The sequence below is a fragment of the Pseudonocardia yuanmonensis genome (assembly GCF_039542425.1).
GTDB lineage: Bacteria > Actinomycetota > Actinomycetes > Mycobacteriales > Pseudonocardiaceae > Pseudonocardia > Pseudonocardia yuanmonensis.
Genome location: NZ_BAABIC010000038.1, coordinates 1 through 45,985, shown reverse-complemented (window position 1 = coordinate 45,985; position 45,985 = coordinate 1). Strand labels below are relative to the sequence as shown.

Here is a 45,985-nt window from a genome sequence, read left to right as displayed (position 1 = left end):
GTCCGGCCGCGCGGCGGGCGCACGACGGGCCGGCGGCGCCACGGTCGGGCGCGGCACGGCGGGCGTGCGGTGCGGAGCGCGCGGCGGGACGGACCCGGCCGGTGCGTGGCTGCGCTGCGACAGCCACGGCCCTCGGCCGCGTCGTCCGCCCGGTCGCTCCCACCCGGAACCCCTCCGGGTGCTCGTGCAGTGCTGCGTGCGGTGATGCTGGTCGTGCGTCGGACCTGGCGGGTCCGCGGGGTGGTGCCCGGCTACCGCGTCAGGACACGAGGCCGCGGCGGAAGCCGTGCGCGACGGCCTGGGCGCGGTCCCGGACGCCGAGCTTGCGGAACAGCCGGCGGGCGTGGGTCTTCACGGTGTCCTCGGACAGGTAGAGCTCGCGGCCGATCTGACCGTTGCTCTTGCCCTGGCTCATCCCGCGCAGCACCTGCAGCTCGCGCTCGGTGAGCTGCACCCCCGGGTCGGCGGGCGCCCGCGGCGTGGGCACCGCGGTGGAGGCGAGGGTGTGGGCGAGGGCGGCCACCAGCTCGGGCCGGGAGGCGTCCCAGCGGAGGTAGCCCCGCGCACCGCCGGCGATGGCGGCGGCGATGCTGCCCGCGTCGTCCGGGGCGCCGAACACGATGACGTTCGCCTGCGGGTGGGCCGCCACCAGGCGCCTGGTGGCCTCCACCCCGGTGGGCACCGCGCGCTGGGTGCCGACCAGGACGACGTCGACCGGCTGCCGGGAGAACCGGGCCAGCAACTCGTCCCCATGGGCGACGCAATCGATCCGGTGCACCCCCGGCACCGCGGACATCACGCGGGTCAGACCTTCGCGGACGCTGCGACGATCGTCGCAGATGAGTACCGTCGTCACGACGATTCCTTCCTGCAGCTTCCTGCAGCCGGGTGATGTGTCACCCTCCGCATCGGCGGGTGACCGGATCACCTTGACACGATCAGGGCGACTTTGTGCCCTCCATTCGGGACCTCTGCGCCGAACGGCACTCGTCATGTGGGTGATGAGGGACCGAATGGAGTAATTACACTACCGCGAGCCTCTCCTCACCCGGAGACCGCTCCCCCATCAGGCGCCGCCCCGTCCCCTCGGAACGGGCACGGACGACGCTCAGCGTGGCCGCCGCGGCGTGTCGTCGGCGCGCGGGACCGCTCGGCGCACCGATCGTCGAGCGGAGCAACCGATCGAGCCGCCGATCGTGTCCCTCCGGCCCCTCGAACGGACGGTCCGACGGTCGCGCGGCGGCGCCGGGCGGATCGTCCGACCAGGGCGCCCCGGCGGGGCCTGTTCCGGCGTCCGTCCGTGGCTCCCCGGGACCCCCCGGCGTTCCCCTCCCGGAGCCCTCCGGGTCGCCGTCCGGAGAGGAACCGGAGGACGCCGTGCCGGCCCGCCGGACGACCGTGCCAGCGGCGTCCGCGGCGGCGAGGAGGGCCGCCCAGGCGAGGGGCAGCAGGCCCGCCGTGGCCGCCTCCTCCGCGACGGCGTCGAGGGCCGCCAGGGCCGACTCCGGGGTGGGGGCGACGACCCCCGCCGCGGCCTCCGCGGAACCGGCCTCCCCCGCGGCGGCCCGCACCGCGGCCACCACGCCGGCGAGGAGGCGGGACTTGAGGAGATGCCGCAACGACCCCGCGGCGGCTGCTCCGCGGACGGCCCGGGCCGCTGCAACGGACGCCGCGTCGAGATCGCCGCGCGCCAGTGCGAGCTCGCTGTGCACCCAGGCCGTCCGCACCACGGGACGCCAGGGCACGGACCTGCCGCCGGTGTGTACGACGCCGATCGCGAGAAGCACGTCCGCCCTGCTCAGCAGGCGTGCGGAGCGGGTGAGCGCGCCCTGCCCGAGCGCGTCGGCCGCGAGCCCGGTGAGCGCGTCGACGTGAGCCGAGAAGAGGTCCGCGCACGGGCTGGGAACGCCCTGCGAGGTGACGCCGGGAGGCCCGTCGGACGGCGCCGGCCCGGTCGAGCCGCGGAGATCGGCGGGGGCGGTCGACCACCGCCCGGCCCCGGGTGCGCCGGTCCGGGCGGACGGTCCGCGAGCCTCCGGAGGCCCGACCCGTCGATCGACCTCGGCCGAGCGGACACCGGCTCCGGGCAGTGCCCCGGGCGCTCCCGCGGCGAGGGCCAGGGCCCGTCCGTCGAGCCCGTCGGCGAGGGCGTGCCCGCCCCGCTGACGCAGGTGCGAGGCGCGGGTGACGAGGGCGTGCGCGCGGATCTCGACGGGCACGCGGGGGTCCCGCACGAGACCCTCCAGGAGGGCCGCCGCGGCGGCGTACCGGCCCTGCCCGCCGAGGGCCACGGCAGCCGCCCAGCGCACCACGGGCTCCGCTCGTCCCACCGGGCCGACCGACACGCCGGGGCGGCCCCCGAAAGCCACCTCACTCACGCGGCTGTCGTCCAAGTGGGCGGGTCCTATCGGGGAGCGGTCAAGGAGTGTCTACCCACATGTACTACTCCGTGTGGGTGATGGACGCGAGATCGGTCAGGAGGTCCGCCGCGGAGGTCAGGGACCCGAGGCGGTCGGTCCGGGACGGCAGGGCGACCTCCGCCCAGCCCGGCCCTGCGGCAAACGAGCGGAGCCGGGGCCGGGTACGGGGCAGCGCGGCGAACAGACCCGGGTCGGCCGTCCGCGGGCCCTGCGCCCACAGCACCACTGCGGCGGGTGCGGTCCGGCGCACCGCAGCCACCAGCGCGTCGAGCGGAAGGTCGGGCCCCAGGGGTCGGTAAGCCACGCCCCGCTCGGCCAGCACGGCACCGAGGACGGCGAGCGGCAGGTGGTGCCACTCGCCCGGCGAGCCGGCCAGCAGGACCGGGCGGGCATCCGCCCCCGGCCGGCTCGCGGCGACCGCGCGGGCGCCGTACACGGCGGTCACGGCCTCGCTGACCATGTGCTCGATCTCGACACCGGCCCCGGTCGACTCCCAGCGCTCGGCGACCGCACACAGCACCGGCCGGACGACGTCGTCCCAGGTCCGGACCAGTCCGTCGGCCTCGATGGCCTCGTCGACGAGCCGCCGCACCGCGGGCGCGTCCATGGACAGCGCCGCGCGCCCCACACCGCGGGCCCGCCGGCTCGCCCCGGGGAGCCGTAGCACCCGTCCTCCGACGCGTACGCGCGCGCCGAGGTCGAGCTCCTCGTCCGAGGGGCGACCGGCGAGCAGCAGCGGGCCGCCCTCCCCCGCCCCGGGTTCCGCGGTGCCGGTGCCGGGCACGCCCACGGGCCGCCCGCCACCCGGCTCCGGCAAGGGCGCGGCGAGGGCGTGCCGTGCGGCCTCGGCGGGAGTGGCCCCCTGGAGCAGCGCCTGCTGCATCAGTTCCAGGCGAGCGAGGTCCGCGGCGCCGTAGCGCCGGTGGGAGCCCGGGGTGTGCGCGGACGGGCCGAGCCCGTAGCGCCGGTCCCAGGTCCGCAGGGTGGCGGGGGCGACCCCGAGCCGCCGGGCCACGGCGGCCACGGTCAACCGGGGGGCGTCGTCGGGTCCGGACGGGGTATCCGGCGTTCGACCCTGCACAGTCGGCTCCTCCGCCCCCGGCTCCTGCACGCCGGTCACCTCGGCCACGTCTCGCACCGCGCGGTTCCCGCGCGGGGGCACGTCGCGGTCGGGTGCGTGCTCCGGCACGGGCTGCGTGGTCACGCGCCCATGGTCGGGGGTCGCCCCGCCCGCGGCAACCGCGACACGGTTCCTGCGACGAACCTCTTGAACAAGGTTTGGCGCGTTTCTATGCTGGGCACCTCGTTGCCGAGCAACGACTTCTTCGCTTCGAACTGGTGGGTGATGACGGTGGCGGACATCAGGCGGCTCCCGGGGCCGGTCTCCGACATCTGGGACTGGCAGATGCAGGGCGCGTGCCGCGGGATGGACAGCTCGTTCTTCTTCCACCCCGAGGGCGAGCGCGGACCGGCGCGGGCGAACCGCGAGCGGCGCGCCAAGGAGATCTGCGCGGCGTGCCCGGTGCTGGAGATGTGCCGGCGGCACGCACTGGAGGTGCAGGAGCCCTACGGCGTGTGGGGCGGCCTGTCGGAGCACGAGCGGGAGGCGATCATCCGCGGCCGCGACCGCCGGCTGCGGATCGACGACAAGAAGGGCGTCCAGCCGGTCTGACCGGCAGCGCCCCGCAGGGACGACACGCAGGACCGACACGCAGGGATGACCGGCGGGGACGACCCGTCGGAGCCCCGGGGGAACGCCGAAGGGCGGGTGGCCGCGAAGCCACCCGCCCTTCGGTGTGTGCTACTACCGCCGGCTCGGTGCCGGCTCGGTGCCGTCCGGGTACCGGATCAGTGCCCGTGCCCGTGACCGGCCGCCGGGGCCGGCTTCTCGACCTCGGGCTTGTCGACGACGGCGCTCTCGGTGGTGAGCACCATGCGCGCGATCGACGCGGCGTTGACCACGGCGTTGCGCGTGACCTTGACCGGGTCGATGACGCCGTCGGCCAGCAGGTCCGAGTAGGCGAGCGTGGCGGCGTTGAAGCCCTGCCCCCACTCCTGCTCGGCGACCCGCGAGGTGACGACCGCGCCCTCGACGCCGCCGTTGGCGGCGATCCAGTACAGCGGGGCGGTCAGCGCGCGGCGGACGATCGCGACACCGGTGGCCTCGTCGCCCTCGAGCTTGAGCTCCTCGAGCGCGGCGGCGGCCTGGACCAGCGCCGAGCCGCCACCGGGGACGATGCCCTCCTCGACGGCGGCGCGGGTCGCGGAGACGGCGTCCTCGATGCGGTGCTTGCGCTCCTTGAGGGCGGTCTCGGTGGCCGCACCGGCCTTGATGACCGCGACGCCGCCGGACAGCTTGGCCAGCCGCTCCTGCAGCTTCTCCCGGTCCCAGTCGGAGTCGGTGGTCTCGATCTCGCCCTTGATCTGGGCGATCCGGCCCTGGATGTCGTCCGCCTTGCCGGCGCCCTCGACGATCGTCGTGGTGTCCTTGGAGACGACCACCCGGCGGGCCCGGCCCAGCAGGTCCAGCCCGGCCTCGGACAGCTTGAGCCCGACCTCCGGGTTGATGACCGTGCCGCCGGTGGCGACGGCGAGGTCGTCCATGAAGGCCTTGCGGCGGTCGCCGAAGAAGGGCGACTTGACCGCGGCGACCTTGACGGTCTTGCGGATCGAGTTGACGACGAGGGTGGACAGGGCCTCGCCCTCGACGTCCTCGGCGATGATGAGCAGGGGCTTGCCCTCGCCGAGCACCTTCTCCAGCAGGGGGAGCAGGTCCTGGATGGAGCTGATCTTCTCGCGGTGCAGCAGGATGTAGGTGTCCTCGAGGACGGCCTCCATGCTCTCCGCGTCGGTCACGAAGTAGGGCGACAGGTAGCCCTTGTCGAACTGCAGGCCCTCGGTGATCTCCAGCTCGGTGGCGAGCGTGGAGCCCTCCTCGACGGTGATCACGCCGTCGTTGCCGACGGAGCCGATCGCGTCGGCGATCAGGCGACCGATCTCCTCCTCGCGGGAGGCGATGGTGCCGACCTGGGCGATGTGCTCGGCGCCGTTGACCGGGATGGCCTTCTGCAGCAGCCACTCCGAGACCTTGTCCGCGGCGGCGGCGATGCCGCGGCCGAGGGCGGTCGGGTTGGCGCCGGCCGCCACGTTGCGCAGGCCCTCGCGGACCAGTGCCTGGGCGAGCACGGTGGCGGTGGTGGTGCCGTCGCCCGCGACGTCGTTCGTCTTGGTGGCGACGGTCTTGGCGAGCTGCGCCCCGAGGTTCTCGTACGGGTCCTCGAGGTCGATCTCGCGGGCGATGGTCACGCCGTCGTTGGTGACGGTCGGACCACCGAACTTCTTGTCGATGACGACGTGGCGGCCGCGGGGGCCGAGCGTCACCTTCACGGCGTCGGCGAGCTGGTTGACACCCCGCTCGAGCGCGCGCCGCGTGTCCTCGTCGAAGCTGATCTGCTTCGGCATCAGAGCCTCTCGTTCTGGATCGGGAGAAGGAACCGCCCCGGGGCCCAGGCCTTCACTCGGCGCTGCGCCGCCGGGGCGGGTTCACTTCGCGCGGGGATCGTCAGTTGACGACCGCGAGCACGTCGCGGGCGGAGAGGATCAGGTACTCCTCGCCGTTGTACTTGACCTCGGTGCCGCCGTACTTCGAGTAGATGACGACGTCGCCGACGTTCACGTCCAGCGGGACGCGGTTGCCGTTGTCGTCGATCCGGCCCGGGCCCACGGCCAGGACCTTGCCCTCCTGGGGCTTCTCCTTGGCCGTGTCCGGGATGACGATGCCGGAGGCCGTGGTGGTCTCGGCCTCACTGGCCTGGACGACGATCTTGTCCTCGAGCGGCTTGATGTTCGCCACGATGACCTCCCCTTTCCTGGGGTGACTCACGAACTGTCCGTAGTACTGTCCACCGACAGCCGACCAGGGGCCCCGCCGTCGCGGGTGCCGGGGCGACCCGACCTGAACTGTGCGGTTGGCACTCTACCCACGAGAGTGCCAGCCGTTCAACGGGCCCGCCACCCGATGGCGGTCGTAGGCTCCGGACCCATGCCGACTGTGGGAGAACTCGAGGTCTCGCCCCTCTGCCTGGGGGCCAACGTCTTCGGCTGGACCGCCGACGCCGACACCTCGTTCGCGGTGCTCGACGCCTTCACCGGGGCGGGTGGCACGTTCGTCGACACCGCGGACTCGTACATGTGGCGGGTTCCCGGCAACAGCGGGGGCGAATCGGAGACGATCATCGGGGACTGGATGGCCGCGCGCGGCAACCGGGACTCGATGGTGATCGCGACGAAGGTCGGGTCGCTGCCGCAGCGCGCGGGCCTCGGCGGCGAGAACATCAAGGCCGCCTGCGAGGACTCGCTGCGCCGGCTGCGCACCGACCACATCGACCTCTACTACGCGCACAAGGACGACCCCGACACCGTGCAGGAGGAGACGCTCGACGCCTTCGACGCGCTGGTGAAGGAGGGCAAGGTCCGCCAGGTCGGGGCGTCGAACTTCACCGCGGAACGGCTGCGCTCGGCGCTGGAGATCTCCGACCGGGACGGGCTGGTGCGCTACACCGCGCTGCAGCCGCACTACAACCTCATGGAGCGAGAGGGCTTCGAGTCCTCGCTGCAGGACCTGCTGCGCTCCGAGGGCATCGCCTGCCTGCCGTACTACGCGCTGGCCAAGGGCTTCCTGACCGGCAAGTACCGCGGGGAGAAGGTCGACAGCGTGCGCGCCGAGGGCGCCTCGGCCTACCTCGAGGACCCCCGCGGGCGCGCGGTGCTCGCGGTGCTCGACGAGATCGCCGCCGGCCACGAGGTCCCGGTCCCGGCCGTCGCGCTCGCCTGGCTGGCCGCGCAGGACACGGTGGCCGCGCCGATCGCCTCCGCCCGCACCGTCGAGCAGCTGCGGAACCTGCTGCCGATGCTCACCCTGCGGCTCACGGACGACGAGCTGCGCCTCCTCGCCCACGTGAGCTCCTGACCCGCGGGCCGGCCGGCCCCGCGGGTCCCGGACGGCCGCCGGGACGGCCCTGGACGAACGTCCGGTCCGTTATCCTGCCCTTCGTGACCACCGCCGCCGACCGGGTGACCCGACGTCAGGTCGACAAGTTCGAGGAGCGCCGCCGGCTGCTGGCCGAGGGGGCCCTGCAGACGCTCTCCGAGCGGGGTTACGCACGCACGAGCCTGCGCGAGATCGCCCAGAACACCGAGTTCAGCCACGGCACGCTGCACTACTACTTCCGGGACAAGGTCGAGCTGATCATGTACTGCGTGCGGCGGTACAAGGCCGTCTGCGTGCAGCGCTACGACGCGATCGTCGCCGACTCGTCGACCCCGGAGGGGCTGGCCGCGGACTTCGCCGAGGGGCTGGCCGCGACCTGCCGGGACGACGCCCTGATGCACCGGCTCTGGTACGACCTGCGCTCCCAGTCGCTGTTCGAGGAGTCCTTCCGGCCGGACGTCGCCGAGATCGACGAGAGCCTCGAGCGGATGATCTGGCGGATCGTCGGCCGGTACGCCGAGCTCGCCGGGCGGGAGCCCACCTGCAGCCCGGCGACGGCCTACGCGACCTTCGACGGGCTGTTCCAGCAGGCCCTGCTCCGCCACCTCTCCGGCTCCGAGCTCGCCCTCGACGACCTCCGCGCCGGCGCCCGGCACCTGCTGGGCCACGTCGTCTGCGCGTAGCGCACCGTCGGCCCCTGATCCCGCGGGTCGGTACGTCCGGGCCACCGACTCGCACCTCCCGGTCGCTCCCGGGATCGCCCGCCCGGAAGTGCCGACCCGCGGGTCAGGGGACCAGGACCTCGGTGACCTGCAGGCCCGAGTCGGCGGGGAGGCCGAGCTCGGAGGGCGTGGCGCCGACGTGGACGAGGTGGGCCCCGAGCGCGGCGACCATCGCGCCGTTGTCCGTGCAGAGCACCGGGCGCGGGACGCGGAGGCGCAGGCCCGCGGCGGTGCAGCGCTCCTCGGCCAGCGCGCGCAGCCGCGAGTTGGCCGCGACCCCGCCGCCGAGCAGCACGGTGTCCATGCCGTACTCCTGCGCGGCCTTCACCGTCTTCATCGTCAGCACGTCGACGACGGCCTCCTGGAAGGAGGCCGCGACGTCCGCGACCGGCACCGGCACGCCCTCCCGCTCCAGCGCCTCGACGTGCCGGGCCACGGCGGTCTTGAGCCCGGAGAAGGAGAAGTCGTACTTCGCGTCGCGCGGCCCGGTGAGCCCGCGGGGGAACGCGATCGCCTCCGGGTCGCCCTCGCGCGCGGCCCGGTCGATGTACGGGCCGCCGGGGAAGGGCAGGCCGAGCAGCCGGGCGACCTTGTCGAAGGCCTCCCCCGCGGCGTCGTCGATCGTGGCCCCGAGCGGGGTCACGGGGCCGGCCAGGTCCGGCACGGCGAGCAGGCTGGAGTGCCCGCCGGAGACGAGCAGCGCGAGCGCGGGCGGTAGCGGACCGTGCTGCACGGTGTCCACGGCGACGTGCGCGGCCAGGTGGTTGACCCCGTACAGCGGGACCTCCCAGGCCGCCGCGTACGCCTTCGCCGCCGCGACCCCGACGAGCAGCGCGCCGGCGAGACCCGGACCTGCGGTGACGGCCACGGCGTCGACGTCCGAGCCCTTCACGCCCGCCGTCTCCAGCGCCCGGTGCACCGCGGGGACCATCGCCTGCAGGTGCGCCCGCGACGCCACCTCGGGAACGACGCCGCCGAACCGTGCGTGCTCCTCCACGCTGGAGGCGATCTCGTTGGCCAGCAGCTCGGGGACGCCGGCGTCGGACATCCGGACGATCCCCACGCCGGTCTCGTCACAGGAGGTCTCGATACCGAGAACGATCGTCACCGGGGTTCCCTCTTCATCGTGTAGGCGTCGGCCCCGCTGGGCCGGTAGTACCGCTTCCGCAGCCCGACGACGGCGAACCCGGTCTTCTCGTAGAGCCCGAGGGCGGCCTCGTTGTCCGTCCTGACCTCGAGGAACACCGTCGCGTGCAGCTCGTCGGCCACGGCCAGCAGCGCGTCGAGCAGCCGGCGCCCGATGCCGCGGCCCTGGTGCGCCGGGTCGACGCCGATCGTGTGCACCTCGGCCTCGGCCTGCGGCGGACCGGCGGTGACGCCGAGCCCGGCGTAGCCGACGAGCTCGCCGTCGAGCCGGGCGGCGAAGTAGGGCAGGCCGCGGGACACCTCGTCCCGGAAGGCCTGGGCGCTCCACGGGTCGTCGCCGGGGAAGAGGATCCTCTCCAGCTCGGCGCAGCGTGGCGCGTCGGCCCGGTAGAGCGGACCGATCGTGACGGTGCCGGTCCCGCTCACGTGCGCACCTTCTTGCGCTCCCCGGGCGGGACGGCGTCGGGCCGGCGCAGGTACAGCGGCTCGAGCGGGCCCGGCGTGCGGCCGGAGTCCAGCGCCGCCGCGGCCGCGGCGACCAGCCCGGCCGGGGTCGGCGTGGCGGGCTCGCGCACGGGCAGGCCGAACCGGTCCGCCATCGTGCCCGCGGCGGCGACCAGGTGCAGCCCGTCGAGCCGCTCGGCCACCGCCTCGGGGCCCTCCACGGTCGGCCCGGTCAGCCGGGCGCCCTCCGCCTCGTAGCCGGCCCAGTAGACCTCGCGGCGGCGCGCGTCCGTCGCGACCAGCAGGTTCCCGGTGAGCCTGCCGGGCAGCACGACGGCCTGGGCGATGGCGTCGAGCGAGCACACCCCGTGCACCGGGACCGCCAGCGCGTCGCCGAGCGAGGCGGCGGTGACCATGCCGACCCGCAGGCCGGTGAAGGGCCCCGGTCCGGCACCGACGACGATCGCCTCCACCTCGCGCAGCCGGATCCCGGCATCGGCGCAGGCGCCCTGCACCCCGGGCATGAGCAGCTCGCCGTGCTTGCGCGCGTCGTGCGCGACCCGCACGCCGAGCTCCTCGGCGCGCGCGCCGGGGCCGTCGGTCAGCCGGACGACTCCGGCGGTGACGGCGGGTGTGGCGGTGTCCAGGGCCAGCACGAGCACGTCACCGAGCCTACGAGCGTCGCTCTCAGCAGCCGTCCTCGGGCCAACCCGTGCCCGTCTCCTCCGGCTCGGCCGTGCAGTCCGGTGTGCACAGGTGCGCGCACGGGCGCCCCGCGGGGTGCGGCGGGGCGGGCGGGAGCGGCGGGAACGGATCGGGGGTCGGGCTCATCGGTCTCCTCCTCGGGTCGCGTCCGAGCGTGCGCGCCGGTGCTGTTACGGCGCTGGCGCGGATCTCACGCGCGCTGCCACCGCCGTGCCAGCGCGGGCCCCGACCGTTCCGTGCCGTCCGACCCCGATTCCGTCAGGAGGAGAACATGAACGGGGACTTCGAGGAGCGGGTGCTGGCCTTCGCGGAGAAGGTCGGCACCGACCAGTCGGTGGCCCTCGGCGCGGCGCTGGCGTACGTCGGCGACCGCCTCGGCCTGTGGTCGGCCCTGGCCGGGAGCGGCCCGGTCACCGCGGCCGAGCTGGCCGCGCGCACCGGCCTGGCCGAGCGGTACCTGCGGGAATGGCTGTCCGCGCAGACCGCCGCCGGCTACCTGGACCACGCGGCCGGCCGGTTCACCCTGCCACCCGAGCGGGCGGCGGTCCTCGCCGACGAGGACTCCCCCGCCGCGATGGCCGGCGGGTTCGAGTTCGCGGCCGCGCTGTGGGCCGGCACCGACCGGCTCGCCGAGGCCTTCCGGACCGGGGCCGGCATCGCCTGGGGCGACCAGGACGAGCGGCTGGCCGGCGCGGTCGACCGCTGCTTCCGGGCCGACTACCGCGGTGAGCTGCTGACCACGTGGCTGCCCGCGCTCGACGGCGTGGTCGACCGGCTCCGTGCGGGCGCCCGAGTGCTCGACGTCGGCTGCGGCTTCGGCAGCGCGACCGGGCTGCTCGCCGAGGCCTTCCCGCAGAGCACGGTGCACGGGGTCGACCCGCACGAGCCGTCCGTGCGCGCGGCGGAGAAGGCCGCCTCGGGACGGGCGAGCTTCGCCGTCGGCGGGGCGACGGACTACCCGGCCGACGGCTGGGACCTGATTTGCTTCTTCGACGCCCTGCACGACATGGGCGACCCCGTCGGCGCCGCCCGGCACGCCCGGGAGGCGCTCGCGCCGGGTGGCACGGTGCTGCTCGTCGAGCCCGGCGCCGGCGACGCGCTCGACGAGAACCTGAACCCGATCGGCCTGACCTACTACGCCGCGTCCACGGCCTTCTGCGTCCCCGGCGCGCTGTCCCAGGCGGGCACCGCGCTCGGCGCCCAGGCCGGGGGCGCGGGGTTGACGGCGGTGCTGGAGGAGGCCGGGTTCACGCAGGTCCGGGTGGCCGTCCGCGACCCGCTGCACCTGGTGCTCGAGGCCCGGGCCTGACGGGTGCCCCGCGGGCGAGGTGCTCGGCCACGGCCCGGCGGGCGACGGCGAGCGCCTCCGCCCGACCCGGCCCGGCGGACGAGCCGACCCCGGGCCGGGCCGACGGGACCGCTCGCGGCTCGCTCGACGGGGCCGCCCGCGGCTCGCTCGACGGGGCCGCCTTCGGCTCGCTCGACGGGGCCGCCCGCGGCTCGCTCGCCGGAACCGCCGCCGGCCGGGGCGGGGCGTCCGGGGCGGCGTCGGCGGCGGCGTCGAGCAGTGCGGCGGGCCCCGGATCGTCGAGCAACCGGAGCAGGTCGGCGAGGTTGCGCAGGGTGACCCACAGCTGCGTCCAGGTGCCCGTGGCCGCCCAGTGGTCGACCACCTCGCGGTAACCGCGCAGGGCGTCGGCGACCCGGCCCGCGGCGGCCCGTGCGGACAGCAGGCCCACCGACGCGATCCCGGTGAGGAAGGTCGAGCCGGCGGCCCGGGCGAGGTCGAGCGCGGCCAGGTAGTGCGGCTCGGCCGCGTCGACGTCGCCGGCCGCGTTGGCGATCTCGCCGGTGACGTACTCGGCGAACCCCCGGCCCGTCGGGGAGCCGGCCGTCGCGGCCGTACGGTCCCGCAGGTCGCGGGCCCGGGCGAGGTCCCCGGCGTAGGCCGCCGCGAGCGCGGCGACCCCGAGGTTCAGGAACGGGCGCGCCGACACCGCCGCCGCGGCGGCCCCGTGCTCGAGGACCTCGTCGTAGGCCGCGCGGCTGAGCGCGGCGAGCTGGCGGGCGGAGTGCCCGAGTGCGGCGGCGCGGGGCGCGGAACCGGCGGCCAGCGCCGCGCGGCCGAGCGCGTCGGCCTGCGCGTGGTCGCCGCGGTGGTACGCGGCCATCGCGGCCGTACCCGTCACCTCGCCGGCGCGCGGGTGGCCGGTCAGGACGGGGTCGGTCGCCAGCTCCACGCCCCAGCCCTGCAGCTCTGACAGCCCGCGCCATCCCGCGACGTCCTCCAGCCCGACGACGAGCTCGACGGCCGTGTCCAGGTCGCCCCGCTCCCGTGCCAGCCGCCATGCGGCCCGCAGGTTCCCCAGCTCCCGGCGCAGGGCCGCGTCGGCCTCCGGCTCGCGCTCGGTCGCGATCCCGGCGTCGACGGCCCGGACGAGATCGACCGCCCAGCGCAGCAGGCGCGCGGCCGCCTCCTCGGTCTCCCCCTCGGCGGCCAGCCGGTCCAGGCCGTAGGCGCGCAGGGTCTCGAGCATCCGGTAGCGGGTCCCGCCGCCGAAGTCGACCTCCAGCACCGACGCGTCGGCGAGGTGGGCGAGGGCCACCGCGGGATCGGCGCCCCCGCCAGCGTCGCCCTCGGTGATCGCGGCGCTCTCGGTGATCTCCTCGGCGAGCCGTTCGGCCGTGCCCAGGTCCACGCCGTCGGCGAACACCGCGAGGTGCCGGAACAGCCGCTGCTCGGCGGGCGGGAGCAGCGCGTACGACCAGTCCACGGTGGCCCGCAGCGTGCGGTGCCGGGCGTCGGCGGACGGGCGGCCGCCGCCGAGCAGGTCGAGCGCGCGGTCCAGCCGGTCCCGCAGGTCGGCGAGCCCGAGCACGGACAGGCGACCCGCGGCGAGCTCGATGGCCAGCGGCACGCCGTCGAGCCGGCGCACGATCTCGGCGACGACGTCGAGGTCCGCCGGCCCGGCGGTGAAACCGGGCCGGGCGCGCGCGGCCCGGTCGAGGAACACGGCGACCGCCGGGACCGCCCGCAGGTCTCCGGCCCCGCCGAGCGGGAGTTGCAGCGGTCCGAGCCGGTGGACGGTCTCCGCCGGCAGGCCCAGCGGCGTGCGGCTGGTGGCGAGCACGGTCAGGCCGGGGCAGCCGTCGAGCAGCGCGGCGACCACGTCCCGGGCCGCGTCGAGCACGTGCTCGCAGTTGTCGAGCAGCACCACCCCGCGCTCGGGGGCGAGCACCGCGACACACGCCGAGAGCACGTCACCCCGGGTGACCCGTACGGAAAACGCGGCGGCGAGCGCGTGCGGCACGGCGGCGGGGTCGGTCACCGGGGCCAGCAGCACCGTCGGGCCGTCGCCCGCGACCTCGCGCGCGAGCCGGGTCTTGCCGACCCCACCGGGCCCGACGAGCGTGACCAGCCGTTCCGTGCCGACGAGCGCCCGCACGGCGGCGAGCGAGGCCTCGCGGCCGACCAACGGGGTCGGCGGGACCGCCGCCCGCCGGACCGGACGCGGGACCTCCGCGCCGAGCTCACCGCTGGCCACCGCCCGTTCGAGCTCGCCGAGGGCGGCCGACGGGTCCAGTCCAGTCTCCTCCGCCAGCAGCCGGCGGTGCTCCCGGGCCGCGGCGAGCGCGTCCGTGGTCCGGCCCACGGCGGCGAGGGCCCGGACCAGCAGCCGCACCGCGGCCTCCCGCAGCGGCTCCGCGGCGACCGCCGCGGCGGCCCGGTCCAGCACCTCCGCGGCCCGCCCGGCCTCGACGCAGCGGTGCACCAGCTCGTCGGACACCGCGCGGCGGAGCTCGTCGAGCGCGACGACCGAGGCCGCCACCGGCTCGACGCCGAGCAGGTCGGCCAGCACGGGCCCGCGCCAGAGGGCGTCGGCCTCGCGCAGCGCCGCGATCGCCGCGGGGGCCTCCGCCTCCCGGGACCCGGCCAGCAGCCGGCGGGCCCGGGCCGTGTCGAGCGCGTCCGGCCCGAGGTCGAGCCGGTAGGCGCCCTCCAGCGTCGCCAGCCGGTCGGCGGCGGGGCCCAGCGTGCCGCGCAGCCGCGAGACGTGGCTGTGCAGCGCCGCCCGGCCGGACTCCGGCACCTCGGCCGGCCACACCGCGTCGAGCAGGTGGTCGACGGTGACCGCCCGGCCCTCGGCGAGCGCGAGCAGGGCCAGCACGGCCCGCCGCTTCGGGCCGGGCACGGGCACCTCCGTACCCCCGACGACCAGGCGCAGCGGGCCGAGCACGCCGACCTCGACCGTCCCGTCGACCCCCGTCACCGGCTCCCCCTCCCGGCTCACCGTCGATGGGGACTCGTCCGGGCCACCGCGATCGTCACCCGGCCGGGTGCCTACCAGTCCCGCAGCAGCGCCGGCAGCTCCGCGAGGCGCTGGATCACGCCGTCCGGCTCGACGTCGACCGGGACCCGCTGCGCCACCGGGATGTCGCTGTGCGGCAGCAGGACCGCGCGCATACCGACGCCCTTGGCTCCGCTGATGTCGTCGTACGGGCGGTCGCCGACGTAGACGCAGCGGGCCGGGTCCTCGACGCCGACGGCGGCCATCGCGGCACGGAACGCCTCCGGGTGCGGCTTGGTGTACTCCAGGTCGCTGCTCCAGGTCACGCCGTCGAACAGGTGCAGCACCCCGTCCCGGCGCAGCCACTCCTCGTGCCACTCACCGGGCCACATCGTCGACGACAGCACCCCCAGCCTGAGACCGCGCCCGCGCAGCTCCTCGAGCATCGGCGCGGCCTCCGGGTCGGTGTGCGTGGCCTGCACCCAGAACTCCCGGTACGCCTCGAGCGCGGCGCCGTGCAGCTCGGAGCCCTCGTCGACGGCGGCGTCGGCCAGCACGTGGGCGAGGTGGAAGGCGCGCGCGTCCGCCTGCACTGCGGCCCAGCGGGCGGTGTCGGCCTCGGCGAGGGCGGTGGCGACCTCGCGGGCCCGTTCCGGCTCGTCGGCGTGCAGGATCTCGGTGTAGGCCCGCCAGCCGGCGTGGAAGTCCATGGTGCGCCAGGGCGTGAGGGTGCCGCCCCAGTCGAAGAGGACCGCCTCGATCACGGCGTCACGACCCGATCCGCTCGGCCCGCGCAACCCGGACGTCGTCCTCCCGGCGCTCGAGATGGACCAGGACGTGCTTCTCCGCGAGCCGCTCGGCCACGCCCTCGCCCCACTCCACCGCCACGACCGCCTCGGTGAGGTCGGTGTCGAGATCCAGGTCGTCGAGCTCGGCGGCGACCGAGGCCACCGCACCCAGTCGGTAGGCGTCGACGTGCACGAGCGGCACACCCGGCCCGTCCGGCAACGGACGGTGCTCGCGCGCGATCACGAAGGTCGGCGAGGTGACCGAGCCGGCCACCCGGAGCCCGCGTGCCAGGCCGCGGACCAGCGCCGTCTTTCCCGCGCCGAGCGGCCCGGACAGCACCACGAGGTCCCCGGCGCCCAGCTCGCGGCCGAGCTCCTCGCCGAAGGCCTCGGTGTCGGCCGGCTCCGGGAGCTCGACCGGCTCGTCCCACATCAGTAGTCCCGTCACGCCCGCCTCCGCAGCCTGCGCTTGCGCGGCGCCCGGGAGGCGGCCCGCCGCACCAGCCCCTCCAGCGCCTCCTGGACCTCCTCGTGCCGCTCCAGCAGCGGCAGGTGTCCGACGCCCTCCAGCTCCAGCAGCTGGGCCTTCGGCAGCTCGGCGGCGATCCGCTCGCCGTGCGAGAAGGGGATCACCTGGTCCTTCGTGCCCGCGACGATCAGCACCTCGCAGCCCGCCAGCGCGGGCAGCGCCGCCAGCCGGTCGTGCGTGCCGAGGGTGTCGGCGAAGTCCGTGAGCGCGTCGAGCGCGTTGGCGCTGATCATGGTGTCGACCAGGTCGACCAGCGCCGGGTCGACGCGGCGGTCGCCGAACGCGTAGCGCCGGGTGAAGCCCCACACGACGTCGCCCAGGGCCTTGCGTGCGCCCTCCACGAAGCGCGGCTGCACCCGGGCCAGCGCGCCGAGGCCGCGGGTCACCGGGTTGTGCCGGGAGAGCAGGGTGCCCGGCAGGCCCGCACTGCCCATCTCGCCCGCCGACGTCGACACGAACCCCACGCCCAGCACCCGCTCCTCGAAGAGCTCGGGATGCTGCTCGGCCAGGGCCATCAGGGTCATGCCGCCCATCGAGTGCCCGATCAGCACCAGCGGGCCCTCCGGCGCGAGGGCGCGGATGACCGAGTCCAGGTCGTGGCCGAGCTGCTCGATGGTGCAGCTCTCCTGCGGGGCACGTTCGGACCGGCCGTGGCTGCGCTGGTCGTACAGCACGGTGCACACGGAGGGATCGTCGAGCAGCGGGAACGCCTGCCGCTGGAAGTGCCAGGTGCGGCGGTCGAGGGCGAAGCCGTGCACCAGCACGACGGTGAGCACCGGGTCGCCGGTGCGCGAGGGAAGCTCCTCGCAGGCCAGCCGGATGCCGTCCTCGGTCATCACCGACGACGACGTCACCGGCGGCTCGGCGCCCGGCTGCCGGCCGGCGGAGTCCAGCTCCCCGGCGAGGCGGCGGCGCTCCTTGGCGATCTCGTGCCGCTTGTGGCTCGCCACCCCGACGCCGACGGCGGCGCCGGCCGCACCGACGATCCCGCCCGCGACCCCGAGGGCCTGCCAGAGCCTCCGGCCCGCCACGCTCACGCCCCCGCGCCGAGGTGCGTGCGGCGGACCCGGGCGCCGTGCACGCCCGTCGCGATCTCGTAGTGGATCGTGCCCAGCTCGGTGGCCCAGTCCTGGGCGGTCGGGCCGCCGCCGGCGCCCGCGCCGAAGAGGACCGCGGTGTCGCCCTCGTGGACCTCGTCCTCGCCGCAGTCCACCACGACCTGGTCCATGCACACGCGGCCGACGACCGGGCGGACCCTGCCCGCGAGCTGCACGCGCATCCGGCCGTTCGCGTTGAGCCGGCGGGGGACGCCGTCGGCGTAGCCCACCGGCACCAGGGCCAGGGTGGTCTCGTGCGAGGTCGTCCACTCGTGCCCGTACGACACGCCCTCGCCCACCGGTACCCGCTTGACCAGCGCGACCCGTGCCCGGAACTCCATCGCCGGGCGCAGCGGCGACTCCTCGACCGGGCGGTCCAGCGGGTCCAGCCCGTAGACCGCGATGCCGGGCCGGACCAGGTCGAGGTGCAGGTCCGACCGGGTCAGGGTGGCCGCGGAGTTGGCCAGGTGGCGCAGCGGGTCGAACCCGCGCTCACGGGCCTGCTCCCACGCCGCGGTCAGCCGGGCGAGCTGGGTGTCGATGACGGGGTGGTGCGGCTGGTCGGCGTGCGCGAGGTGCGACCAGACGGCGACGACCTCGGCCTCGTCGCCCGCCTTCTCCACCGCGTCGAGCAGCTCGGTCCAGTCGGCGGGCTGGCAGCCGTTGCGGGACAGCCCGGTGTCGATCTTGAGGTGCAGGCGGGCGGGGCGCCCCGCGCGGCGCGCCCCGTCGAGCACCCCCGCGAGGTGGCGCACGGAGGAGACGGAGAGGTCGACGCCCGCGGTGATCGCGGGCGCGAAGTCCTCGTCCGGCAGGTGCAGCCAGGACAGGACCGGCGCGATGATCCCGGCCTGCCGCAGCTCCAGCGCCTCCTCGATCGTGCACACCCCGAGCCAGGTGGCACCGGCCGCCAGCGCGGCCCGGCCGACCTCGACGGCGCCGTGCCCGTACCCGTCCGCCTTCACGACGGCCATGGTCTCCGCGCCCGACTCCCACGCCAGCCCGGCGAGCAGCGCGACGTTGTACCGGATCGCCCCCAGGTCGACCGCCGCCTCGGCACGCGGCGGGGGTGGAGCGGCCGCGCGGGCCGAGCCCGGAGGCGCAGCCGTTCCGGCGGTCTGGGTCGATCCGGCGGTCTGGGTCGACCGGGCCGTTCCGGGGAGCGAGGACACGTCCGCATTCTGACATCCGCCCCCGACAGGAGCTGTATCGATCACGGTCGTGCTGGGGGACAAGGGATCCGCCGGTTCCGGCATACGTCGCACCTCACGTATCGAGGGACCGCTCGCGCCCCGACTTCAGCACCTCACGTATTGAGGGACCGCTCGCGCCCCGACTTCAGCACCTCACTGATCGAGGGCTGGCGCGCCGCCGTCGGTGTGTCCACCCGGAGCAGCGGCGCCCCACCCCATCCCCAGCGCCGCCTGCCGCACCTCATGGATCGCCCCGGGAACGGCGGCCTGCAGGGTGGAGGCGGGGGCCGGGACGCCCGGCGCCCCACCCATCCGCTCGGCGGCCAGGGTGGCGGCGCGGGTGTGGACGAAGGCGGCGCAGCCGGCGGCCCACCACGGCTCGAGCCCCGCGGCGAGCAGCGCGCCGACGAGCCCGGTGAGGACGTCACCGGAGCCGGCCGTGGCCGCCCAGGCGTTGTCGGAGGTGTTGACCAGCGTGCGCCCGTCGGGGTCGGCGACCACGGTGGCGCTGCCCTTGAGCAGCACCGTCACGCCGAGCTCGGCCGCGGCCCGGCGGGCGGCGGCGATCCGGTCCGTCCCCACGTCGCCGGCGACCCTGGCGAACTCGCCCGCGTGCGGCGTGATCACGACCGGCCGCCCCCGCACCGCCGCACGCAGGTCCGCGTGCTGCGCGAGCAGGGTGACGCCGTCGGCGTCGATGCACGTCGGGACCTCTCGCTCGAGGACCCCGGACAGCAGCGCGTACCCGGCATCGTCCGTCCCGATCCCGGGACCGACCGCCCAGGCCTGCGTCCGCCCCGCCTGCTCCAGGTCGTCCGTACCCACGACCTCCGGCCAGTGCGTCCGCACGACGTCCGCGGCGGTGCCGGCGAACCGCACCATGCCGCTGGTCGCCAGCACCGCGGACCCGGTGGCGAGCACCGCGGCCCCGGGATAGGTGGCCGAGCCGGCGGCGACGCCGACCACGCCCTGGGTGTACTTGTCGTCCGTCGGCCCGGGGATCGGCCAGCGCTCCCCGACGTCGGCGGTGTCGAGGACCCACGCGTGCGGCTCGGGCAGCCGAGGTCCCAGCCCGATGTCCACGAGCACGGTCTCCCCGCACCGCGGCCGGGCCAGCACGTGCACGGGCTTGCGCGCCCCGAAGGTCACGGTCAGCGCCGCGGCGACCGTGGCCCCGTCCGTCGTGCCCGTGTCGGCGTCGACGCCGCTCGGCAGGTCGACGGCCACGATCGGCACCCCGGCCGCCCCCGCGGCCTCGACCAGCGCGGCGGCCGGCTCGCGCAGCGGCCCCTTGCCGGAGATTCCCACGATCCCGTCGACGACCACGTCGGCGCCGGTCACCGCGTCCCGCGCCCCCGCGTCGTCCCCCCGCAGGACCCGGCCACGGGCCCGGCGCACCGCCGCGAGCCCGGCGGGGTGGGCCCGGTCCGGGGCCAGCAGGACCGCCGTGACGGCCAGCCCCGCGCGGCGCAGCTCGGCCCCGGCCCAGAGCGCGTCGCCCCCGTTGTTGCCGGCCCCCACCAGCAACGTCACCCGGCGCCCCGGCGCGCCGCCGCACCGCTCCCCCACGAGCCGGCGGACGGCGAGGGCGAGCCCGTGCGCCGCCCGACGCATCAGCACGCCGTCGGGCAACCGGTCCAGGAGCACCTCCTCGGCCTCCCGGATCTGTTGTGCGGTCCACACACCGTGCATGGACCGCACGCTAGCCGCGCCGACCGGCGGCTACACCTCGTTGATGTCGAACCGGACGTCGCTGCCCTCGACCGCCGTCACCTTGGCGACCACGTCGAAGCTGCGCTCGGGGATCACGACGTGGCAGGTCAGCGTGGCGCCGACCGTCGCGTCCAGGCCCGACGGGCAGTCGACCGAGTTCGGCGAGGTCTGCAGCTGCTCCTGCACCACGCGGGTGATCTCGGACTTCACGTCGTCGCTGGAGACCGACATGCTGCAGGCGCTCAGGCCCAGGAGCAGGCCCCCGGCGGCGGCCAGCGTGCCGATGGTTCGTGCGATCCTGGCGTTCATCGTCTGTCCCTCTCGGATGGTTGCCGGACCCCTTCCGGCCTGGTCAGAACGCTAGGGACAGGCGGGCCGCGGAACAGGAGTGGTGCTACCACACCCGCTGCTCGCGGTGGCCACCCCGCCGCGGGCGGGCTGTCCGGAGGGCGGATCGTTCGAGGTACGCCGCTGGGCGGGGGTGATCGGGCGACGGTACGGTTCCGCTGTGAGCCGGACCAGCACGTTCACCCGTCCTCCCGCCCTGCGGAACGCCAAGGACGCGCTGGAGCAGCTGTCCCGGCCCGGCCCCAACGACGTGCTGCGCGGCGACCTCGGGCTCGTCGGCACGCCCGGCGTGGTGTTCGCGCCGGCCGAGGGGCTCGGCCTGCCCGCCGTCGCCTTCGGGCACGACTGGATGCAGCCGGTGTCGCGCTACGCGGACCTGCTGCGCCACCTCGCGTCGTGGGGCATCGTGGCCGCGGCCCCCGGATCCCAGGGCAGCCCGCTGCCGAGCGTCTCGCGCTTCTCCGCCGACCTGCGAACCACGTTGGACGTCTGCGCCGGCGTCCGGCTCGGCGACGGCAGGATCAGCGTGGACTCGCGGCGGACGGCGCTCGCCGGGCACGGCATCGGCGCGGGCGCGGCGCTGCTGGCCGCGGCCGGGCACCCGAAGGTCGCCGCGGTGGTGGCGATCGCGGCCGCGCAGACCCGCCCCTCGCCGGCCGAGGCGGCCAAGGCGGTGTCGGTGCCGTCGCTGCACCTGCTCGCCGGGAAGGACACCGTCGCCCCGGTCGGCGGGCACGGCGAGCAGATCGCCGCGGCCTGCGCGGGCCCCACCTGGGTGCGCCGCCTGCCCAAGGCCGGGCACACCGACTTCCTCGAGGGTCTGCACTGGTCCGACCTGGTGCTCTCCGGCGGACCGGACGCGAAGACCCGCCGCATCACGCGCGCGCTGGTCACCGCGTTCCTGCTGAAGGAGCTGTGCGACGAGGACCGGGTCGACGAGCTGATCGACGGCAAGGTCCCCGGCACGGTGCTGGAGACCCCGCAGGCCTGAGCCGTTCGCGATCGCGAACGATCGGCTCCGGGCGCTGCCCGGTCCGGCCGCGGTGCCCGCATCCTGTCCGCGTGCACCCGGACCTCGATCTCGATCCCGACGGTCTCGACGCGGCCGCCGCCCACGCCGCCGCCCTGGGGCTCGATCTGGAGGTGCTCGCGCGGGACCTGTCCTCGGGACCCGACGAGCGCCACGACATCGGCCGGGTCGTGGCCGGCGCGGCGGGCGAGATGGCCGCGGCGGCCGCCGTCTTCCGGCAGGTCACGGCCTCGGCGCGGCTCGCGGAGGGCGAGGCGGCCCGGGCGCTCGGCGACCAGGCCCTCGGGCACCGGTGAGCCGCCGGGAGCTCGACGCACTGGTCGAGCGGCTGAGCACCGCAGCCGCCGACGCCGCCCGCGGCGCCCGGGCCGTGCGCACGAGCTGGTGGGACGCCCGGGGCACGGAGTTCGCCGAGCGGCTCGCGCTCGTCGGGCGGGAGCTGGAGCGGCAGGCGGAGGCCGTCGCCGGGCTCGCGCGGGGCCTCGCCGCGCCGGTCGACGCCGCCGGCCCGGTCCTGCCGGGCACGAGCGGGCGGCGGGCGGGCGAGACCCGGGGCGTCCGGCTCCCGCTGCTCGACGACAGGCGGGAGCCGGGACCGCCCTGAGCGCCGCCGGGCAGTCGCTCAGCCCGGGTGCGTGGCCCTCCGGCTCGGGCCGCCCGAAGATCCGCTGAGGAAGCCGGCCCGGACCGCCCGGTCGGACGGCCTGGGCACACAGCCGGGTCAGACGGCTCCGGCCACCACGGAGGCGATCCGGCCGGCGGTGGACTCGGCGAGCTCCTGGGTGCCGGCCTCGACCATCACCCGGACCAGCTGCTCGGTACCCGACGGCCGCAGCAGCACCCGCCCGGTCTCCCCGAGCTCGGCCTCGGCCTTCGCCACCGCCTCGGCCACCGCGGGCGACGCCGCGACGGCCTCCTTGTCGGCCACCTGCACGTTCTGCAGCACCTGCGGGAGGGGCTGCACCACGGAGGCGAGCTCCGCCAGGGACCGGCCGGTCTCGACCATGCGGCTCATCACCCGCATCGCCGTGAGCAGCCCGTCGCCCGTGGTCGCGTGCCGGGGCAGCACGACGTGCCCGGACTGCTCGCCGCCGAGGGCGAACCCGTGGGCCCGCAGGTCCTCGAGCACGTACCGGTCGCCGACGGCGGTGGTGCGCAGGGTCACGCCCTCCGCCTTCATCGCCAGGTGCAGCGCGAGGTTGCTCATCACCGTGGCGACGAGGGTGTCCTCGGCGAGCTCGCCGGACTCCTTCATGGCGAGCGCGAGGACCGCCATGATCTGGTCACCGTCGACGATCCGGCCCTGGGCGTCGACGGCCAGGCACCGGTCGGCGTCGCCGTCGTGCGCGATGCCCAGGTCGGCGCCGTGCTCGACCACGGCCGCCTGCAGCGCGGCCATGTGCGTGGACCCGACGCCGGCGTTGATGTTCAGCCCGTCCGGCGCCGCGTGCAGCGCGACGACCTCGGCCCCGGCCTTGGCGTAGGCCGTCGGCGCGGCCTGCGAGGCCGCCCCGTGCGCGCAGTCGACGACGACCTTCAGCCCGGTGAGCGGGCGGGGGGTCGCGACCAGCAGGTGTGCGACGTAGCGCTCGAGCGCGTCGGGCAGGTCCCGGACGCGGCCGATGTCCGCGCCGGTCGGGCGGGTCCACTCGGCGTCGAGCCCCTGCTCGATCTCCAGCTCCAGGGCGTCGGGCAGCTTGTGCCCGCCCGCGGCGAAGAGCTTGATCCCGTTGTCCGGCATCGCGTTGTGCGAGGCCGAGATCATGACGCCGAGATCGGCGCCCAGGGCGTCCACGAGGTGGGCGACGGCCGGGGTGGGCAGCACGCCCAGGCGGACCGCGTCCGCCCCGGCGGAGGTGAGACCGGCGAGCACGGCGGCCTCGAGCATCTCCCCGCTGGCCCGGGGGTCGCGCCCGACGAGCGCGACGGGCCGGTGCTCGTCACCGGCGGCGCGGTGGGCGGCGAGGACGCGGGCGGCCGAGGCGGAGACGGAAACGGCGAGCTCCGGGGTGAGGAGCTCGCCGTTCGCCAGGCCCCGGACGCCGTCGGTTCCGAAGAGTCGACGCATCCGGCTACCGGATCAGCGCTTCGAGTACTGGGGCGCCTTGCGGGCCTTCTTGAGGCCGTACTTCTTGCGCTCGGTGGCGCGGGCGTCCCGGGTGAGGAAGCCGGCCTTCTTCAGCGGCGGGCGGTCCTCGGAGTCCACCTCGACCAGCGCGCGGGCGATGGCCAGGCGCAGCGCACCCGCCTGGCCGGAGGTGCCGCCGCCGGTGAGGTTGGCGAAGATGTCGAACCGTTCGGTCTTCTCGACCGTGACCAGCGGCTCCTTGATGAGCTGCTGGTGCAGCTTGTTCGGGAAGTAGACCTCGAGGGACTTCCCGTTCAGCCTGAACTGACCCGAGCCGGGGACGAGCCGCACCCGGACCACGGCCTCCTTGCGACGGCCGACGGTCTGCACCGGGCGGTCGGAGACGATCGGGGCCTCGACGGCGAACTCGTCGGCCGGGGCCTCGGTCTCGCCCGTCTCGCCCGTCTCGCCCGTCTCGTACGACGCGGCGTCGCCGATGGTGTAGTCCAGGCTGTCGCCGGCCTCGGAGGTGTAGCCCTCCTGCTCGGGCGACTCGGGGGTGCTCACGCTCTGTCCCTCTTCGTTGCTCTCGGGGTAGGTCACTGCGCGACCTGGGTGATCTCGAACGGCTGCGGCTGCTGGGCCGCGTGCGGGTGCGACGGGCCGGCGTAGACCTTCAGCTTCTTGGCCATCGCCCGGCCGAGCCGGTTCTTGGGCAGCATGCCCTTGACGGCCTTCTCGACCAGCCGGTCGGGGTGCGCCTCGATCATCTCGCCGACCGAGCGCTGCTTGAGACCGCCCGGGTAGCCCGAGTGCCGGTAGACGAACTTGTCGTCGCGCTTCTTGCCCGAGACGGCGATCTTCTCCGCGTTGACGATGACGACGAAGTCGCCGGTGTCCATGTGCGGGGCGTAGGTCGGCTTGTGCTTGCCGCGCAGCAGCGTGGCGGCGTGGGTGGCCAGTCGACCGAGCACCACGTCGGTGGCGTCGATCACGTGCCAGGCACGGGTGATCTCACCGGGCTTGGGGCTGTACGTGGGCACGGGTCTACCTCGTCGTTCTCGGGCTCGGGAGCTGCCTCGAAGTCAGTCTCTCTTCTGAGTGCGCCGGTGCGGACGCCGCCCGACCACCAGCCGGGGCCGGCGGCGGCGCGGGTCTCCACCCGTCGCACAACGAACAGTCAGGGTACCCGCCGCTCGGAACGGAGGTCAAAACGCCCCCTCCGGACCGCGAACGCCCTGCACCGACGAGGGTACGCGCCCCGCTCCCCGGCTCCCCACGCGGGGGCCGGGCGCGCGACCGGTCCGGCCCCGCAAGCCCGTCCGGCCCGGCGCCCGTCAGGCTCGGCCCGCTCAGGCCCAGCGCCGGGCGTTGGCCTGCTCGACGCGGCGGTAGCCCTCCTCTGCCCGGCCCAGCGCCTCGCCGATCCGGGCGAGCACGGCGGTGAGGTCGGCGGCGGCCGCGTCCCACTGCCGCTGCCGGGCGGCGTAGTCCGTCGCGGCCTCGCCCTCCCAGGTCGCGACCAGCGGGGCCAGCTCGCGGCGCAGGTCGTCGAGCCGGCCGGTGATGCGCGCCGCGGTGCCCGCGACGGCGGTGCGCGCCGCGGCGAGCTCGGCGAACGTGACCCTGATCTCCCCCACGTCCCCGACCCCCTCAGCCCAGTGCGGCGCGGATCGCCGAGAGCGAGGCCGACTGCTCCTCCTCGGCCTGCCGGTACGTGCGGCCTGCCCCGGTGATCGCCTCGCCGATGCCGCCCAGCGCGGCGGAGAGCGCGCGGGCGTCGGCGTCCCAGCGCGCCATGAGCGCCTCGAAGGTCGCCGCGGCCTCCCCGCGCCAGGTGCCGGCGAGCGGGGTGAGCCGCGACCGCAGCCCCGCCAGTTCGGCCTGCACGTGCTCGTCCGTCTCCACGGCCCGGGCGCCTGCCCTGGCCATCTCCTCCGGTGTGGTGCCGAACCCGCCGGCCCCGGTCGTCCCGCTCGTCATGAGGTCCTCCCTGGTGTGGTGCGGCGAGCCTGGCAGCGCGGGACGGGTGCCGGGCCGGTTCGGGGAGACCGTTCGCGATGGTGAAGGGGCTCACCCGCGGATCCGCAGCGACCTGACGACCACCGCGCACGCCCGGTCCACCGCCGCCGAGCCGCCCGGCGGGTACCGGCAGCCGACGCTGAGCTGGTCCGTCCCCTCCAGCCGGACGTGCCATTCGACCGCCGCCGCGCCGTCGGGTTCCCGGTAGCGCAGCTCGCCGCCCTCCTCGCGGAAGCCCTCCAGCCGCTGGCCGGCCGCGACCGCCCGGTCGTAGCGCTCCCGCAGCTCCGCGCGGGCGCGGGCGGCCTCGGTGCCGGCGTCGTAGCCGAGCGGCGTGCGCTCGACGGCCACGAGTCCCGTCGCCTCCGGCTCGGCCGCCGGTGCGAGCAGGGTGCGGCGGTGCTCGGGCGCCCCGCCGACGTGGGCCCAGCCCTCCGGCACGGCGACCTCGTAGCCGTACTGGACCAGGCGGTCCGCGGGCAGCGGGTCGGGCAGGAGGCGGCCGAGGCCGATCAGGCCCGCGGCCGCGACGACGGCGAGGACGGCGGTGAGGGCGACCCCGAGGCGGGGTCGGGGACCGGGTGGTGGCGGGGGAAGGTCCGCGCGCTCCACGGCCGCGGCGTTCCCCTCCACGGCCGCGGCGTTCCGCTCCACGGGCGCGCCGTTCCACTGCCCGGGCGGCGGCGCGGCGAGGACGGCCGCGACCTCCGGGCACGGTGCCACCGCGACCTGCCCGACCCCCGCCCCGTCGAGCAGCTCGGCGAGCAGCGGGGTGCGCGCCACCCCGCCGACCAGCAGCACGGGCCCGGGCGGGCCGGCGGCCGCCGCGACGACCGCCGCGATCTCGGCCAACAGCGGCGCGAGCACCTCCCGCACCTGCCCGGCGGTGATCCGGACCCTCCCGGCGTCCGTGCCGATCGTGGCCGCGGGCAGCAGCGAGAGCGTCTCGCGGAGCACCGTGACGTCGGTGGGTCGGCGCGGCGGGGCGGGCAGCAGTGCGCGTACCGCCGCGTCGAGGTGCAGCCCGCCGACCGGGATCTGCCGGACGAGCCTGCCGTCGCGCAGCACGCGGGTGCGCGTCGCCCCGGCGTCGACGACCACGCCGGGCAGCGGCGCCGGCCGGACCGCCTGCGCGCCGGGCACGAAGGCGGCGACCGCCGCCCCCGGTGGCACACCCACCGGGAGCACGCCGAGCAGGACCGACCGGCCGTCCTCCCGGCCGATCACCCGGGTGCCGCTCGAGCCCGGGTCTACGGGGCACGCCACGGCTCCGCCCGACCCGGCCGGAGCCGTCACCGGTCGACCGTCCGACCCGGCCGCGCCCGGCGCCGAGCCACGGCGGGCAGCGGCTCCGGCCGGCGCCGGTCCCCGAGCGGTTCGCAGCCTCACGGCTCCGCCCACGCCAGCTGCACGAGCCGCGGACCCTCGTGCCGGTCGACGAGCAGCCCCCGGCCCGGCGGCTGCGGCCCGGCGCGGACCCCGGCGACCAGCGGCCCCTCGTCCGGGCTGCCCTGCAGGACCAGCGCGGGCCCGCGGAGCTCGCGCAGCCGCCCGACGACCGGGTCGAACAACGCCCGCGCGGCGCCACCGGTGCGCCGCGCGACCACCAGGTGCAGCCCGACGTCGGCGGCCTGCGGCAGGAACTCCGCGAGCGGGGCGAGGGGGTGCGGCGCGGTGGAGCCGACCGGGGCGACGAGGTCGTAGTCGTCGACGAGCACCCACACCTCCGGGCCCGACCACCAGTCCCGCGCCGCGAGCTGCTCCGGGGTGACCTCGGGTCCGGGCAGCCGGCGGCGCAGGGTCCCGGCGAGCTCCCGGCCCGCGTCGGCGATCGCGGTCGGGGTGCCCGCGTGCTCGATCACGTGGCCCGCGGGCAGTGCGCCGAGCAGCGACCGGCGCGGGTCGATCACCACGATCCGCGCCTGCTCCGGCGTGTGCCGGGCCGCGACGCCGCGGGCCACGAGCCGGAGCAGGCCCGTCTTGCCGCTGCGGGCGTCGGCGAAGCAGAGCAGGTGCGGCTCGGCGGGATCGAGCAGGACCGGCTCGAGGCGCTCCTCGTCGACGCCGAGCAGGACCCCGTCGGTGGCGCTCAGCAGCGGCTCCGCGGGCACAAGCGCCGGCAGCACCCGGACCGGCGGGAAGGCCGGCCCGGGTCGGTGGACGAGCGGGCCGGGCGCGGCGAGGACCATCGCGTCGCCGTCCGGCGCGAGGCCGTGGCCGGGCCGGGCGGGCACGCCCGCGGCGCGGCGGCGGTCCACCTCGGAGTCCCCGGGCTCGCCGAGCCGCAGCTCCAGGCGGGTCCCGAGCTGGTCCTTGAGCGCCGGCCGCAGCTCGCCCCACCGGCCGACCGACACCGCGAGGTGGATCCCGTACGCGAGGCCCCGGGCGGCGATCGCGGCGAGCCGGGCGGCCGGGTCGGGACCGGATCCGGCGGCCGGCTCGCCCGCCACCGCGCCGTACCCGTCGACGACGAGCAGGACGTCCGTCGCCGGTTCGTCCGCCAGCTCCCCGGCGGCCCGGCGTGCCCGGAACTCCTCGACCGAGCCGATGCCCTCCGCGCGGAACCGCGCCTCGCGCCGCGCGAGCAGCCCGCCCATTTCGGCCAGCGTGCGTCGCACCAGGTCCGGCTCGGCCGCGACCGTGCCGACGTGCGGCAGCTCCGCCAGCACCGAGAGCGCCCCGCCGCCGAGGTCGAGCACGTGCACGCCGAGCTCGGCCGGGGTGTGCGCCCGGGCCAGGGCGGCGACGAGGGTGCGCAGCGCCGTGGACTTGCCCGACCGCGGTCCCCCGGCCACCGCGACGTGCCCCGCCGCCCCGGCCAGGTCGACGACGAGCGGGTCCCGCCGCTGCCGCGCCGGCCGGTCCACCAGACCCACCGGCACCCGCAGCGCGGACCCGGCGCCGAGCTCGTCGAGGGGGGGTGGCTCGTCGAGCGGGGGCAGCCAGACCCGGTGTGCCGCAGGCCCTCCGAGGGCGACGACAGCGTCGACCGCGGCGTCGAGCACGGATTGGCCGGCCGGCTCCGGGCGCGGCTCCGGCGCGGTCACGGGAGCCGCCGTGAACAGGTGTGCCCGCCGCGCGACGGATGCTCCGCCCCTTGGGGCTGCACCCGAGACGTACGCCCCGCGGAACCGGACGAGCTGGTCGGTCCCGGCCGCGAGGATCGCCGCACCGGGCGTCGCGGCCAGCGTGTGGGCGTCCGGGACGCCGAGCACCGCCCGCGACTCCGAGGCCGAGAAGGTGCGCAGCGCGATCCGGTAGGAGAGGTGCGACTCCAGCCCGCGCAAGCGCCCCTCGTCGAGCCGCTGCGAGGCGAGGAGCAGGTGCAGCCCGAGCGAGCGGCCGAGCCGCCCCACCGTGACGAACAGCTCGACCAGCTCGGGCCGGCGCGCCAGGAGCTCGGAGAACTCGTCGACCACGATCAGGAGCACCGGCAGCGGCGGCAGGTCCCGCCCGGCGGCCCGTTCCCCGTCGTACTCGGCGATCCCGGCGAGCCCGGCCGCCCGCAGCAGCTCCTGGCGCCGCGTGATCTCGCCCTCCAACGCGTCGGCCATCCGGTCGACCAGGGCGAGCTCGTCGGCCAGGTTGGTGATCACGGCGGACACGTGCGGCAGCCCGGCGAGGCCGAGGAAGGTCGCCCCGCCCTTGAAGTCGACCAGCACGAGGTTGAGCTCGTCGGGACCGTGCGCGAGCACCAGCCCGACCACGAGGGTCCGCAGCAGCTCGCTCTTGCCCGAACCCGTCGCCCCGACGCACAGCCCGTGCGGCCCGCTGCCGCCGCGCGCGGACTCCTTGAGGTCGAGCAGGAGGGGCCGGCCGGCGTCGTCGAGCCCGAGCGGGATCCGCATCCGGTCGGCCGCGGACCGGGCGCGCCGCAGCGCGGCGACGTCCACGGGGTCGATTCCGGTGAGTCCGAGCAGGTCGGGCAGGCCCTGCGCCGCCGGCCGGGCCTGCGCGGTGCCCGCGGGCCGGTACCGGGCGAGGCGGCGGGCGAGGACGAGGGCGCCGGCGGCGCCGAGCTCGTCCGGGCGGCTCAGCGGGCCGGGCTGGTCGAGGCGCAGCCGCACGACCGAGGCGGACTCCCGCCGCCCCGCGGGCACACCGACCCGCAGCACGGTCACGCCCTCCGCCGCCCACGCCCCGGGCCCGTCGGCCGGCCCGTCGACGACGACGAGCAGGTGCCGCGGCCCGGGGTCCGCGGCCCACCAGCGGCGGAGCTCGTCGGGGTCCGCGGTGATCATGCGGACGGGGCCGAGGGCGTCGCGGTCGACGGCGTGGGCGGTGTGCGGCAGCCACTTCAGCCAGTCCCAGGCCGGGCCGCCGGTGAGCGCCGCGACGCGGACGTCTGTGGGGGCGTGCCCGAGCACGAACCCGGCGACGACGGCCCGGGCGACGGCCCGCGCCCGCCCGGGGGCGCCGTCGAGCCAGACCGCCGACGAGGTCCGCATGTCGACCGCGACGGGCAGGTCCGGCACGACCGAGTGCCGCGCCAGCAGCCGCCGCAGCGCGCGGGCGCTCACCGGCTCGACGGCGTCGACGGGTCCGGTACGGGGCGGCACGAGCGGCGTGGCGAGCTCCTGCGGGCCGAGGCCGACCCGGACGTGGGCGAAGTCGCCGTCGCCCGGGTCGCGTTCCCACAGCCGCCCGGCCGCCAGCAGCTCGGGCCAGGCGGCCGGGTGCGGGTGCCGGTCCTCCGAAGCGGCCCGCTGGGCGGCGGCCACGCGCGCGGCACGGGCGCGCAGCTGGGCCAGGTACCGCAGGTAGTCCCGGCGGTCCTCGTCGACGGTCGCGGTGCGCTCCGAGCCGCGGGCGGTGCCGCCGGTGAGCAGCATGCCGACCGAGGACAGCGCGACCATCCCGCCGAACAGCCACGCCGTCGGCTCGCCCGGGCCCATCACGCCGATCACGCCGAGCGAGCCGAGCAGCATCGCCACCGGCAGTGCCCGCGCGAGCAGCCCCGGCGGGACCGCACGCTCCGGCTCGGGCGGCGGTTCCACCCGGATCTCACCGACGGGCGGCGCCGGTGCCTGCCGGCGGCGCCGTGCGACGTCGACCGTCCCCACTCGTGCCCCCACTTTCGCCGAACGGCCGCGGGCGGGCACCCGTCCGGCCGATACTGCCCTCGGATGATCGCAACGCGTCCCCCTCCGCGGGGCCGTTTCGCCGAAGTCGTGAGGGACCGGGGAGGTCGTGTGTGGACGCCTACCGCCGCGTGACGGTGCTGGCCCCGGCCTGCCGGCTCGACGTCGCGTTGCCCGCGGACCTCGCCGTCGCCGAGCTGGTGCCGATGGTGCGGGAGCTGCTCGGCGAGCCGGAACCCGCCGGGCGGGCGCCGGCGCCCTGGCGGCTCGACGGCGCGGCCGGTGCTCCGCTCCCACCCGGCGCCACGCTCGCCCAACTCGGGGTGCACGACGGCGAGCTGTTGCGGATCGGCCCGGCCGTCGCCCCGCCGCCGCCCCCGCGCTTCGACGACCTGCCCGAGGCCCTCGCCGCGGCCGTCGAGGCCGGGGCGCGGGGCGGCGACGACCGGGCGCTCCACGCCGCGCTTCTCGTCGTGGTGACGAGTACGTCCGTGCTGCTCGGGGCGCTACGCGGGGGCGAACTGCTCGTCACCGCGGCCGGCATCGCGGTGGGGATCGGGGCGGCGACGGGTGCGCTCGTCGTCGCACGCGGTGGCGGTCGCGCAGCGACGCCCGGCGCCGTCGCCGAGTCACCCGTGCGCACCGGTGCCGAGCTCCCGACGACGTCCGCTGCGGGCTCCGCGGCCAGGCCGCGAGGCCTCGTCCCCGCCCTGTGCGCGCTCCCACCCGCGGCAGCGGCCGGATGGCTGCTCGCGCCCGGCTCGCCGACCGCGGCAGCGCTGGGCGCGGCGCTGCTCCTCGCCCTCGGCGCGGCGACGGCGCAGACCGTCGTGCGGGTCGTCGCGCCCGTCCTGACCGCCGCGTTCCTCGTCGGGACGACGACCACGGCGGCCTGCACGGTGCTGCTGCTCACCGGCGGCACACCGGCGACGGCGGGTGCGGCGTGCGCGGTCACCGGCGTGCTGGCCGCGCCGCTGCTCCCGCGGGTGGCGCTGCGGCTCGCCGGAGTGCTCCCGGCCGACGCGGCCGTCGTGCCGGAGCGCCTCGGCGCAGGCGGGCCGTCGGCCCCACCCTGCTCGACGGGCGACGGGGCGGTGCAGGTCGATCTCGCCCGCCGACACCTCGCCGGCCTGGTGCTCGGCACGGCCGTCGGCACCGCGGGCGGCGCGGTGCTCGCCGCGGCCGCACCGGGCTGGTGGGGGCCGCTCCTGGCCGCCGCCGCCAGCGCCGTGCTCCTCCTGCGCGCGAGGGGGTTCGCCGAGCCGCTGCCCGCCCGCGCCCTGCAGGTGGCGGGGCTGCTCGGCGGGGCCGGCGCCGCGGTGGCGGGGACGCTGACGGCGCCGGCCCCGGTCCGGCTCCTGGTCGCCCTCGCGATCCTCGGCGCGCTGCTCACCGTGCTCGGCCGGCACGGCCGCCCGGGCCGGATCGGGCCGGTCGGCCGGCGAACCGTCGACCTCGCCGAGCTCGTCCTCACCGCGCTCTGCATCCCGCTCGCCGCCGGGGCGCTCGACCTGTTCGCGCTGGTCCGCGGGTGGTGAGCGCGCTCGTCCCGGTCGCCGCGCTGCTGGTCGCGCTCGCGGCCGGCCCGGAGGGCGGGCTGAGCCAGGTGACCGAGTGCGTCGGCGCGGGCGGCAGCGGTCGGGGCGGCGGCCTGCCGCTCGCCGAGGTGCACGCGCTGGCCGACGGCACGGGCGTGCGGGTCGCGGTGATCGACACCGGGGTGGCGCCGCACGCCCGCCTGCCCCGGCTGGCCGGCGGCGGCGACTACCTCACCGGCGGCGACGGCCTCACCGACTGCGACGGGCACGGCACCGCGGTCGCCGGCCTGCTCGCCGCGACCCCCGACCCGGAGGACGACGTCGTCGGCGTGGCACCGGGCGTCGAGGTCGTCGCGATCCGGCAGGCCAGCCCGTCGTTCGCGGTGACGACGCCCAGCGGGGAGACCATGCCCGCGGGCGACACCGCATCGCTCGCCCAGGCGGTGCTGCGGGCCGTCGGGCTCGGCGCCTCGGTCGTGACGATCAGTGAGGCCGTGTGCCTCGACGCCGCCCGCGCCGCCGTCGTCGGACGGCCGTTGCGGGCCGCCCTGCAGGTGGCGAAGGCCGCCGACGTGCTGGTCGTCGCCGCTGCCGGCAACGTCGGCTCCGGCGGCTGCACCGGCGAACCCGGCGAGGTGCCGCTGCCCGCCGCCGCGGGCTGGTCCGGCAGCACTGGCGTGCTCGACGACGGCGTGCTCGCCGTCGCCGCCACCACCCCGGACGACGCCCCGGCGGCCTTCACCGTCCACGGCCCGTGGGTCGACCTCGCCGCCCGCGGGACCGGCCTGCGCTCGCTCGCTCCGGGCTCGGGGCTGACCGGTGCCGATCTGCAGGGCACGAGCCTGGCGGTCCCGGTCGTCGCGGGCGCGGCCGCGCTGGTCCGCCAGCGCGTCCCGGAGCTCGACGCGGCGGAGGTCGCCGAACGCCTCGTCGCCGGCTCCCGGCGCGTCCCAGGCGGGCGGTCCGACGCGCTCGGCGCCGGCGTCGTCGATCCGCTGGCCGCCCTCACCCTGCTGCCCGCGACCGGACCGCCGCCGACCACCGTCGGGACCGCGGCCGGCCCGCCGCCGCACCGCACCCCCGCCTGGCTGCCCCTCGCGGCGGTCACGGCCCTGTGCGCCCTCGCCGCGGCCTCACCGCTGCTCGCCCGGCGGCTCCGTCCGTGAGCTGCGCCCGCTCCAGAGCGGCTCCGCCGCCGCCCACTCCTCGGCGATGCGGCGCGCCCGCTGCCGGGCCGCCGCGACCGCGGTGACCACGAGCGCCGCGGCGATCAGGGCCCAGCCGAGCAGTGCGGCGACGACGCCGACGACGACCGCGTCGGCCGCGCCCGTCGTCGGCGGGGACACCGGCTCACCCGCGGCGTCGATCCAGATCGGGACGGTCCGGCCCGCAGGGGTGCCCGCGTCGACGCTCAGCGACCCGAGGTGGCTCGTCCCGTCCGGCCCGAGCCAGATCGCCGGCACCCGGGCCTGCGGCAGCAACGCGTTCTCGTCCGGCCCGCTGCTCGGTGCGGCGTCGACGAGGGTCGCCTCGGTCCGGAAGAGCTCCGGCGCGGCGCGGGACACCGCCCGCGCGCCGGCCGCGTCGCCGAGGAGCACCGCCGCGACCAGCACGAGCAGGGCCGCGACCGGCGCGATCCGGCGCACCACCGCCGCCACCCGCTCGACGTCGACCCCGTTGTGCTCCACGGATCGAGGATGGGCGGCCGGCCGGGGACGCACAATGCGCCGTTCGCCGGGTGTGCCTTCGGCCGGGCCGAAGGCAGTATCGTCCCACGATGGCCTTCGACCTGCTCGATCTCCGGCTCTTCCTCGCCGTGGTCGAGCACGGCAGCATCACCCGCGCCGCGGAGCTGGTGCACCTCTCCCTGCCCTCGGCCAGCGGCCGGATCCGCGCGATGGAGGCCGCTTCCGGGGCGCCGCTGCTCGACCGGCACCGACGCGGGGTCCGCCCCACCCGGCCGGGCGCCCTGCTCCTCGCGCACGCGCGGGAGATCGTCGAGCGCCACGACCGGATGCGCCTGGAGCTCGCCGACCTCGCAGGCCGGCCGGCCACGGTCACCGTCCTGGCCAACACCTCCGCGTCGAGCCTGTTGCCGGCGGTCCTGGTCGGCTTCCTGGCCGATCATCCCGACGCCGACGTGGACCTCCTGGAGCGGCCGAGCCACCGGATCGTCGTCGGGCTGACGTCCGGGCGCGCCGAGTTCGGGCTCCTCGCCGACACCGTCGACCTCGGCGGGCTGGAGACGGTCCGGCTGTGTCCCGATCCGCTGCTCGTCGCCTGCGCCCCGGACCATCCGCTGGCCGCGGCGGGCCGCCTCGCCTTCGCCGACGTCCTCGACCGGCCCTTCGTCGGCTACGCCGAGGGCAACCCGCTCGAGGAACACCTCCGCCGGCAGGCGCTACCGCTCGGCGCCCATCCGCGGCACCGCGGCCGCTTCCCCGACACGGCGTCCGTGTGCCGGGCGGTGGCGGCGGGCGTCGGGATCGCGATCCTGCCGGCGCGCAACATCGCCGAGGGGCTCGTCGGCATCCCGCTCGACGACGCCTGGGCCCAGCGCACTCTCGTCCTCGCGACCCGGGACCGGGCCGGGCTCAGCCGTCCCGCCCGCACCCTGGCCGACCGCATCCGCCGCGAGCTGACCGGCTGACTAGCCCGCGGACCCGACGGACCCGCCGGACCCGACCGCGCGGCGGGCGTCGGCGAGGTCGAGGCGGCCGCCCTGCGGGAGCAGCCGCAGCACCGCCTCGGGCCCGGCCGGCAGCGCGCTCGGCAGGCCGAGGGCCGCGGCGGTGTCGGCGTCGGCGACGCCGTGGGCGATCCCGCCGGCCGAGACGAGCCAGACCGTCCCGCCCCCGGTCGGTGACACCGCCCGCACCGGGCCGCCGCCGAGCAGCACGGCCGCGGTCGCCTCGCCCCCGACGAGCGGCACCCGCACCCCCTCCGGGACCGCCGGGATCCCCGGACTCACGCTCACCCCCGTCCGCCCGTCGACGGACGTCGCACACACCACGCCCGGCGCCGACGACCACGTCGGCACGCGGTCCGGCCACCCGGCGGTGGGCAGCGTCGCGAGCCGCGGGACCTCGGCGACCACCGCGGGCGTCACCTCGCGGGGGCCCAAGCCGCCCTGCGCCCGCAGCACCTCGGCGAGCGTCGACGGCACCTCCTGGACGCCGCCCGGCACGATCGCGAGGTAGGTGCGGCCGCCGTCGAGGCCGGTGGTCGTCAGGACGTCGCCGGGCCGGCCGGGCACCCCGCGGGGGCCCGGCCCGTCGGGCAGGACGGGCGGCGCCCACGCCGGTCCCTCGGGGATCGCGGACAGCGTCGACGGGCCCACCCGCCGGGGTGTGAGGCCGGCGAGGCCGAGCCCGGCCGCGACGGTCGGGTCGGCGCCGATCGCGTGCCGGACGCCCTCGAGCACCGCGAACCGCTCGCCGCCGGGCGCCTCCACGAACAGCGCAGGATCATCGCGCTGGTCGAACTGCAAGGTCCCCGCCAGCACGGTCGTACCGTCCGGCCCGTCGCACACGGCCCAGCGCTCGGGCACCGCGGGCCCGCCGAGCCGCACCCCGACGGCGCCGGGCACCAGGGCCGGGGCGGTGCGCGCCGCGCCCGCCAGCTCGTCGTCCTGCACCATCCGCGGCTCGCCGGCGGGCAGTCCGAGGGCGGCCAGCACGAGCCGGCCGGCAACGGCGTCGGGCACCGGGACGAGCCGGTCGGGTTCGTGGGCGACGGCGTACACCGCGCCCGACGGCGTGCCCACCACCAGGGCCTGCCGGGCCCAGTCCGGCCGGGGCGCGAGCGCCGCCTGCACGGCCGCGGCGGCGAGGCCGAGCAGCGCGAGGACGACACCGACCAGCGTCGCCCGGCGCTGCGCGCGCAGCTGCTCGTGCAGCGGCACCGGATCGGCGCGCACCAACGCTGCCTCCAGCCGCCGCAGGCCGTAGCGATGGGCGTCGGCCTGGTCGCGGGTGGCGGGCGGCGGGACCGGGAACGGCACGCCCGGACGCTAGCTCCGCGGCCGCTCCGCCCGGGGCGGAACGGGAGAACTCGCCCCTCTCGAACTCACGACTCGCGCCGCCGGAACTCCCGACTCGCGGAAGCCCACAGCCCGACTCGCGGAAGCCCACACCCCGACTCGCGGAAGCCCACACCCCGACTCGCGGGAGCTCACAACGCGACTCGCGGAAGGCCGTTGTGCGACTCGCTAGGTCGTTGATCGACTCGGGGTGCAGGGCGCGGTCGAGGACCCGGTTGCCTTTGAGATCTTGCGCAGGACCGGGCCGGTGGTGATCGCGGCGGCGTCGAGCCAGGTGCGCAGGGCGGTGACCGGGCAGCGGGCGCGGCGGTTGGCGTAGGCAGCACGACGAGCTCGCTCTGCTCACCGCGCGGGTTGGTCTTCGACCGGGGGCAGCGCCAGGACCAGCCCGCGGTCCGTGGGTGCTGAGCTGTTCGACGGTCAGCGCGGCAAGCTCGGAGCGGCGCAGCGCGCCCCAGAACCCGACCAACAGCAGGGCCCGGTCGCGCAGGCCCGCCAGGTCCGGTTCCGGGGGCGGGTCTTCCAGGTGCGGGTCTGCGGGCAGTTCGCGAGCACGTCGTCGAGCGCCGGGGGCATGAGCGGGGCGGACTGCTCGGGTGGGGCGCCGTGGGTGCGTCGGATGCCCTCCCACACCGCGACCACCCGCGCTCCGGTCCTCGGATCCGGAAAGGTCGCGCAGCTGGTGAGCGAAGCGAATCGACGACAGTCGCCGGCTCATCGTGCCGACCTTGGCGCCGTGGCGGGCGAGCTCGGTGAGGTAGGTGGAGATGGTGTCGGCGGCCGCAGGCGACGGCGGCGTCCGGAGCGGGTGCACCAAGCAGTGAATTCGGCCGTCGCGGCGTGGCAATGGCGCGCGGCGCAGCCGCTCGTGGGCGGTCTTCCACCCGCCCCGCGGTGCCGGAGTACTGCCGCTGCACCCCGGGGTGGCGCCAGGCCATGCGGAAGCTCGGCATGATCGACACGAAGACCGCGCACCGAGGCGCCGTCGCCGACCCTGATCCGCTCGCAGCGGGCAGCGGTTGGCGCGGGCTGGTCGGGGCCCGCTTCGTCGACACCACCGACGACCCGCGCGAGGCGCTGCACTGGATCACTGACCAGCGCATCTCCTGCCTACACCGTCCAGGCCGGGTGGGGCAACGAGCAGGAATGGCTCGACCGCCTTGAGCTCACCTGGTACATGCTCACCAACACCGCCTCGCCGGCTGGCGGTGGCTTCGCCATCGGCGGCGGCCGCTCCGTTGAGATCTACGCCAGCCCGATGACCGCCCAGGCCTGCTCGGGCGGGCATCGACAGATGCCCGTGAGCCTCCCTGGGCGCGGTTCGGGGCGGGTGTTCGGGGGTCGGATGCCACCGCAGGAAGCCATCGGACGGGTACAAGATCTGGCGAGCGCCTTAAGAACTAAACCTGGTCGCTGCACTGGTAGACGAATTCGCATGCGCAGGCGCGGCGAACAGCACTAGCACGAGGGGCTGTCAAGGATTGGCCGCGGCCATTAGCCGACTGTCGACGGCAGGGACCGTGCTGCGACCTTCAATCAAGGAGCCGCCGCGTGCGCGCGCTGAGAAAGCAGGTCTCGACTCGCCGCCCCTTGCCTGACTGACATAAGCACGTATGTGGGACGCCAGTCCGGCGGTTCAATCGAAGTATTCGGCCGCTGGCGCATCGGGCGGTGCTCCTTGGCCAGCGGGCAAGTCGGGGCAGGTGCGCTCGTAAGGAAGGTCTGGCAGTAGTTGACTCCATTCAGCCAAGGTCAGGTTGCGGTTAACAAGTTCACATCCGGCTGTCTGCCAGGATTCAAAGAATGGGTTCCACAGCCGCGCCGTGCCATCTTCGCTGCCGGTGGCCAGCAATCGTCCGTCCGGACTGAATGCCACGCCGAGCACCGCGTTGGTGTGGCCGGTCAGCGGTGGGCCGTGTGGCTGGCCAGTGGCCACGTCCCATAGCCGGACGGTCTCATCCCAGCTGGCGGTGGCCAGCAGGCTCCCGTCCGGGCTGAAGGCCACCCCGACAACCCCGTTGGTGTGGCCGGTCAGCGGTGGACCGTGCGGCTGGCCAGTGGCCACGTCCCACAGCCGCACCGTGGCATCGAGACTGGCGCTAGCCAGCAGGGCCCCGTCCGGCCTGAACGCTAACCCAATAACCGTGTTGACATGTCCGATCAGAGGCGGCCCGGAGGGTTGGCCGGTGGCGACGTCCCACAGCCATACAGAGCCGTCGAGGCTGGAGGTTGCCAGCAACTTCTTGTTCGGGCTGAACGCTACCGCTTGGATCCGGGGGTGGCCGGTCAGTGGTAGACCGTGCGGCTGGCCAGTGGCTACGTCCCACAGCCGCGCCGTGCCATCGGGACTGGCGCTGGCCAGTAGAGCTCCGTCTGAGCTGAAGGCCACCCCAACAACCACGTTGGTGTGGCCGGTCAGCGGCGGACCGTGCGGTTGGCCAGTGGCTACGTCCCACAGCCGCACCGTCTGATCCCCGCTGGCGCTGGCCAGTAGAGCTCCGTCTGGGCTGAAGGCCACCCCGTTAACCTCGCTGGTGTGGCCGGTCAGCGGCGGACCGTGTGGCTGGCCAGTGGCCACGTCCCACAGTTGCACCATGCCATCGAGACCGGCGCTGGCCAACAGGGTCCCGTTCGGGCTGAAGGCCACCCCGAAAACCCCATTGCTGTGGCCGATCAGCGGTCGGCTGATGGAGCTAGTTTCGGCCACGTCGAATAGCCGCACTGTGGTGTCTCCACCAGCGGTCGCTAGCAGCCGCCCGTCCGGACTGAATGCCACCCCGAAGACATCGTTAGTGTGGCCAATCAGCGGCTGCCCGGAGGGTTGGCCAGTGGCCACGTCCCACAAACGCACCGTGCCATCACGGTTGGCGCTAGCCAGTAGCCGCCCGTCTGGGCTGAACGCCACTCTCCACACCGTGCCCGAACGGCCGGCCAGCGGCTGCCCGGAGGGTTGGCCGGTGGCCACTTCCCACAGTCGCACTGTGCCGTCTTCGCCGGCCGTGGCCAGCAGCCGGCCGTCCGGGCTGAACACCACTCCATACACCCCATACCTGTGGCCGGTCAGCGGCTGCCTGGAGGGTTGGCCGGTGGCCACGTCCCACAACCGCACCGTGCCGTCCATGCCTGCGCTGGCCAGCAGCTGCCCGTCCGGACTAAACGCCAACTCGTGCACCAGCTCGGTGTGGCCGGTCAGCGGTTGCCCGGAGGCTTGGCTCGTGGCCACGTCCCACAGTCGCACGGTGCCGTCACCGCCACCGGTTGCCAGCAGCCGCCCATCCGGGCTAAACGCAACGCCGACGACCCCACCGGTATGGCCGGTCAGCGCTGGACCGTGCGGCTGACCGGTGGCTACGTCCCACAACCGCACGACGCCCTCGGCGCGATCGGTGTTGCCTCCGCTGCTGGCCAGCAGCCGCCCGTCGGGGCTGAATGCCACTCCGTAGACGTCGTCCAAATCGCCGGTCAGCGGCTGCCCGAAGGGTTGGCCGACAGCCACGTCCCACAACCGCACGGTGCCGTCGACGCCCGCGCTAGCCAGCAGCCGCCCGTCCGGACTGAATGCCACCACATTTACCCGTTCGGTGTGACCGGGAAGCAGCCGTGATGCGTGGGTGACTCGAGCTAGTCCGGTAATGAGAGCGGTCGGCGGCTGCGGCATGTTGTCGCGGGCCAGGCTAAGGCTCTGCAGAGCGGCCAGGATCGCCGTGTCCGGTCGGGTGTTAGCAAGCCGCTCCGCTTCATCGGCGAGCTCCCGGGACAGCGCCAGCCGGGTCTGAGCCTGGGCTTTCTGGTTCGCGATCACAGCCACCCCTGCGGCTACCAGCGCAGCGACCAGCAGCAGCGCCAGGCCACCGGCCAGTGCGCGGAGCCGTCGGTTGGACCGACGGGCGACCTCCAGCTCCCGGGTGGCCAGGGAGCGGCTGGCCTCCAAGAATTGTTGTTCGAGCGGTCCGAGCTCGTGCGGGTGCTGAACGGCCCAGCCGTCGATCATGGCTAGTCGGCCACCCCGCAGCAGGTAGGAGTCATCGCGCCGTCCGTGCTGCCAGTCGGCGGCCAGTCGCTCCAGCTCCGAGCGCAGCCGCAGAAGGTTCCGATCGAGTTCGATCGCGTCGTGTAGCGGAGGCCATTGGCGCAGCAGCGCTTCATGAGCGACCTCGACAGTCCCGTCGGCGCCGGAATCGCCCGAGCCGTAGTCGCTAACGAGCAGGGAGGCGTCGACGAAAGCGTCGATCACCGCCTGTTCTTCGGCAGTAAATGCGCTGCGGCGCAGACGCCGACGGGTGGGCTGTTCGTCGCCCGCGACCGAGGCTAGCCGCATGAGCGTCGGCAGGACCAGCTGTCCGTGCCCGCGCCGGTCCAGCTCCTCCGTCAGCAGGTCGGCCCGGCGCCGCAGGGCGCCGACCACGCCGCCGACGGCATCGTAGTCAGCCTCGGCGACGGTCCCCTGATGCACCACGCGCTGGTAGAGCTCGTGCAGGGTATAACCGAGCAGCGGCAGCGCGTCGCCCCCTGCCGTGTCCTCCACCATCCGCTCGACCAACCCGGGGGCGAAATCCAGGCCCGCCCGGTGTGCGGGGCCCGCAATTACCTCGGCCAGCCGACTACGACTCAGCGGTTCAATGACCAGTGGGTCGTCGATCGCCTCGGCCAACCCGGCCCGATCGGGAGCGGTGCTGAGAAATTCGGAGCGTACTGTGGCCACCGCCCACACCGGGCTGTCCTCGTGCAATGCGCCAACGAGCAGTTTGAGAAAGGCCTGCTGCTCGTGGGTGCCGGTGCGGATCAGCAGCTCCTCGGCCTGGTCAATGACGATCAGCACGCCGGGTCGACCGGTGCCGTTGGCGCCTAGGTCGGCCAGCTGCCCGGCCAGCATGACCAGCCCCGCCGATCCCCGCGTGAGTACGGCGGCCATCTCGTTGATTGGGCGGGGGTAGCCGCGGGTGCCAAAGGCTCGTCCCAAGCTGCCGGCTAGAGTGGTAGTGGGTTGCCGGCCGGGCCGAAGCGGCGGCACCACCATCCAACGCTCTGGCATCCGGGCCAGCCGGGGCAGTAGCCCAGCATGCAGCAGAGAGGACTTGCCACTTCCCGAGGGACCGACAACGGCCACGAATCGTCCCGGGCCGTGTTGGAGGGTCGGGGTTAGCAGCTCGACTAGCCGGTGGGTCTCCTGTTGGCGACCGAAGAATACCGCGGCGTCCTCGTAAGCGAACGGCGCCAGGCCGGGATATGGCGAGCGCTGTGAGTCCCAGGCGAAGGAGTCGGCCGGGTCCAGGCCCGCTGCGTGTAGCCCAGCCAGCAGCCGGTCGAGCCCCGGCTCGGGGTCGATCAGATCGGTCCATTGCACATCGGCCAGCAGCTGCAATCCGACGCCACGCTCCAGCCGCACGGGAAACACCGGTCGACCCAGCGACCGGGCCAGGCCCACTTCCAGAAGGCACCACGAGGACGTCACCGACGCCTCACTAGCCAGGTAGATCACCGCGTCGCTGCGGCGCAGCTGCGCGTACAACTCCCGCTCCCAGTTCCGCCCGGCGGAAATGCCCTGCTCGGGGTCGAAGTCGACGAACAAGGCGGCGAAGCCCGCGGCCCGGAGCCGCGCCACGACCCGCTCGACGACCGCTCGATCCCGGCTGCTGTGACTGATAAATATCGACGCCATTGACCCGCCCCTTTGCTGGCGCGTCGCTGAACTCACCTCGCTCCTACACTGCGAGGCAGACCCAGGGAGAAAACAGCTAACTCCCACCGGAGACAGATAGCAAGGGCACTGAGATACGCGCTGCGTAAAAGATGATCTATGTCCGTGTCCAGTGACGGCCCGGGCCCGCGGCCGTGTCGGTACGCCAGTGTGTAGAAGGCGGGCGGCGCGTCGACTAAGCCGTGCTCACAGTCCAGGCTCAGTGTCAAGTACGCACAAGTGTCGGTCGGAGAGTCAATCACCCGGGATAATGCAGCGAATCCCGTCTAGTAGCCCGGCTAGACGGTGCACGACGAGCGCGGCGCGTCGGGCCGGGGACTGTCGGTGGCCCCGGCTAGGGTCCGCCCGTGCGTGATCACCTTTCGGCCGCTCTGGTCTCCACGGGGCATGATTGGGCCGAGGGGACTGTCACAACGTCGGACTACAACTCATGCGAAGCAGCGGGGGAGCGGACCGCCCTGGGGTTCCCGACCGGCGCGCCCGCCTCCGGGCGCCTCGAGCTCGCTGGCGAGATCCCGCTGACCGAGGAGGAGGCCGGCTATGCCGCGGCCTCCCGGGCGGCCAACACCCTGCGCGACTACCGCAGCGACTGGACCGACTTCTCCACCTGGTGTGCTGCCCACGAGCTGGCGCCACTACCGGCCGACCCGGCGGCGCTCACCGGCTACCTCACCGAGCTGGCCGCGCGCGGGCACAAGGTGGGCACGCTGTCGCGGCGGCTCTCGGCGATCCGCTTCGCCCACCAGCTCGCCAATCATCCCGATCCCGGCGCCGGCGCCCGGGTGGGGGCGGTGTGGGAGGGGATCCGGCGCACCCACGGTGCCCCGCCCGAGCAGGCCGCCCCGCTCATGCCGCCCGAGCTGTTCGACGTGGTCGCCGCCTGCCCCGAGACCCGGCGCTGGAAGACCCGTGCCCCCGAGCCGGACCTGGCCGGGCTGCGCGACCGCGCCCTGCTGCTGGTCGGGTTCTTCGCCGCGCTGCGCCGCAGCGAACTCGCCGCGCTCACCATCGACCAGCTCACCGAGCATGACCACGGCTCCCACCGGGGCCTGGTCCTCGGCATCCCGCGGTCGAAGACCAACCAGACCGACGCTCAGCGCGAGCTCGTCGTGCTGCCCCGGGCGCACCGCCCAGACCGCTGCCCAGTCACCGCCCTACAGGCCTGGCTCGACGCCGCCGGCATCAGCGAGGGCCCGGTGCTGCGCAAGGTCACCAAGGCCAACCGGCCCACCGGCCGTCCACTGCACCCGGAGTCGGTGAACAAGTTGCTGAACGCGATCGCCCGCGCCGGCCTCGGCGGCGGGCCCTGGTCGGCGCACTCGCTGCGGGCCGGGTTCGTTACCTACGCCCACCTACGCGGCGCCTCCGACCGCGCCATCGCCCACCAGACGCGGCACCGCTCCCTGGCCTCGGTCGGCGCCTACGTGCGGATCCACCAGGCCTGGGAGAACAACGCCGCCACGCTGCTCGGCCTTTGAAGTCGCGACCCCGGACGCACGCGACGCCGCCGGACGCGTGATGCTACCGGTGCGGCGTGTCGCTCGCGCCACCGGAAATGAGCGCGAAGATGCCGAGTATCTGCGAGAACTGGCTCGTTTGCTCCTCGACTTGACTTTCGCGTTTTTCTTCGTCATATTGAGACATCTAGCTATGCTTGGGTTATGGAGCTATGGGCATCCGCTCATAATGTCGACCTGCTTAGCCACCTACGGCGTGGTCAGCTCAAAGCGTCGGCGCTTCTCTTCGCCTTGGTGGGCGGCCATAGGGTGCCTTACCGGCAAGACCTAGGAAGCTGGTGACGCAATCGAAGCCCCTGGGGGGCTGGCGCCAGGATGCAGAGTCGGCGACGGCGCTTTAGCCCAGCGCTCTGCTTTGAAGAAGGCGGCTGTGTAGCTGATGAGGTGCGCTCGAGCAGCTGAGTAATCCATAGTTTTGGGATCGGCCTTGGCAAACTCTTTGATCAGGGGCATGTAGGCGTCCCGACGCTGCTTCTTTTTGGCCTTTGAGAGTTCTGCATCAGGCGTGTTCATGATCTCGGCGAAGACTCGGTTGCTGGCATGAATCAGTCGCAGATCATCCAACCCGTCGAGCCACTTCGTTGCGCTCTTGGCCGCCTCGGCATCAAGCCAATCAACTATCCAGCCAACACCTTTAGCAAGAAGCGACTTCGCCTCTTTGAGTCTATCCTCCTGTTTGCTTCCTCTGGAGCGAGCGCCAACATCAATGCAAAGCGCAAGTGTTCCAGTGACCCCATAGAGAAAGCCATTCAAGTATACGTTTCCTGTGGGGTTCGCCTTGCTTATGTATGCCGTAGCCCAACCAATTAGGCCACCACCGCCGCCTGCGAGGATGAAGTAGCCAAGCAGCCAACACGTACTTCGACCCCAGCACCAGCTAAACCAGAACTGATAGTTTTTGACTGGAAAGCTGAAAATGCCAAAGAAAGCTGCAGTGGCGACGGCAATCGCTAGCGACATACCCGCCCACCCATGCTCACAGAGAGTGATTGCTCGTTCCTGATGACGATGCTTGAGAGTAGCGTGTAACACCTGGCAGGGGTACGGCGACCTTCCTGAAAGCAGTTGACCAACCACTGAGGGTGGCGATGGACCGGCGGGGGCGGCCACACCGAGCGACGGCACGGCTCCGTTCTGCTGATTCGAACAAGCGCTCGAAGGCGTACCAAACGGCAGTCAATGCGTGGCGCTCTGCTGGCTGGCCATCTCGAGCGCCCACAGCCGCTGAGTACGTCGAGATAAGGCGATGCCTCGCCGACTACGTCGTCATCACCTACCAGGGACGTGTTAGCCAAGAGACCGCCGAAGAGATCGTCAGGCTCGCGGTCCATCTCTTTGGTCCACACATGTTCACTCGCCCTGCCGCAGGTCAGGGCCCCCAGCCAAGCCCGGAGGACCTCCTCAACTGGCTCTTAGATACTGGTCTTGATGCCGCCCGAGGGAAGATGCCCGAGACGGCACACAGCGAGCATTACCCGTGGCTTCGACGACCAACGCCAGTAGCCCAGGACCGTGAGGTCGCCGAGTCACTCTTCAGCGCCACTCCCGAAGCTGTACAGACGTGCCTTCGGCATCTGGTAGCCAAGAGGCTCGATGTTGAGTTCGTGATCGTCACGGAGTACCTGGATCTAGCCAAGCCTGCGCCGGCCGAACCTCCTCGCTGCAGCCAGGTAGCTGAAAGACTGAGCGGGCATCGACTTCTCGCCGGCGTAGTGGTTACAGAGCGTCACGTTGAGCAAGTCCTACTCAGCTTCCGGAATCTTCTGTCCAAGGTCGCCTGATGAAGGAAGCGACCCCCATCGAAGTCCTCTGGTCGAGAGCCACGAGCGGTGATGACTCCGCCTGGAATGAGATCATCCGGAGCAACGCAAACTTGGTTCTCCAAGCCGCCTTGACTACAGGATTATCTCGTCACGACGCCGAAGAAGTGCTCCAGCAGACCTTCACGAAGTTGGTCACGAATTCACACCAGATCGAAGACCCATCCCGCCTGAGGAGCTGGTTGGTGACTACCGTCCGACGAGAGGCCTGGGATCTCCGTCGCCGCCAGGGAAGGGAACTCCTAGTTGATGCGGAAACCATCGAGCTGGCGAGTCCCCCAAGCGACGAGAGCGTTGCGACGGCTTTTGACCGGCGGGCAACTGCGGCAGAGGTGCGGCGAATCATGGCTCGCCTCGCAAGCAGCAAGGATGAGACGGCGTTCAAGGTGCTGACGTACCTTCTCGACGAGCTCGAGAAAGGGGGCTCGTATCCCAGCCAGCGGGAGATCGGAGAGGCTGTGGGGATCAGCCATGCAGCGGTAGCAAAAGCACTCGCCCGAATCCGGCCTCAGTTCAAGGCCGCCTACCTGGCTGTCAAAGACGTCTAGTGCCTCGTCAGGCAACGTTCGGTAGATCGGGTTTGCGGATCTTGGACTCGGGGGCGAAGCGTCGCTTGGGGCGGGCGTGGCGGTTGGCCCAGCGGATGTAGCCGGCAATCGCGGCTTCCTGCGCGGTGTGGGAGGGGTAGTCGCTGCCGTCGAGGGTGAAGTAGCGCAGCGCGGTGAATTCCGACTCGATCCAGTTCAGCCAGGAGGCGTGGGTCGGGGTGAACACCAACTCGACAT

Annotated in this window: 40 protein-coding genes and 1 pseudogene; 13 read left to right on the top strand and 28 right to left on the bottom strand. The window is 74.8% G+C overall.

What is annotated here, in order from left to right:
- Positions 1-259 precede the first annotated feature (259 nt).
- From ABD990_RS33005 to ABD990_RS32995, 3 genes are all read right to left on the bottom strand, one after another.
- A complete protein-coding gene (locus tag ABD990_RS33005; protein WP_037046231.1) occupies positions 260-856 on the bottom strand; it encodes a response regulator transcription factor in 597 nt (198 codons plus the stop codon).
- Between the two features lie 166 nt (positions 857-1,022).
- A complete protein-coding gene (locus tag ABD990_RS33000; protein ID WP_345384735.1) occupies positions 1,023-2,378 on the bottom strand; it encodes a hypothetical protein in 1,356 nt (451 codons plus the stop codon).
- A 64-nt stretch (positions 2,379-2,442) separates the two neighbouring features.
- Positions 2,443-3,624, bottom strand: a complete 1,182-nt coding sequence (locus ABD990_RS32995) for a MerR family transcriptional regulator (RefSeq protein ID WP_345384734.1) — start codon at positions 3,622-3,624, stop codon at positions 2,443-2,445.
- A gap of 147 nt (positions 3,625-3,771) precedes the next feature.
- On the opposite strand from ABD990_RS32995, the gene ABD990_RS32990 reads away from it, so the two are divergent.
- On the top strand, positions 3,772-4,092 hold the full coding sequence (locus ABD990_RS32990) for a WhiB family transcriptional regulator (RefSeq protein WP_345384739.1): 321 nt from the start codon (positions 3,772-3,774) through the stop codon (positions 4,090-4,092).
- 176 nt (positions 4,093-4,268) lie between these two features.
- Here ABD990_RS32990 and groL read toward each other — a convergent pair whose 3' ends face one another.
- The gene (gene groL / locus ABD990_RS32985) at positions 4,269-5,882 is read right to left on the bottom strand and encodes a chaperonin GroEL (RefSeq protein WP_345384733.1); all 1,614 of its coding nucleotides are present in this window, start codon (positions 5,880-5,882) and stop codon (positions 4,269-4,271) included.
- Between the two features lie 100 nt (positions 5,883-5,982).
- On the bottom strand, positions 5,983-6,276 hold the full coding sequence (gene groES / locus ABD990_RS32980) for a co-chaperone GroES (RefSeq protein WP_345384738.1): 294 nt from the start codon (positions 6,274-6,276) through the stop codon (positions 5,983-5,985).
- Between the two features lie 186 nt (positions 6,277-6,462).
- On the opposite strand from groES, the gene ABD990_RS32975 reads away from it, so the two are divergent.
- The gene (locus ABD990_RS32975; RefSeq protein ID WP_345384732.1) at positions 6,463-7,389 is read left to right on the top strand and encodes an aldo/keto reductase; all 927 of its coding nucleotides are present in this window, start codon (positions 6,463-6,465) and stop codon (positions 7,387-7,389) included.
- A gap of 83 nt (positions 7,390-7,472) precedes the next feature.
- On the top strand, positions 7,473-8,093 hold the full coding sequence (locus ABD990_RS32970) for a TetR/AcrR family transcriptional regulator (RefSeq protein WP_345384731.1): 621 nt from the start codon (positions 7,473-7,475) through the stop codon (positions 8,091-8,093).
- Between the two features lie 103 nt (positions 8,094-8,196).
- Here ABD990_RS32970 and tsaD read toward each other — a convergent pair whose 3' ends face one another.
- The 4 genes from tsaD to ABD990_RS32950 are packed head-to-tail and all read right to left on the bottom strand — an operon-like array spanning position 8,197 to position 10,553.
- Positions 8,197-9,240 (bottom strand): tRNA (adenosine(37)-N6)-threonylcarbamoyltransferase complex transferase subunit TsaD, encoded by a 1,044-nt coding sequence (gene tsaD / locus ABD990_RS32965; RefSeq protein WP_345384730.1) that lies wholly within the window; start codon positions 9,238-9,240, stop codon positions 8,197-8,199.
- The gene (rimI, locus tag ABD990_RS32960) at positions 9,237-9,704 is read right to left on the bottom strand and encodes a ribosomal protein S18-alanine N-acetyltransferase (RefSeq protein ID WP_345384729.1); all 468 of its coding nucleotides are present in this window, start codon (positions 9,702-9,704) and stop codon (positions 9,237-9,239) included. Before rimI ends, tsaD begins: the two co-directional genes overlap by 4 nt.
- On the bottom strand, positions 9,701-10,384 hold the full coding sequence (gene tsaB / locus ABD990_RS32955) for a tRNA (adenosine(37)-N6)-threonylcarbamoyltransferase complex dimerization subunit type 1 TsaB (protein WP_345384728.1): 684 nt from the start codon (positions 10,382-10,384) through the stop codon (positions 9,701-9,703). Before tsaB ends, rimI begins: the two co-directional genes overlap by 4 nt.
- Positions 10,385-10,409: 25 nt before the next feature.
- Positions 10,410-10,553 (bottom strand): hypothetical protein, encoded by a 144-nt coding sequence (locus ABD990_RS32950; protein ID WP_345384727.1) that lies wholly within the window; start codon positions 10,551-10,553, stop codon positions 10,410-10,412.
- Positions 10,554-10,698: 145 nt separating this feature from the next.
- Between ABD990_RS32950 and ABD990_RS32945 the strand changes: the two genes are divergently transcribed.
- A complete protein-coding gene (locus ABD990_RS32945; protein ID WP_345384726.1) occupies positions 10,699-11,736 on the top strand; it encodes a class I SAM-dependent methyltransferase in 1,038 nt (345 codons plus the stop codon).
- On the opposite strand, the gene ABD990_RS32940 is transcribed toward ABD990_RS32945, so the two are convergent.
- From ABD990_RS32940 to ABD990_RS32910, 7 genes are all read right to left on the bottom strand, one after another.
- Entirely contained in the window at positions 11,675-14,698 is a 3,024-nt protein-coding gene (locus ABD990_RS32940) for an AfsR/SARP family transcriptional regulator (protein ID WP_345384724.1), read from the bottom strand. The genes ABD990_RS32945 and ABD990_RS32940 overlap by 62 nt on opposite strands.
- A gap of 71 nt (positions 14,699-14,769) precedes the next feature.
- On the bottom strand, positions 14,770-15,480 hold the full coding sequence (locus ABD990_RS32935) for an HAD family hydrolase (protein ID WP_345384723.1): 711 nt from the start codon (positions 15,478-15,480) through the stop codon (positions 14,770-14,772).
- A 4-nt stretch (positions 15,481-15,484) separates the two neighbouring features.
- Positions 15,485-15,937: a tRNA (adenosine(37)-N6)-threonylcarbamoyltransferase complex ATPase subunit type 1 TsaE gene (tsaE, locus tag ABD990_RS32930; protein ID WP_345384737.1), complete on the bottom strand. Its 453-nt coding sequence runs from the start codon at positions 15,935-15,937 to the stop codon at positions 15,485-15,487.
- An 11-nt stretch (positions 15,938-15,948) separates the two neighbouring features.
- Positions 15,949-17,064 (bottom strand): alpha/beta fold hydrolase, encoded by a 1,116-nt coding sequence (locus tag ABD990_RS32925; RefSeq protein ID WP_345384722.1) that lies wholly within the window; start codon positions 17,062-17,064, stop codon positions 15,949-15,951.
- 2 nt (positions 17,065-17,066) lie between these two features.
- Complete coding sequence (gene alr, locus ABD990_RS32920; RefSeq protein ID WP_345384721.1) at positions 17,067-18,302, bottom strand: alanine racemase; 1,236 nt, start codon at positions 18,300-18,302, stop codon at positions 17,067-17,069.
- A 174-nt stretch (positions 18,303-18,476) separates the two neighbouring features.
- Positions 18,477-20,015, bottom strand: coding sequence for an NAD(P)H-hydrate dehydratase (locus ABD990_RS32915; RefSeq protein WP_345384720.1), 1,539 nt, complete (start codon positions 20,013-20,015; stop codon positions 18,477-18,479).
- 30 nt (positions 20,016-20,045) lie between these two features.
- A complete protein-coding gene (locus ABD990_RS32910; RefSeq protein ID WP_345384719.1) occupies positions 20,046-20,345 on the bottom strand; it encodes a DUF4333 domain-containing protein in 300 nt (99 codons plus the stop codon).
- 199 nt (positions 20,346-20,544) lie between these two features.
- On the opposite strand from ABD990_RS32910, the gene ABD990_RS32905 reads away from it, so the two are divergent.
- The 3 genes from ABD990_RS32905 (at position 20,545) to ABD990_RS32895 (ending at position 22,018) form a co-directional block, all read left to right on the top strand.
- Complete coding sequence (locus ABD990_RS32905) at positions 20,545-21,375, top strand: poly(ethylene terephthalate) hydrolase family protein (protein WP_345384718.1); 831 nt, start codon at positions 20,545-20,547, stop codon at positions 21,373-21,375.
- A 71-nt stretch (positions 21,376-21,446) separates the two neighbouring features.
- Positions 21,447-21,710 (top strand): hypothetical protein, encoded by a 264-nt coding sequence (locus tag ABD990_RS32900; protein ID WP_345384717.1) that lies wholly within the window; start codon positions 21,447-21,449, stop codon positions 21,708-21,710.
- The gene (locus tag ABD990_RS32895; RefSeq protein ID WP_345384716.1) at positions 21,707-22,018 is read left to right on the top strand and encodes a hypothetical protein; all 312 of its coding nucleotides are present in this window, start codon (positions 21,707-21,709) and stop codon (positions 22,016-22,018) included. Before ABD990_RS32900 ends, ABD990_RS32895 begins: the two co-directional genes overlap by 4 nt.
- A 117-nt stretch (positions 22,019-22,135) precedes the next feature.
- Here the strand turns inward: ABD990_RS32895 and glmM are convergent, their stop codons facing one another.
- The 7 genes from glmM to eccCa all read right to left on the bottom strand — a co-directional run bounded on the left by glmM (position 22,136) and on the right by eccCa (position 30,501).
- Entirely contained in the window at positions 22,136-23,482 is a 1,347-nt protein-coding gene (glmM, locus tag ABD990_RS32890) for a phosphoglucosamine mutase (RefSeq protein WP_345384715.1), read from the bottom strand.
- 12 nt (positions 23,483-23,494) lie between these two features.
- Positions 23,495-24,049: a 30S ribosomal protein S9 gene (gene rpsI, locus ABD990_RS32885; RefSeq protein WP_345384714.1), complete on the bottom strand. Its 555-nt coding sequence runs from the start codon at positions 24,047-24,049 to the stop codon at positions 23,495-23,497.
- Positions 24,050-24,081: 32 nt separating this feature from the next.
- On the bottom strand, positions 24,082-24,525 hold the full coding sequence (rplM, locus tag ABD990_RS32880) for a 50S ribosomal protein L13 (protein WP_345384713.1): 444 nt from the start codon (positions 24,523-24,525) through the stop codon (positions 24,082-24,084).
- A 309-nt stretch (positions 24,526-24,834) separates the two neighbouring features.
- Positions 24,835-25,122: a WXG100 family type VII secretion target gene (locus tag ABD990_RS32875; protein ID WP_345384712.1), complete on the bottom strand. Its 288-nt coding sequence runs from the start codon at positions 25,120-25,122 to the stop codon at positions 24,835-24,837.
- A gap of 13 nt (positions 25,123-25,135) precedes the next feature.
- Positions 25,136-25,465 carry a WXG100 family type VII secretion target gene (locus tag ABD990_RS32870; RefSeq protein ID WP_345384711.1) on the bottom strand — a complete coding sequence of 110 codons (330 nt, stop codon included), beginning with the start codon at positions 25,463-25,465 and terminating at the stop codon, positions 25,136-25,138.
- A gap of 90 nt (positions 25,466-25,555) precedes the next feature.
- On the bottom strand, positions 25,556-26,800 hold the full coding sequence (locus tag ABD990_RS32865; RefSeq protein WP_345384710.1) for a type VII secretion-associated protein: 1,245 nt from the start codon (positions 26,798-26,800) through the stop codon (positions 25,556-25,558).
- An 89-nt stretch (positions 26,801-26,889) separates the two neighbouring features.
- Positions 26,890-30,501, bottom strand: coding sequence for a type VII secretion protein EccCa (gene eccCa, locus ABD990_RS32860; RefSeq protein ID WP_425569714.1), 3,612 nt, complete (start codon positions 30,499-30,501; stop codon positions 26,890-26,892).
- Positions 30,502-30,698: 197 nt separating this feature from the next.
- Here eccCa and eccD point away from each other — a divergent pair, with 197 nt between their 5' ends.
- Positions 30,699-32,123, top strand: coding sequence for a type VII secretion integral membrane protein EccD (gene eccD, locus ABD990_RS32855; RefSeq protein WP_345384709.1), 1,425 nt, complete (start codon positions 30,699-30,701; stop codon positions 32,121-32,123).
- On the top strand, positions 32,120-33,289 hold the full coding sequence (locus ABD990_RS32850) for a S8 family serine peptidase (protein ID WP_345384708.1): 1,170 nt from the start codon (positions 32,120-32,122) through the stop codon (positions 33,287-33,289). The genes eccD and ABD990_RS32850 overlap by 4 nt, the downstream gene beginning before the upstream one ends.
- On the opposite strand, the gene ABD990_RS32845 is transcribed toward ABD990_RS32850, so the two are convergent.
- Positions 33,257-33,811, bottom strand: a complete 555-nt coding sequence (locus ABD990_RS32845) for an Rv1733c family protein (RefSeq protein ID WP_345384707.1) — start codon at positions 33,809-33,811, stop codon at positions 33,257-33,259. The two genes, ABD990_RS32850 and ABD990_RS32845, sit on opposite strands and share 33 nt — an antisense overlap.
- An 89-nt stretch (positions 33,812-33,900) precedes the next feature.
- On the opposite strand from ABD990_RS32845, the gene ABD990_RS32840 reads away from it, so the two are divergent.
- Positions 33,901-34,773 carry a LysR family transcriptional regulator gene (locus tag ABD990_RS32840; protein ID WP_345384706.1) on the top strand — a complete coding sequence of 291 codons (873 nt, stop codon included), beginning with the start codon at positions 33,901-33,903 and terminating at the stop codon, positions 34,771-34,773.
- On the opposite strand, the gene eccB is transcribed toward ABD990_RS32840, so the two are convergent.
- Complete coding sequence (gene eccB / locus ABD990_RS32835; RefSeq protein WP_345384705.1) at positions 34,774-36,126, bottom strand: type VII secretion protein EccB; 1,353 nt, start codon at positions 36,124-36,126, stop codon at positions 34,774-34,776.
- Positions 36,127-37,116: 990 nt separating this feature from the next.
- Between eccB and ABD990_RS32830 the strand changes: the two genes are divergently transcribed.
- Entirely contained in the window at positions 37,117-37,329 is a 213-nt protein-coding gene (locus ABD990_RS32830; RefSeq protein WP_345384704.1) for a hypothetical protein, read from the top strand.
- A 472-nt stretch (positions 37,330-37,801) separates the two neighbouring features.
- Here the strand turns inward: ABD990_RS32830 and ABD990_RS32825 are convergent, their stop codons facing one another.
- On the bottom strand, positions 37,802-41,860 hold the full coding sequence (locus ABD990_RS32825) for an nSTAND1 domain-containing NTPase (protein WP_345384703.1): 4,059 nt from the start codon (positions 41,858-41,860) through the stop codon (positions 37,802-37,804).
- Between the two features lie 350 nt (positions 41,861-42,210).
- Here ABD990_RS32825 and ABD990_RS32820 point away from each other — a divergent pair, with 350 nt between their 5' ends.
- Positions 42,211-43,341 carry a site-specific integrase gene (locus ABD990_RS32820; protein ID WP_345384702.1) on the top strand — a complete coding sequence of 377 codons (1,131 nt, stop codon included), beginning with the start codon at positions 42,211-42,213 and terminating at the stop codon, positions 43,339-43,341.
- 306 nt (positions 43,342-43,647) lie between these two features.
- Here the strand turns inward: ABD990_RS32820 and ABD990_RS32815 are convergent, their stop codons facing one another.
- The gene (locus ABD990_RS32815) at positions 43,648-44,340 is read right to left on the bottom strand and encodes a hypothetical protein (protein WP_345384701.1); all 693 of its coding nucleotides are present in this window, start codon (positions 44,338-44,340) and stop codon (positions 43,648-43,650) included.
- An 820-nt stretch (positions 44,341-45,160) separates the two neighbouring features.
- Here ABD990_RS32815 and ABD990_RS32810 point away from each other — a divergent pair.
- Positions 45,161-45,748: an RNA polymerase sigma factor gene (locus ABD990_RS32810; RefSeq protein WP_345384700.1), complete on the top strand. Its 588-nt coding sequence runs from the start codon at positions 45,161-45,163 to the stop codon at positions 45,746-45,748.
- Between the two features lie 7 nt (positions 45,749-45,755).
- Here ABD990_RS32810 and ABD990_RS32805 read toward each other — a convergent pair.
- A pseudogene (locus ABD990_RS32805) lies at positions 45,756-45,985 on the bottom strand (IS630 family transposase); the annotation flags it as partial.

Excerpts from the sequence above, each read along its gene's own strand:
- groL (WP_345384733.1), bottom strand. The coding sequence starts at position 5,882 with ATGCCGAAGCAGATCAGCTTCGACGAGGACACGCGGCGCGCGCTCGAG.
- ABD990_RS32975 (WP_345384732.1), top strand. The coding sequence starts at position 6,463 with ATGCCGACTGTGGGAGAACTCGAGGTCTCGCCCCTCTGCCTGGGGGCC.
- ABD990_RS32950 (WP_345384727.1), bottom strand. The coding sequence starts at position 10,553 with ATGAGCCCGACCCCCGATCCGTTCCCGCCGCTCCCGCCCGCCCCGCCG.
- ABD990_RS32945 (WP_345384726.1), top strand. The coding sequence starts at position 10,699 with ATGAACGGGGACTTCGAGGAGCGGGTGCTGGCCTTCGCGGAGAAGGTC.
- tsaE (WP_345384737.1), bottom strand. The coding sequence starts at position 15,937 with ATGTGGGACGAGCCGGTCGAGCTCCCGGAGCCGGCCGACACCGAGGCC.
- ABD990_RS32915 (WP_345384720.1), bottom strand. The coding sequence starts at position 20,015 with ATGCACGGTGTGTGGACCGCACAACAGATCCGGGAGGCCGAGGAGGTG.
- ABD990_RS32910 (WP_345384719.1), bottom strand. The coding sequence starts at position 20,345 with ATGAACGCCAGGATCGCACGAACCATCGGCACGCTGGCCGCCGCCGGG.
- glmM (WP_345384715.1), bottom strand. The coding sequence starts at position 23,482 with ATGCGTCGACTCTTCGGAACCGACGGCGTCCGGGGCCTGGCGAACGGC.
- ABD990_RS32870 (WP_345384711.1), bottom strand. The coding sequence starts at position 25,465 with ATGACGAGCGGGACGACCGGGGCCGGCGGGTTCGGCACCACACCGGAG.
- ABD990_RS32840 (WP_345384706.1), top strand. The coding sequence starts at position 33,901 with ATGGCCTTCGACCTGCTCGATCTCCGGCTCTTCCTCGCCGTGGTCGAG.
- ABD990_RS32830 (WP_345384704.1), top strand. The coding sequence starts at position 37,117 with ATGATCGACACGAAGACCGCGCACCGAGGCGCCGTCGCCGACCCTGAT.
- ABD990_RS32815 (WP_345384701.1), bottom strand. The coding sequence starts at position 44,340 with ATGTCGCTAGCGATTGCCGTCGCCACTGCAGCTTTCTTTGGCATTTTC.
- ABD990_RS32810 (WP_345384700.1), top strand. The coding sequence starts at position 45,161 with ATGAAGGAAGCGACCCCCATCGAAGTCCTCTGGTCGAGAGCCACGAGC.